Origin of the sequence: Arthrobacter sp. RT-1 (assembly GCF_003367205.1) — a bacterium.
Lineage (GTDB): Bacteria > Actinomycetota > Actinomycetes > Actinomycetales > Micrococcaceae > Arthrobacter.
Genome location: NZ_QRGQ01000001.1, coordinates 184,137 through 240,231 on the forward strand (window position 1 = coordinate 184,137; position 56,095 = coordinate 240,231).

Annotated in this window: 54 protein-coding genes and 1 pseudogene (1 of these 55 running past the window's edge); 23 read left to right on the forward strand and 32 right to left on the reverse strand. The window is 64.6% G+C overall.

Annotation, left to right across the window (positions count from 1 at the left end; all coding sequences use genetic code 11):
• Positions 1–59: 59 nt before the first annotated feature.
• The 3 genes from DXK94_RS00820 to tkt are packed head-to-tail and all read right to left on the reverse strand — an operon-like array spanning position 60 to position 4,955.
• Positions 60–1,691, reverse strand: coding sequence for a glucose-6-phosphate isomerase (locus DXK94_RS00820; RefSeq protein ID WP_115523417.1), 1,632 nt, complete (start codon positions 1,689–1,691; stop codon positions 60–62).
• Positions 1,692–1,697: 6 nt separating this feature from the next.
• The gene (tal, locus tag DXK94_RS00825; protein ID WP_115523418.1) at positions 1,698–2,813 is read right to left on the reverse strand and encodes a transaldolase; all 1,116 of its coding nucleotides are present in this window, start codon (positions 2,811–2,813) and stop codon (positions 1,698–1,700) included.
• A gap of 24 nt (positions 2,814–2,837) precedes the next feature.
• On the reverse strand, positions 2,838–4,955 hold the full coding sequence (gene tkt, locus DXK94_RS00830; protein WP_079596395.1) for a transketolase: 2,118 nt from the start codon (positions 4,953–4,955) through the stop codon (positions 2,838–2,840).
• Positions 4,956–5,399: 444 nt separating this feature from the next.
• Here tkt and DXK94_RS00835 point away from each other — a divergent pair, with 444 nt between their 5' ends.
• Complete coding sequence (locus DXK94_RS00835) at positions 5,400–6,359, forward strand: heme o synthase (RefSeq protein ID WP_079596051.1); 960 nt, start codon at positions 5,400–5,402, stop codon at positions 6,357–6,359.
• Between the two features lie 233 nt (positions 6,360–6,592).
• Here DXK94_RS00835 and DXK94_RS21875 read toward each other — a convergent pair whose 3' ends face one another.
• The 5 genes from DXK94_RS21875 to DXK94_RS00860 all read right to left on the reverse strand — a co-directional run bounded on the left by DXK94_RS21875 (position 6,593) and on the right by DXK94_RS00860 (position 11,005).
• A complete protein-coding gene (locus DXK94_RS21875) occupies positions 6,593–6,769 on the reverse strand; it encodes a hypothetical protein (RefSeq protein WP_395927767.1) in 177 nt (58 codons plus the stop codon).
• A 260-nt stretch (positions 6,770–7,029) separates the two neighbouring features.
• A complete protein-coding gene (locus DXK94_RS00845) occupies positions 7,030–7,857 on the reverse strand; it encodes a hypothetical protein (RefSeq protein ID WP_254865477.1) in 828 nt (275 codons plus the stop codon).
• Positions 7,858–9,261: 1,404 nt separating this feature from the next.
• The gene (locus DXK94_RS00850) at positions 9,262–9,951 is read right to left on the reverse strand and encodes a hypothetical protein (RefSeq protein WP_147294346.1); all 690 of its coding nucleotides are present in this window, start codon (positions 9,949–9,951) and stop codon (positions 9,262–9,264) included.
• Complete coding sequence (locus DXK94_RS00855; RefSeq protein ID WP_079596053.1) at positions 9,948–10,442, reverse strand: DUF2199 domain-containing protein; 495 nt, start codon at positions 10,440–10,442, stop codon at positions 9,948–9,950. Before DXK94_RS00855 ends, DXK94_RS00850 begins: the two co-directional genes overlap by 4 nt.
• A gap of 290 nt (positions 10,443–10,732) precedes the next feature.
• Positions 10,733–11,005 carry a hypothetical protein gene (locus DXK94_RS00860; RefSeq protein ID WP_139386209.1) on the reverse strand — a complete coding sequence of 91 codons (273 nt, stop codon included), beginning with the start codon at positions 11,003–11,005 and terminating at the stop codon, positions 10,733–10,735.
• Between the two features lie 370 nt (positions 11,006–11,375).
• On the opposite strand from DXK94_RS00860, the gene DXK94_RS00865 reads away from it, so the two are divergent.
• Entirely contained in the window at positions 11,376–12,014 is a 639-nt protein-coding gene (locus DXK94_RS00865; protein ID WP_079596055.1) for a hypothetical protein, read from the forward strand.
• Positions 12,015–12,083: 69 nt separating this feature from the next.
• On the opposite strand, the gene DXK94_RS00870 is transcribed toward DXK94_RS00865, so the two are convergent.
• Positions 12,084–12,716: a hypothetical protein gene (locus DXK94_RS00870; protein WP_079596056.1), complete on the reverse strand. Its 633-nt coding sequence runs from the start codon at positions 12,714–12,716 to the stop codon at positions 12,084–12,086.
• A gap of 185 nt (positions 12,717–12,901) precedes the next feature.
• Between DXK94_RS00870 and DXK94_RS00875 the strand changes: the two genes are divergently transcribed.
• The 3 genes from DXK94_RS00875 to DXK94_RS00885 all read left to right on the forward strand — a co-directional run bounded on the left by DXK94_RS00875 (position 12,902) and on the right by DXK94_RS00885 (position 15,813).
• The gene (locus DXK94_RS00875) at positions 12,902–13,468 is read left to right on the forward strand and encodes a recombinase family protein (protein ID WP_079596397.1); all 567 of its coding nucleotides are present in this window, start codon (positions 12,902–12,904) and stop codon (positions 13,466–13,468) included.
• A 495-nt stretch (positions 13,469–13,963) separates the two neighbouring features.
• Entirely contained in the window at positions 13,964–14,752 is a 789-nt protein-coding gene (locus DXK94_RS00880; RefSeq protein ID WP_079596057.1) for a hypothetical protein, read from the forward strand.
• A 485-nt stretch (positions 14,753–15,237) separates the two neighbouring features.
• Positions 15,238–15,813 (forward strand): hypothetical protein, encoded by a 576-nt coding sequence (locus tag DXK94_RS00885; protein WP_254865478.1) that lies wholly within the window; start codon positions 15,238–15,240, stop codon positions 15,811–15,813.
• Between the two features lie 141 nt (positions 15,814–15,954).
• Here DXK94_RS00885 and DXK94_RS00890 read toward each other — a convergent pair whose 3' ends face one another.
• The gene (locus DXK94_RS00890; protein WP_181884703.1) at positions 15,955–17,253 is read right to left on the reverse strand and encodes a vanadium-dependent haloperoxidase; all 1,299 of its coding nucleotides are present in this window, start codon (positions 17,251–17,253) and stop codon (positions 15,955–15,957) included.
• Positions 17,254–17,460: 207 nt separating this feature from the next.
• Positions 17,461–18,561: a hypothetical protein gene (locus DXK94_RS00895; RefSeq protein ID WP_258868384.1), complete on the reverse strand. Its 1,101-nt coding sequence runs from the start codon at positions 18,559–18,561 to the stop codon at positions 17,461–17,463.
• 156 nt (positions 18,562–18,717) lie between these two features.
• Between DXK94_RS00895 and DXK94_RS00900 the strand changes: the two genes are divergently transcribed.
• The 3 genes from DXK94_RS00900 (at position 18,718) to DXK94_RS00910 (ending at position 22,695) form a co-directional block, all read left to right on the forward strand.
• Positions 18,718–19,281, forward strand: coding sequence for a dihydrofolate reductase family protein (locus DXK94_RS00900; protein ID WP_079596059.1), 564 nt, complete (start codon positions 18,718–18,720; stop codon positions 19,279–19,281).
• Positions 19,282–19,384: 103 nt separating this feature from the next.
• The gene (locus DXK94_RS00905) at positions 19,385–20,242 is read left to right on the forward strand and encodes a class I SAM-dependent methyltransferase (protein ID WP_115523421.1); all 858 of its coding nucleotides are present in this window, start codon (positions 19,385–19,387) and stop codon (positions 20,240–20,242) included.
• Positions 20,243–20,355: 113 nt separating this feature from the next.
• The gene (locus tag DXK94_RS00910) at positions 20,356–22,695 is read left to right on the forward strand and encodes a bifunctional SulP family inorganic anion transporter/carbonic anhydrase (protein ID WP_115523422.1); all 2,340 of its coding nucleotides are present in this window, start codon (positions 20,356–20,358) and stop codon (positions 22,693–22,695) included.
• Positions 22,696–22,768: 73 nt separating this feature from the next.
• Here the strand turns inward: DXK94_RS00910 and DXK94_RS00915 are convergent, their stop codons facing one another.
• The 3 genes from DXK94_RS00915 to DXK94_RS00925 are packed head-to-tail and all read right to left on the reverse strand — an operon-like array spanning position 22,769 to position 25,483.
• Positions 22,769–23,713 (reverse strand): heme A synthase, encoded by a 945-nt coding sequence (locus DXK94_RS00915; protein ID WP_115523423.1) that lies wholly within the window; start codon positions 23,711–23,713, stop codon positions 22,769–22,771.
• Positions 23,714–23,720: 7 nt separating this feature from the next.
• Positions 23,721–24,518 (reverse strand): ABC transporter permease, encoded by a 798-nt coding sequence (locus DXK94_RS00920; protein WP_258868385.1) that lies wholly within the window; start codon positions 24,516–24,518, stop codon positions 23,721–23,723.
• Positions 24,515–25,483: an ABC transporter ATP-binding protein gene (locus DXK94_RS00925; RefSeq protein WP_115523424.1), complete on the reverse strand. Its 969-nt coding sequence runs from the start codon at positions 25,481–25,483 to the stop codon at positions 24,515–24,517. The genes DXK94_RS00920 and DXK94_RS00925 overlap by 4 nt, the downstream gene beginning before the upstream one ends.
• A gap of 115 nt (positions 25,484–25,598) precedes the next feature.
• Between DXK94_RS00925 and DXK94_RS00930 the strand changes: the two genes are divergently transcribed.
• The 6 genes from DXK94_RS00930 (at position 25,599) to DXK94_RS00955 (ending at position 30,781) form a co-directional block, all read left to right on the forward strand.
• Positions 25,599–26,432, forward strand: coding sequence for a metalloregulator ArsR/SmtB family transcription factor (locus DXK94_RS00930; protein WP_258868386.1), 834 nt, complete (start codon positions 25,599–25,601; stop codon positions 26,430–26,432).
• Positions 26,432–27,895: a Fe-S cluster assembly protein SufB gene (gene sufB / locus DXK94_RS00935; RefSeq protein WP_079596064.1), complete on the forward strand. Its 1,464-nt coding sequence runs from the start codon at positions 26,432–26,434 to the stop codon at positions 27,893–27,895. The genes DXK94_RS00930 and sufB overlap by 1 nt, the downstream gene beginning before the upstream one ends.
• A gap of 2 nt (positions 27,896–27,897) precedes the next feature.
• Entirely contained in the window at positions 27,898–29,184 is a 1,287-nt protein-coding gene (gene sufD / locus DXK94_RS00940) for a Fe-S cluster assembly protein SufD (protein ID WP_115523425.1), read from the forward strand.
• A 24-nt stretch (positions 29,185–29,208) separates the two neighbouring features.
• Positions 29,209–29,568, forward strand: a complete 360-nt coding sequence (locus DXK94_RS00945; RefSeq protein ID WP_079596066.1) for a non-heme iron oxygenase ferredoxin subunit — start codon at positions 29,209–29,211, stop codon at positions 29,566–29,568.
• 79 nt (positions 29,569–29,647) lie between these two features.
• Entirely contained in the window at positions 29,648–30,436 is a 789-nt protein-coding gene (gene sufC / locus DXK94_RS00950; protein WP_079596067.1) for a Fe-S cluster assembly ATPase SufC, read from the forward strand.
• A 12-nt stretch (positions 30,437–30,448) separates the two neighbouring features.
• Complete coding sequence (locus DXK94_RS00955) at positions 30,449–30,781, forward strand: metal-sulfur cluster assembly factor (RefSeq protein ID WP_013600914.1); 333 nt, start codon at positions 30,449–30,451, stop codon at positions 30,779–30,781.
• A 170-nt stretch (positions 30,782–30,951) separates the two neighbouring features.
• Here DXK94_RS00955 and DXK94_RS00960 read toward each other — a convergent pair whose 3' ends face one another.
• Positions 30,952–31,833 (reverse strand): neutral zinc metallopeptidase, encoded by an 882-nt coding sequence (locus DXK94_RS00960; RefSeq protein WP_115523426.1) that lies wholly within the window; start codon positions 31,831–31,833, stop codon positions 30,952–30,954.
• Positions 31,834–31,892: 59 nt separating this feature from the next.
• Here DXK94_RS00960 and DXK94_RS00965 point away from each other — a divergent pair, with 59 nt between their 5' ends.
• Positions 31,893–33,299, forward strand: a complete 1,407-nt coding sequence (locus DXK94_RS00965) for a class I adenylate-forming enzyme family protein (RefSeq protein WP_115523427.1) — start codon at positions 31,893–31,895, stop codon at positions 33,297–33,299.
• Positions 33,289–34,476 (forward strand): thiolase family protein, encoded by a 1,188-nt coding sequence (locus DXK94_RS00970; protein ID WP_115523428.1) that lies wholly within the window; start codon positions 33,289–33,291, stop codon positions 34,474–34,476. The genes DXK94_RS00965 and DXK94_RS00970 overlap by 11 nt, the downstream gene beginning before the upstream one ends.
• 26 nt (positions 34,477–34,502) lie before the next feature.
• Here DXK94_RS00970 and DXK94_RS00975 read toward each other — a convergent pair whose 3' ends face one another.
• The 6 genes from DXK94_RS00975 to DXK94_RS01000 form a co-directional block, all read right to left on the reverse strand.
• Positions 34,503–35,126, reverse strand: coding sequence for an energy-coupling factor transporter transmembrane protein EcfT (locus DXK94_RS00975; protein ID WP_115523429.1), 624 nt, complete (start codon positions 35,124–35,126; stop codon positions 34,503–34,505).
• A complete protein-coding gene (locus DXK94_RS00980) occupies positions 35,123–35,860 on the reverse strand; it encodes an energy-coupling factor ABC transporter ATP-binding protein (RefSeq protein WP_115523430.1) in 738 nt (245 codons plus the stop codon). Before DXK94_RS00980 ends, DXK94_RS00975 begins: the two co-directional genes overlap by 4 nt.
• A gap of 8 nt (positions 35,861–35,868) precedes the next feature.
• Positions 35,869–36,510, reverse strand: coding sequence for a biotin transporter BioY (locus tag DXK94_RS00985; RefSeq protein ID WP_079596073.1), 642 nt, complete (start codon positions 36,508–36,510; stop codon positions 35,869–35,871).
• A 150-nt stretch (positions 36,511–36,660) separates the two neighbouring features.
• The gene (locus DXK94_RS00990) at positions 36,661–37,140 is read right to left on the reverse strand and encodes a hypothetical protein (RefSeq protein WP_258868387.1); all 480 of its coding nucleotides are present in this window, start codon (positions 37,138–37,140) and stop codon (positions 36,661–36,663) included.
• On the reverse strand, positions 37,137–37,583 hold the full coding sequence (locus tag DXK94_RS00995; protein WP_115523432.1) for a VOC family protein: 447 nt from the start codon (positions 37,581–37,583) through the stop codon (positions 37,137–37,139). Before DXK94_RS00995 ends, DXK94_RS00990 begins: the two co-directional genes overlap by 4 nt.
• Positions 37,584–37,642: 59 nt before the next feature.
• Positions 37,643–38,053 (reverse strand): SHOCT domain-containing protein, encoded by a 411-nt coding sequence (locus DXK94_RS01000; protein WP_147294348.1) that lies wholly within the window; start codon positions 38,051–38,053, stop codon positions 37,643–37,645.
• Positions 38,054–38,354: 301 nt separating this feature from the next.
• On the opposite strand from DXK94_RS01000, the gene DXK94_RS01005 reads away from it, so the two are divergent.
• The gene (locus DXK94_RS01005; RefSeq protein WP_115523434.1) at positions 38,355–38,891 is read left to right on the forward strand and encodes a hypothetical protein; all 537 of its coding nucleotides are present in this window, start codon (positions 38,355–38,357) and stop codon (positions 38,889–38,891) included.
• A gap of 107 nt (positions 38,892–38,998) precedes the next feature.
• On the opposite strand, the gene DXK94_RS01010 is transcribed toward DXK94_RS01005, so the two are convergent.
• Positions 38,999–40,063, reverse strand: a complete 1,065-nt coding sequence (locus DXK94_RS01010; RefSeq protein WP_115523435.1) for a spore photoproduct lyase family protein — start codon at positions 40,061–40,063, stop codon at positions 38,999–39,001.
• 115 nt (positions 40,064–40,178) lie between these two features.
• On the opposite strand from DXK94_RS01010, the gene DXK94_RS01015 reads away from it, so the two are divergent.
• Positions 40,179–41,015 carry a hypothetical protein gene (locus DXK94_RS01015; protein WP_115523436.1) on the forward strand — a complete coding sequence of 279 codons (837 nt, stop codon included), beginning with the start codon at positions 40,179–40,181 and terminating at the stop codon, positions 41,013–41,015.
• A gap of 54 nt (positions 41,016–41,069) precedes the next feature.
• On the opposite strand, the gene DXK94_RS01020 is transcribed toward DXK94_RS01015, so the two are convergent.
• From DXK94_RS01020 to DXK94_RS01035, 4 genes are all read right to left on the reverse strand, one after another.
• Complete coding sequence (locus DXK94_RS01020) at positions 41,070–43,415, reverse strand: multicopper oxidase domain-containing protein (protein ID WP_115523437.1); 2,346 nt, start codon at positions 43,413–43,415, stop codon at positions 41,070–41,072.
• Positions 43,412–44,095 (reverse strand): hypothetical protein, encoded by a 684-nt coding sequence (locus DXK94_RS01025; RefSeq protein WP_147294349.1) that lies wholly within the window; start codon positions 44,093–44,095, stop codon positions 43,412–43,414. The genes DXK94_RS01020 and DXK94_RS01025 overlap by 4 nt, the downstream gene beginning before the upstream one ends.
• A 78-nt stretch (positions 44,096–44,173) precedes the next feature.
• The gene (locus tag DXK94_RS01030; RefSeq protein ID WP_115523439.1) at positions 44,174–44,908 is read right to left on the reverse strand and encodes a YcnI family protein; all 735 of its coding nucleotides are present in this window, start codon (positions 44,906–44,908) and stop codon (positions 44,174–44,176) included.
• 121 nt (positions 44,909–45,029) lie between these two features.
• Positions 45,030–46,925 (reverse strand): cytochrome c oxidase assembly protein, encoded by a 1,896-nt coding sequence (locus DXK94_RS01035; RefSeq protein WP_181884704.1) that lies wholly within the window; start codon positions 46,923–46,925, stop codon positions 45,030–45,032.
• A gap of 232 nt (positions 46,926–47,157) precedes the next feature.
• Here DXK94_RS01035 and DXK94_RS01040 point away from each other — a divergent pair, with 232 nt between their 5' ends.
• Positions 47,158–48,756: an ABC-F family ATP-binding cassette domain-containing protein gene (locus DXK94_RS01040; RefSeq protein WP_079596083.1), complete on the forward strand. Its 1,599-nt coding sequence runs from the start codon at positions 47,158–47,160 to the stop codon at positions 48,754–48,756.
• Positions 48,757–48,910: 154 nt separating this feature from the next.
• Here the strand turns inward: DXK94_RS01040 and DXK94_RS01045 are convergent.
• From DXK94_RS01045 to DXK94_RS01060, 4 genes and pseudogenes are all read right to left on the reverse strand, one after another.
• Positions 48,911–49,138 (reverse strand): annotated as a pseudogene (locus DXK94_RS01045) (YbaK/EbsC family protein); the annotation flags it as partial.
• 210 nt (positions 49,139–49,348) lie between these two features.
• On the reverse strand, positions 49,349–50,242 hold the full coding sequence (locus DXK94_RS01050; RefSeq protein WP_115523442.1) for an SURF1 family protein: 894 nt from the start codon (positions 50,240–50,242) through the stop codon (positions 49,349–49,351).
• Positions 50,243–50,512 (reverse strand): hypothetical protein, encoded by a 270-nt coding sequence (locus DXK94_RS01055; protein ID WP_115523443.1) that lies wholly within the window; start codon positions 50,510–50,512, stop codon positions 50,243–50,245.
• Entirely contained in the window at positions 50,509–50,943 is a 435-nt protein-coding gene (locus DXK94_RS01060; RefSeq protein WP_115523444.1) for a DUF3099 domain-containing protein, read from the reverse strand. The genes DXK94_RS01055 and DXK94_RS01060 overlap by 4 nt, the downstream gene beginning before the upstream one ends.
• 153 nt (positions 50,944–51,096) lie before the next feature.
• Here DXK94_RS01060 and DXK94_RS01065 point away from each other — a divergent pair, with 153 nt between their 5' ends.
• Positions 51,097–51,822, forward strand: a complete 726-nt coding sequence (locus tag DXK94_RS01065) for a beta-ketoacyl-ACP reductase (RefSeq protein ID WP_115523445.1) — start codon at positions 51,097–51,099, stop codon at positions 51,820–51,822.
• A gap of 40 nt (positions 51,823–51,862) precedes the next feature.
• Here the strand turns inward: DXK94_RS01065 and DXK94_RS01070 are convergent, their stop codons facing one another.
• Positions 51,863–52,246 (reverse strand): DUF5655 domain-containing protein, encoded by a 384-nt coding sequence (locus DXK94_RS01070; protein ID WP_115523446.1) that lies wholly within the window; start codon positions 52,244–52,246, stop codon positions 51,863–51,865.
• A 155-nt stretch (positions 52,247–52,401) separates the two neighbouring features.
• On the opposite strand from DXK94_RS01070, the gene DXK94_RS01075 reads away from it, so the two are divergent.
• Positions 52,402–53,163, forward strand: a complete 762-nt coding sequence (locus DXK94_RS01075) for an SDR family oxidoreductase (RefSeq protein WP_115523447.1) — start codon at positions 52,402–52,404, stop codon at positions 53,161–53,163.
• A gap of 90 nt (positions 53,164–53,253) precedes the next feature.
• Here DXK94_RS01075 and serB read toward each other — a convergent pair whose 3' ends face one another.
• The gene (gene serB, locus DXK94_RS01080; RefSeq protein ID WP_115523448.1) at positions 53,254–54,147 is read right to left on the reverse strand and encodes a phosphoserine phosphatase SerB; all 894 of its coding nucleotides are present in this window, start codon (positions 54,145–54,147) and stop codon (positions 53,254–53,256) included.
• 360 nt (positions 54,148–54,507) lie between these two features.
• Here serB and DXK94_RS01085 point away from each other — a divergent pair, with 360 nt between their 5' ends.
• Positions 54,508–55,293: an ABC transporter ATP-binding protein gene (locus tag DXK94_RS01085; RefSeq protein ID WP_079596092.1), complete on the forward strand. Its 786-nt coding sequence runs from the start codon at positions 54,508–54,510 to the stop codon at positions 55,291–55,293.
• A gap of 20 nt (positions 55,294–55,313) precedes the next feature.
• Positions 55,314–56,095, forward strand: partial view of a sulfite exporter TauE/SafE family protein gene (locus DXK94_RS01090; protein WP_079596093.1) — the 5' portion only. The gene runs 4 nt beyond the window's last position; only the first 782 of its 786 coding nucleotides appear in the window; the start codon lies at positions 55,314–55,316; its stop codon lies beyond the right edge, outside the window.

Sequence of the window (56,095 nt, forward strand, 5' to 3'; positions counted from 1 at the left end):
ACGCCCCCGGGTCCCGGACCTTTTGCCGTATTCAGTTTCTGGCATGTTGCTTTTGTGCCTTAGCTTTCGGTAGCGGATGCGCGGGCGGAAAGTGCAGCGACGATGTCCTGCAGCTGCTTCACGCCGGCAGCACGGTTGGTCAGGTGCAGGCGCAGCACGGGCCGGCCGTGCCCTTCCAGGACCTGGGCGTCGCCGGCAGCCTGCGCGGAAATCAGTTCCCCGAACGTGAAGGGACGCTCCGGGATTTCAAGGTCTTCTGCAGGCGCAGCCGTGACCTGGAGGAACACGCCGATGGCGGGTCCGCCCTTGTGGAACTGGCCCGTGGAGTGCAGGAACCGGGGGCCCCAGCCGAATGTGACGGGACGGCCGCTGGCAGCAGCCAGTTCGTCGCGGATCCCTTCCAGTTCAGCGAAGGCGAGGCGGTCGAAGTACGCCTGGACGCTCAGGTAGCTGTCTGCCTCGAGGGTGCCCAGCAGAGCCTTGACGGCGGACTCCGCGGTGCCGGCATCACCGAGCCAGTCACCGCCGCGGACCTCGATGGCGCCATCAACGAATGCTGCGGCAGTGGGCTCCGGCTGCGCGTCCAGCAGGCCGCGCGCTGCCACCTTGGCGGCTTCGACGTCGGGCTGGTCGAAGGGGTTGATGCCCAGCAAACGTCCCGCCACGGCCGTGGCAAACTCCCACACCATCATCTGTGTGGCCAGGCCACCGGCGATGGCCACTTCGTCGTCGCCGAGTTCGACGTCGGCATCAGCGGCTACCAGCCGTACCACCAGGACATCCGGCGCGCCGGACGTTACCTCGGGTGCGGCGGGGCCGGCCACGACCGGCAGGACGCCCGTGCCCAGCTTGCCGGTGGATTCGGCGATGAGCTGCTCGGCCCAGTCGGCGAAGCCCACAATGCCGGAGCCGTCCTCGGCAATGACGATCTTGTTCCGCAGCGGCGTGGTTCCGCCCAGGGCGGTGCCGAGTGCGAGCCCGATGTTCTCGGGGGCATCGTCATTGAGGATTTCCGCTGCTTCCTCAGCCTCGTCCAGGAAGGCCTGGATGTCCACTCCGGCCAGGCCGGAGGGGACCAGGCCGAAGGCCGTGAGGGCGGAGAAGCGGCCGCCGACGTTGGGGTCGGCGTTGAAGACGGCGCGGTAGCCGGCCTCGCGGGAAGCCTTGTCCAGCGGGGAGCCGGGGTCCGTGACGATGATGATGCGGCTGGCGGCGTCGATGCCGGCGTCGTTGAACGCCTTTTCGAAGATCCGCCGCTGGGAATCGGTCTCCACCGTGGAGCCGGACTTGGACGAGACCACGATCGCGGTCTCGGCCAGCCGGTCGGCCAGGGCAGCACGGACCTGGTCCGGGTCCGTGCTGTCCAGCACAGTCAGCTCGACGCCGGCGGTGCCGGCGATGACCTCTGGGGCGAGGGAAGAACCACCCATGCCGCACAGCACAATGCGGGTGACGCCTTCAGCCCGGAGGGCGTCGCGGAGTTCCAGGATGTCCTTCACCAGCGGCTGGGAGACGGTGGCCGCCTCCACCCAGCCAAGCCGGATGGCCGACTCGGATTCTGCATCCGGACCCCACAGGGTGTGGTCCTTGGCAAAGATCCGGGTGGCAATCCGCTCCTCGACCAGAGCAGGAAGGTGCTGTTCAAGTGCCTTCTGGGCAGCGCCGGTGGCGTCGTAGCTGAGAGTGCTCATAGGGGACTAGGAAGCCTTCCGTGCTGAGGCGAGGGCGCCTTCGACGTCGGCCAGGAGTTCCTTCCAGCTGGCCACGAACTTGTCCAGGCCTTCGGATTCGAGGATGGCGACGACGTCGTTGTAAGAGACGCCGAGCTTTTCCAGTGCGTCAAGGGTGTTGTTGGCCTCGGCGTAGGTGCCCGTGATGGTGTCGCCCTTGACCTCGCCGTGGTCGAAGGTGGCGTCCAGGGTCTTTTCGGGCATGGTGTTGACGACGCCGGGGGCGACGAGCTCGGTGACGTAAAGGGTGTCCGGGTAGGCCGGGTCCTTCACGCCGGTGGAGGCCCAGAGCGGGCGCTGGGGGCGGGCGCCGGCTTCGGCGAGCAGGGCCCAGCGTTCGGTGGCGAAGAGCTCTTCGTAGACCTGGTAGGCGAGGCGGGCGTTCGCGACGCCTGCCTTGCCCTTGAGGGCCTTGGCTTCGTCGGTGCCGATGGCGTCAAGGCGCTTGTCGATCTCGGTGTCCACGCGGGAGACGAAGAATGATGCCACGGAGTGGATCTTGGAGAGGTCGTGGCCGTTTTCCTTGGCCTGTTCCAGGCCGGTCTGGAAGGCGTTGATGACGGCGCGGTAGCGCTCCAGGGAGAAGATCAGGGTCACGTTGACGCTGATGCCCTCGGCCAGGGTGGCGGTGATCGCCTCGAGGCCTTCGAGCGTGGCCGGGATTTTGATCAGGACGTTGTCCTTGTTGACCTTCTTGTACAGGTGCTTGGCTTCGGCGATTGTGCCGGCGGTGTCCCAGGCGAGGCGCGGGTCAACTTCGATGGAGACGCGGCCGTCGACACCGTTGGTGGCTGCTGCCACCGGTGCGAAGAGGTCGCAGGCGTCGGCGACGTCGGTGGTGGTGATTTCGAAGATGGTGTCTTCGATGGACGCGCCTGCTGCTGCCTGCGCGGCGATGGTGGCGTCGTAGTCGGTACCGGTGGTGATGGCGGCGTGGAAGATGGAGGGGTTGGTGGTCACACCAACCACGTTCTTCTCTTCGATGAGCTTGCGCAGGGTGCCGGTTTCCAGGCGTCCGCGGGAAAGGTCATCAAGCCAAATGGAAACTCCGGCGTCGGAGAGCTGCTGGGTGGGAGTAGTCATTGTCTTTTTCTCCTAAATCGTTTGTTAGGCCTGCAGGCGGGCGAGGGAGTCCTTGGCAGCGGCAGCTACTGCTTCTGCCGTGATGCCGAACTCCTGGAAGAGGCGCTTGTAGTCAGCGGAAGCGCCGTAGTGCTCGAGGCTGATGGAGCGGCCGGCGTCGCCGACGAATTCCTTCCAGCCCAGGGCAAGTCCTGCTTCGACGGAGACGCGGGCCTTGACCGCGGACGGGAGGACCGATTCGCGGTAGGCAGCATCCTGCTTGTTGAACCACTCGACGCACGGCATGGACACAACCCGGGTGGCGATGCCTTCGGCCTGCAGTGCTTCACGGGCCTTGACGGCCAGCTGGACCTCGGAGCCGGTGCCGATCAGGATCACGTCGGCCGGAACGGTCGCGCCGTCCTTGGAGGCCTCTGCGAGGACGTACCCGCCCTTGGCGACGCCCGCGACGGAACCGAACGTGTCGCCGTCGGCCGCTCCCTCGCCGCGTTCCCAGGTGGGGATGTTCTGGCGGGTCAGGACGATGCCGGCCGGGTTTGCGTGGTTTTCGAGCATGGTCTTCCAGGCAACGGCAACTTCGTTGGCGTCACCGGGGCGGACAACGTCCAGGCCCACGATGGCGCGCAGCGAGGCGAGCTGCTCCACGGGCTGGTGGGTGGGTCCGTCTTCGCCCAGGCCGATGGAATCGTGCGTCCAGACGTACAGGGACGGGACACCCATCAGTGCACCGAGGCGGATGGCGGGACGCTGGTAGTCGCTGAAGATCAGGAACGTTCCGGAGAACGCGCGGGTCCGGCCGTGCAGGCTGATGCCGTTCACGATCGACGCTGCGGCGTGTTCGCGGATGCCGAAGTGCAGGACGCGGCCGTAGGGGTTGCCCTTCCACGCGTCGGTCTGCTTGGACGCGGGAACGAACGACGGCGAGCCCTCGATGGTGGTGTTGTTCGACTCTGCAAGGTCGGCAGAACCGCCCCACAGTTCGGGCAGGACCGGGCCCAGGGCGTTCAGGACCTTGCCCGATGCGGCGCGGGTGGAGACGTCCTTACCGGCCGGGAAGACCGGAAGGGCCGCGTCAACATCGGTGGGCAGTTCCTTGGCCTCGATGCGCTGCAGCAGTGCCGCGCCCTCGGGGTTGGCAGCCTGCCAGGCGTTGAAGGACTCTTCCCATTCCTTGCGGGCAGCAGCTCCCCGGTCCACCACGGAGCGGGCGTGGGCCAGGACTTCCTGGTCAACCTCGAAGGACTTGGCCGGATCGAAGCCCAGGACTTCCTTCAACGCTGCAACTTCCTCGGCACCAAGTGCGGAACCGTGGATCTTGCCGGTGTTCTGCTTCTTCGGGGCAGGGTAGCCGATGATGGTGCGCAGCGACACGATGGACGGCTTGGACGTCTCGGCCTTGGCAGCAAGCAGTGCCGAGTAAAGCTCCTGCACGTCTTCCTTGTATTCGCCGGTCTTGGTCCAGTCCACGCGCTGGACGTGCCAGCCGTAGGCCTCGTAGCGCTTCAGGACATCCTCGGTGAACGCGATGTCGGTGTCGTCCTCGATGGAGATGTGGTTCTCGTCGTACACAACAACCAGGTTGCCCAGTTCCTGGTGGCCGGCCAGCGAGGAAGCCTCGGCCGTGACGCCTTCCTGCAGGTCGCCGTCGGACGCGATGACCCAGATGGTGTGGTCAAACGGGCTCTCGCCGGCGGCAGCATCGGCGTCGAACAGGCCGCGCATCCGGCGCTGGGAATACGCGAAACCTACCGAGGAGGCAAGGCCCTGGCCCAGCGGGCCGGTGGTGATCTCCACACCCGCGGTGTGCTTGTACTCGGGGTGGCCCGGGGTCAGCGAACCCCAGGTCCGCAGCGCCTGCAGGTCCTTCAGCTCCAGGCCGTAACCGGAAAGGAACAGCTGGATGTACAGCGTCAGTGACGTGTGGCCGGGGGACAGGATGAACCGGTCACGGCCCAGCCACTCCGGGTTGCGGGGATCATGGCGCATCAGCTTCTGGAAAAGAAGGTACGCAGCCGGAGCCAGGCTCATGGCCGTTCCGGGGTGGCCGTTGCCCACCTTCTCCACGGCGTCCGCAGCCAGCACGCGGATAGTATCCACGGCGCGCTGGTCCAAGCTGGTCCATGACAGTTCTTGCTCTTCCAAATGTGGCACGAAAACCGGGCCCCTCTCTGTGCTGATGGCAGGCGGCACACCGGATCCGTTTAAAGGCACGCTGTGTGGCGCCCGCTGCGGTGTGTACCAGCCGTTCACCATCGAAACGTTGATCTTTCACTCAGCCACTGGCAGTCCGGGAATGCGTTTTCCACCGCTTCCTGGCTGCGTGCTGATCTGGTGACAGCTTAGCTCCATTCCATTCTCCGGGCGGCGCAAATCTCACGTTTTGGACGCAATTTCCCCTTTTATGAATCAGCCTGAAGTGAGGTTGAGTTAATCTGCTCGAATCGGCGTTCGAGCGATCATGTGCGCATATCGGGCGGCCGGAAGGGGGGTGGCGGCGCGGTATGATATTCGGAGGCCAATGCCGGGCAGCGGACCTTTCCAGCCGTCCGTAGCTGCACCGCCAGACACAACTGCCACACAGAACGGGTGACTGCCACCGTGAGCACAACAGATACGCCGCTGAACGCATCCCGGGCATCAGGTGCCGGGTTTGCCCGTAAGGCCAAGGCGTATCTCGCCCTCACCAAACCGCGCGTTATCGAGCTGCTGCTGGTCAGCACGCTGCCCACCATGATTTATGCGGAGCGTGGCTTTCCTTCGATCGGGCTGATCCTCGCCACCCTGGTTGGCGGCGCGTTTGCGGCCGGCAGTGCCGGGGCGTTCAACTGCTACATTGACCGCGACATCGACAAACTGATGCACCGGACGGAGAACCGTCCCCTGGTCACGGGGGAGGTCACCCCCCGTGAGGCGCTGGTCTTTTCCTGGCTCCTGGGTGCTGCCGCCATCGCCATCCTGTGGTTCGGCGCTAACCCTTTGTCCGCCTGGCTGGGGCTGGGCGCCATCTTCTTCTACGTGGTGATCTACACGATCATCCTTAAGCGCCGCACGGCACAGAACATTGTGTGGGGCGGCGCGGCCGGCTGCTTCCCGGTGCTGATCGCCTGGGCAGCCGTCACCAACACCGTGGAATGGCCCGCGGTCATCCTCTTTATGGTGATCTTCCTGTGGACCCCGCCGCACTACTGGCCGCTGTCCATGCGCTACGGCGAGGACTACCGCAACGCCAACGTGCCCATGCTCGGTGCCATCGCCGGCGCCAAGGTGGTGTCGGTACAGGTGGTCCTGTACGCCTGGGCCATGGTGGTGTGCTCGCTGCTGATGGTCCCGGCCGGCGGGGCGGGCTGGGTGTACACCGCCACGGCTGTGGTGGCCGGCGCCTGGTTCCTCTACGAGTCGCATTCCCTGTACAACCGGGCACAGCGCGAGGACATCTCCGACAAGCGGGCCATGAAGGTGTTCCACGGCTCCATCAGCTACCTCACCTTGCTGTTCATCGCCCTGGCTGTTGACCCGTTCATCGGCCCGGCCGTCATGGCTGGCTAGCTTCCGTTCCGCCACTCCACCCGCAACGCTCTTTCACCTTCCGCAGGTTTTCCGCGGACGCTCTCTCACCACAGCCCTGATTCCGGGGCGGTGAACGGGACATGCCTGGTTGCCCAGCTGCCCGGGGGTAGGTCATTTGAGCTTTCGGCCTATCTTTCCGGGTAAACCTCAATCTGCCTTCGTCGACGCGGAGTAGAGCAAGAGGTCTATGGAGTCGCCGCGGTAGCAGCCCGTCAGTAACTTTGAGTGTGAATCCCAGCGGTATTGGCGGCCTTTTGCAGTGCTGAGGAGAGCATGTTCTGTGTGAATCGCCTAAGCCCGTCCAGCGTTGCGATGACGAGGGTGCCACCCCCAATTAGTGCGTCCAAGGCCTGATCGAATTGGGGCCGTGAAGCCCGCGCTCCGGACACGGCGTGGTCAATGTAAGGTCATCGCGGAGGACGCCTGCGGTCAGAAGGTCTGCCTGTTGCCGGTCGCGTCAAAACACGTGCGCAGCCAATCAGCTTTTTCATGGGCTGCTCCGATGTGTCACATAACTAATGGATGATTGGCGTTCGTGTCCTCGTCCAAACTCCTCGTGCCTCCTGCGTTTCGAGGCACTGACGCTATGAGACACCCAAGGTGGGGTCAGAGAAGGAGTCGGCGCCCGCGGGCGGTATCGCGTATCGCATCAGCTGGTCATTTGTGGGAGCTTGAACACGATCGAGTCGAAGACGGTGCGTGCCTCTCTTGTCAGCTCCGGATTGATCGATTCGTGGAATTGGACCACCCAGAACATCGCGCGTTCGCCGTTCAGGTGGACTACCCGATAGGTTTCGCGCTCAGCGGTGCTCGAGTACCAGCGTCCGCATTCGTTTGAGATTGATGAGTGGATGCAAAACTTGTCGCGGTCGCAGGCTTTGAAGTCCACGTCACCCTCCACGGAGTGGTCGAACTCGACGCCGGAGTAATCGCCCACCATAACCTCGACGGGAGGGGTACTGGCCGTTGACGTCTGCGCCGTCATCGCGTCGACGAACGCATTAGCCGACGGATCGAGCTTGACGAGCGCGCCCTCCCACGCGCATGCGTCCCTCGGCACATAGAGCGCGGGCCACCAACCCACGAAGACCCCATAATCATCCGGGTGATCCGGGTCGTCCTTAAACAGGCCATCGTCACTCCTCCAGCCGTCTGGGACGGTGATCTCGAAATTCTCTTGGAAGCTGGTGACGAGGTATGTACCGGGGTCGATGTCGCCTTCCGGCAGCGGTGGGACCGGCGGGACCGTGGGCGCCGGTGGGGCCGTGCGGGCTTCCGTAGTTGCTGCGGAGGATGGCGCTTCGGCGGGGGTGCACGCCGAGAGGCTTACGCACGCCAGCATTGCGATGGCGATGCCGATCGGGTGTGCGCTCCCGGCATGAGTGGGGCGGGAGCGCCGGTTAGAAGTCCACAGCCCGAGAAGCCAGACGGACAAGACTAATGTCATGGCGATGAAATGGCGTAGCAGCACACGCATGGAGGCCTCCAAAGGCAACCCTTATGCTGCGGACGTTACGCCCAGCCAACACTGACCGCAAGGGCACGCCAGAAGCAAATGCCCCCCATTTTGGACAACGGGAACGGATGGTGAGTCCCGCCGCCGGGCGACTGTGGCCATCACCGCTGGTTCGCCAAAGCCTCAGCCCCCGTGTGCCTGAAAAGGCGCTCTCCGGGCTGTTTGTGAGCTGTCCTGCAAAGGTGCACATCCCGAGTGAATTGGGCGTTCCGTACTTCATCGGATCGAGTATCCTCGCTGCCGGTGCGGTGCCTGGTAAGGGCCCCATCCAAACGGGTCTCAAAACCCTCTCGTCTCAGAACACAAGGGTTTAGAGACAGTCTGGAGCGTAGCGGTTAGGGCACCTTCACCGTGCATCATCGTGCGGGGTAAACGTGCGTACAAAGGCTAGTAACAACGCCGAGGGAAGAATTTATGCCTAGCTGCGCGCTTCACGACCGGCTAACGCGACGATGTGGGGGCAATCCCTGACAGGACAATCAACGCTCATAAATCGGGAACCTCCGCACTCCGAGCAACCGTTCACTCGGTCCGACGAGTAGACAAGCATCAGTTTGGCTTTTCCATCTGACGCAGGAGCCAGACTGGTGACCAGATCGAAACACGGAATTCGGCCAAACCCCTATTTTGGTGATTCGCATTTGTGGACAATCAAGAAATGGGACTTTTGGGAAAACCCGTGGGTTTGCTGCTGTATGCGTCCTTATTTTCTCCGCTAGCTCTTGTGGAAGCGCCGGGCCCAGCAGTCAGCGAGAAGAAAGTGAGGAGCCACCGCTCCCATCAGTAGAGCCTTCAGTCGAGGCTACAAGAGGTGCAGAAATAGTCGATATAAGCGAGTGCCCCGAAACAATTTTGCTTCCGACCGATTCAACGGCACCAATCGCACCTTCCAGTTGCGGCACAAGATCCGTCCCGCTAACTGAAGAACAGATGCGCCAAGCCACTCCTGCGCCCATGCCCCTTCAACCGAGTGCGCTGCCGGAAGGGAACTCGGCCGATTCTCAGATCAAGTTGATTGAAGAGGGGGAGCAGCGCCCGTGGACCCCGGAACGAATGAGAAGTGCCTCTCCAGAACCAATAACGAGAGTCCCATAACGTATCAACTCACGGGCCGAAGAAAAATCTCCCGCGAAGCCTTGCTTACTCGGGACGACGAAACCACCCGCATTTGCCGAGATGGGAGCAGTTTCAAATGCCATCCCGGCCGGGGCCAAAGACATTTGGCACGATCAGTCCGGTGAAGGATCCCCTTACGGGTCAGCTGAATTCCTGTGTTTCTAACCTCAGCGCCTCGAATCCCTAGGGATTCGAGACGCAGGGGTTATGAGACAGAGCCTCAGACCATTCCCTACTAGAAGACGGGGGCTAGACGATGGCTCCGTTATTGAGCTGCCGGCGCCGGGAACGGCGGGGGAGCCTCCAGGCCCAATATGTGATCATGAGTCCAGCCGTCGCGGCCCCACCCGCATACACCCAAGGCGATGACCATGACCCTTCGGGGGTGGGAATAGCAAAGGCAACTATGACGGCGGCCACGGCCGGAACGACCTCCACGGTCGCCTGTAGAGGCGTGGCCCAGTACTCAGGGTAGGCCAGCCGGACCAGAGGGATGATTGGGAGCAGGAACAGGCCGAGGCTGAAAATCACCCAGATGATGTTGAACGTGAAGACCGCCAGGCCCAGCACCAGCAGCCCAAGGAATTTCAACACGTCCACGGCCCGGAGCGGGTTTGCCGTCGTCGATCGGCTCAGCAGCAGCCCCCAGGCCGGGAGTCCGAGCAACCAGCCGCCACACCAAAAACCCAGGTCCAGCAGCGCCAGGACCACGAGCAGGGCACCGGGAAGCAGGAACGCCACGGCCTGCCCCGGTGACGGGAGTTTGCCGGGCGGGCCGAAGATGCACACCCCGATCAGCAGGTAGGCGGCCACGTACCCGGGCAACAGATCGATCACTGACGCCTGTGTCAGGCCGAACACCAGAAGCGTCAGCGAGGGCACCATCATGCAGACCGCGGCGAACGGCCATGGGTTGCGGACTCGCCGTTGCTGAATCACGGCAGTGACGCCAGGATGCCATGTGGCCACTCCCGGGTTAGCACCTCGTTCAGGTCCTCATTCGAGCTGGACACGCAGTAAGGCGTCTGGTCCACGTTCAGAACAGCCAAATCTACTGGCACGGCGAAGAGACCCCAGGGCTGAATCCTGTTAGCCAGGTACCCAGTTAGTTTCAGGTCGACGTACTGGGGCGCGTTCCAGACCCTGCAGGCGTGCTGGAGGTCATCGGGGTGAATGGCGATCCAGACCCCAAACCGGAACTCGTGCCCGCCCTGCAGCTTTATCGGAAGCAAGGCACGGACGAAAGGACTGATATTCGGAATCTGCATGAGTGTCGCCTTGTTGGGGTCCGGGTCGCTCAGCCAGCTGTCCTCGACCCGGTGCTGTTCAGGGCTCTCCAGCACTGGATCCGGGAGACGGAACCGAACATCTCTACTATGGGCCGCCAAAGCTTGCCCGCACATCCCGCACGCGTGCTTCTTACCGAACATCACGTCCCCCAATTTGTAGTTGCCCAGGCGAGTCTACGTCGCGGGGCCAGGCGAGGTAGCGCAAGGTAGCCCGGTCTATCCGAATCTACTTTCGGGAACCTTCTACGAAACAGTCTTCCTAGTTTGCTGCTCGACTATCCATGTTTGGACAAAATAGCTCTCGACAACTTCCGTGGCCACCAAATCCCTCATGCGGCTCCGACCATTCGCCTGGATCCGAAACCTGTAGACCGAGAGTTCCTCGATGGTGCCAATGTTGAGCACATCGCCCATTGTTGGACCATAAAGATTCACTGTGCCCGGGGCAACTCAAAATCAAAGTCTTCCCATGCATCTTCCCAACTATCCGTTGTGTCCTCTGCAGGCTCAGCCGGCAAGACCTCAACCTGTAATTCGACGGGCCCCCTGTTGATGCCCGTCTCAAAGAGAATCTCGTTAAATTCCCGTGCCTCATCACGGCCACGGGCTGCCATGGCCTCGGCCAACGTTCTGGGCGGCGGAACAACATCAAGAACCACAGAGCCTTCTGCGGCGTATACAACTCCAGTTGTAGACACGATCATGACCCGATCCTAAGTCTCGAAATGAGGGAGGGTTGCCCTAGGGACAAACCCTCCACGGCACAGATCCTGCAAAGTGCCGACGACAGGCCGGAGGCCTCCGCCGCATAACCCTAGGGATTCGAGGCACCGACGTTATGAGACCCGGAGGTTCAGCTGTTTCGAAAAAATTCTTCGCAACGGCTTGCCTGCATTTCGATCGGTCAAGGTCTCTTGCCGGAACGCGCCTGTACAGCGCCCCGGCGGCGTCGCCGTGTCCTTCCCCGGCTAAGCTGGAGCCACGTAGCCATTCAGGTGGGGGACCTCAATGACAGATCTTCAGCACGCCGAGACATCTGAAACCACAACGACGTGGTCGCGGCGCTGTCGGCGCATGACGCTGATCTACTGCGTCGCAGTTTTCGTCTTCCAGCTGCCTTTGATGGTGGGTCTCGTCCTACTCAGCTTCTGGCTCTTGAACGTTGCCGGGCCACTTTTGCGAGGGGACGTCGCATTCGGCAATCCTGCCTACGAATATCTGCAGAGCTCGAAAGACCTGCTTGTCGCAGCCTTTGGAGTGCTGACCGCGACACTGGCCCTCTCCTCGGTCCTGCTGCACCGCTGGTGGAAACGCTCCACGGCAGCCCTGGGTCCAATGCCGGCGGAGCTGCGTCCGAAGACCTTTAAGGCCTGGAACCGGCAGAGGCGAATCATTAAAGTCACCTACCTCGCGGGCGGGGCAGCACTCCTGTGGATATTGGTCCTGACGGTGACCAAGGTTGCTTCCGGGGTGCAGGCCTACGAAGCATGGGCCGCCCTTGGCGAAGTCGGGTTCGACGATCCAGGCTACGACGAAGCGCACTCCCTGCTCGATATGTCTATTGCCCTGGGCGGTGTCGGTGCTATCGCTTTCAGCATCCTCAGCGTTTCCTGCTGGCGTAGCTACGGTCGGGCGCAACAGGTGTTGGGTCCAGAACCTGCCCGAGTCACAATCCGCGAACTGGACGAATTAAACGTCAACCAAAGGGATTAGTTAGCCGAGTGCACAGCGCCCGCTAAAGATCCCACTCCGGGCGGCCTACCGCTCCTCGACTTTCTACTATCAGACGAGCAACGGTTCAGCTGCCAGTGCAGTCACAGCTTCTACCGCCTGGAACTGCGGATACTGTTTTTTGGGGAGCTGGTGGCGGTGATATGCCAGCCAGTAGCTCTCGGCTCTCTGGCGGGTAATGCTCATGAACTCCGGATTGTCATGGACGAACTGTGCATAATCCCTCCGCAGGTTGGGCCGCGTGGGCAGGGAATTCGTTACGAAAGTCAGGACATCGGAACCGATCTCGATGACGTACTCTCCGCAGAGCTGGATAACGAACGGGATTGTCCAAGGCACATCTAGATCCGACCGCAAAATATGGCGCAGTCCCTTTTGCCGCAGTTTCCCATTGTGGTGCCGAGACATCCAGCAGGCGATGATGAGCAGCTGCATTGTGGTGAAGGGGCTTTTCCGCTCCCTACTAGGCCAGTCATAGTTGACCCGGTAAGGAACTCGTATTACTTCCCCCTGAACGTGGATGCTTGGGTAAAAACCAACGTGTTTGTTAGTGTCCTGGATCAATACAGCGCGCGTCGAAAACCGTGGCGGGCCGAGTGCGCCCATCGCAACTTTCGCATCTGCCCGCCCCGATTCAGGTATCGTGTCCAGCAACAGCGGATCTACGAATGACGAAGCGACCATTCAGTTATTCAATCACCAGGCGATCAAACCCTCGAAGCGGTACCCGTAAGCCGGTCGGTCACCGTGCTGCGGAGCCCCGCCGCCATATTCCGCCCCGTTCCTGGTCGAAGCCATGTACGTAAGACCCGCACGATCAAATGCGTGGTGACGGGGGCATTACTGCAACCATGTTCCTGATGAGTGGAATGAAGATCGGCTATGCCCGCGTCTCGACGAGCGATCAGGACCTGACCGCCCAACGAAACGCTCTCCTAGCCCTGGGTGTTGCAGAGAAGCAGATCTTCGTCGACCATGGGCTCACGGGAGCGAACCGGGTGCGCCCTGGTCTCCGTGAAGCGATGGCAGCGTGCCGAGCCGGCGATACGCTCGTGGTCACCAAACTCGACCGTTTGGCACGTTCCCTTTCCGATGCCAGGGGTATAGCCGACGAACTGACTGCCAAAGGGGTAGTGCTCAGTCTCGGCGGAAGCACCCACGATCCAACTGACCCGGTCGGCCGGCTGCTGTTCAACGTCTTGGGCATGGTGGCCGAGTTTGAGGCGAACCTGATCCGGATGCGCACCCGTGAGGGAATGGCGGTCGCCAAGGCGAAGGGACGGCTGAAAGGCAAGCAACCAAAATTATCCAAGACGCAGCGAAAGCACCTTCTGACGCTGCACGACGCCGGGGAACACACCCAGGCTGAATTAGCGGAGCTGTTCGGGGTGTCCCGGACCACGGTGTATCGCGAGCTCCAGCGGCGCTCCGTCTGAGGAGCGATGGGCACCTCGCCGAGATCCATAAGTTGGTCGGCCCGTCAGGCGCCACCCTGTACCGTTACCTGAAAGTAGGAGATGACCAGTGAATATCGATACCGCTACCGCTGATGAGCTTTACCGCCTGCTGTTGGATGTACAGGACAGGCTGGGGTATCTGATCGAGGATGATCTCCTCACGCTGGCGGGACGCTGAACAGGTGCACGGCACGGCACGGAACGCCGTAGGCGTGGCCGTAAATCACCAGATCTCATTGGCTAGTTAGACCCGGGCGGTGAAAGCTGCCGCAAATTTGGCGTTTCCTCGCCGCTGCTTCAGGGCGCTCCTGTCATTGCGGGAAATTGTATGAGTCGAAACTGATCTCCATCCAACTCTTCATTGTCACGGATTTTCTGCCGGAGGAGACTTGAGGCGACGGCATCAAATTTCGGGCCCCGCGGGGCCACCCGGCTGCGGGGCCTCACAGCACCTTGTAGCGGCCTGGTGGATCAATGAGTTCGGTGACACCCCTCGAAAAGGCCGCTCAGCGGTCGCGCCATCTCTTGACTCTGGTGACTGTCGCCCTGATTGGATGTCTCGGCGGGTGCGAGTATGAATTTAACGACGCCTCCCTCCCGTCTGCCAGTTCTCCGGTTACGGAGGCTCGCACGGTCTCACCGCTGCCGGAGAGTCGCGACACTCGCACGGTCCCACCGCTGCCGGAGAGTGGCGACATCGACGCCGGCACATACCTAGTCCCCGTCGCCGGCTACAAGGAGCCTTTCGAGATCACCGTCCCAGACGGCTGGTTTACTCTCGACGGCCAAAGCCTGGGCAAGGACGACCGGGATCACCCGGCTGAATGGGCCGTCTACCTGACTCTTTCGCCCGCGGACTATGTGTCGATGGACGCATGCACCTGGCCGGGCGCCCTTGCCGATGTCGGTCCGTCGGCCGAGGCCTTTGTCAAAGCGATGGCGGCGCAGTCATGGACGGTAAGCACCCCTCCCGTCGAGGTCATGGTGGGCGATTACTCCGGCGTCGAGTTCGACCATTCCGTGGAGGGCGACGTGGACTTCATAACCTGCGGCGCCCGCAGGTTATGTATCCACTCAGAATCTAACGTCACCTGCTCACGCTGGTACTTAACTCAGAATGAACACGAAACCTACCGGGTGGTCGACTTGGAGGGCCAGCGAGCTGTGGTCTCGGTGGGCTATATCGACGAATTGATCAATCCGGTGCTGATGAGAGAGGCACGCGCCGTCTTCGACTCGATCGCGTTCAGGTCCTACAAGTGACCAGCTAATCCAATAGGCGATCCCGCCCCCCGGGCTCCGCCTCCTCCTCCTCTGAACTCACGGGGGCGTCTTATAGCCTCAGTGTCTCGAAACGCTGGAGTTACGAGACGCCTAGGTGCCAGTTGAAAGACCCTCACCGGGAGGCTAATCGGACAGGTCATACGAGCTTTCGGTGGCCAGGGCCGCACGTAGGCGAGAACCCGAGGCACTGCACCCCTTCCATCGACCAGCTATCGGGCGACGTGCGGGCAGTCCTCTTCAGAGCCGGCCACCGGGAGCAGGGGCGTCTCTCGCGTGGCGTTGCGGCCGTCGCCCTGTATCCTGCGCCTGGAATCTGCTGCAAATCCGAGGACGAATTTAGGTTTAGACTTTGCCGGACAGCCGATCAGATTCTGGGGGAAATTTGCTTCGTCGTACCATCCGCGCCTCTTTGCTCATACTCACAGCCACGTTGGCATTCCTCGCCCAAGGGATGTAGCCAAAGAATGTCGACAGCGCAGATCATAAACATCTCCATCACCGTATTCACGACTTTGTCCATTGCCGCCATTGCCTGGTGGGCACGCAAGCACCCCAACCGGTCCAAGGAGTATCCGGAGCAGGTCCGTATGCCAAAGGTGCTGTTGATCTTTGGCTGGCTCTGCGTGTCCGTGGGATTCCTCATGGGCCTGTTCGCCTTTACTACAGCCCGGGCACCTCTAGGTGCCCGTATTGCTTCGGTGGCGATTCTCTTGGGCGGGATGGCATTCATCACGATGTACCGCAACTTTTACGTCGCTCCGCGCGCCTATGAAGTTGCCTTTCGCAGCGTGCTCGGCAAGGAACACTTGATTGCCTATGACGACATCGTGCACTACAGCGTAGGGACGTTGAGAGGTCAGCAGTTCCTGACAGTGAAATCCGTTCATGGTGTCAAGCTCAGCCTGAACATGAGTGCTTACGACATGACTCCATTGCCGGGGGCGATTGATTTCCGCAAGGTGAAAGGCCGCTGGCCCGTCAGACCCGAGGTCGATGTGACGAGCAGCCCACCGTCTTCGCTGGGAAGCCGAGAAACTTAGGATGGTCCTCTAAGGGATGGCGGGCCTTGTTTCCTCGGGAGAAACTGCCCGCCATTTCTCATGTCACTGCGCTGCTCTCCTTCCAACCCATCGAGCTTCCCTCCGGCGCAGGGTTCCACCATTGGGCCTCGTTGCAGGACGCTACCGACATGTCGCGGGCTGGAAGTAGTGATCGCTGAGCCACGACGCAACCTCGTTGCCGAGCTCGGCGCCCTGTACAGCGGCGGTGCGGAAGTGGATGCCGCCCCAGACGCGAGAATCAATGACCTCCTGTATCGCCGCGGAGAACCCGTCGAAGTGCCGTGGCTCGCCCGGGAAGCGACCGGAGTTCACGTCGAAGGCGACCTCGTCCGTGCCGAAGAACTCCTGCGCCGCGGAGAGAGTCGCGCCGCTGACGCAGCCGTGACCAGACGGGTGCTCCGGGAACGGCGGTGTGCCGAGCGGCGGGACGGTCACTGTCGATGCATCGAAGAGCGGTTTCCATGTCGGATCGGCTGCCGTCTCCGGATTGCCGTCGGTGTCGGCTTCGCGAATCGCCGCCATCGGACGCCAGAAGTTCCAGTAGTACCTGTCGTTCCAGCAAGCCACCGCGCCATCAGCGGCGGCGAGGTTGGTCATTGCGAAGAGTCGAGCCGCGTCGGGCAGGTCAAGTCCGTGCTTTACGGCGAGACTGCGGAACACGCCGTTCCAGAGTGCTACCGGCGCGGCTTGCCAGAAGATGGCCGCAGTGGTCTGGTCGTCGGTTCGAGTGCTACTCGCGAGCGCACCGATCTCCTTGACCTCGTTGAAGTCCGCTGTGTACTCGGCACTCCTCAGCGGGTTGGGACCCTCCGAGCGGAACGCGTCGGGATTCTCGATCATGAACGGTTTGAGATTGGCCACCCAGGCGTCCGGATCGCGGGCATCGGGTGTGACGGGCCGCCAGTCGCCGGGTTCGGGTCCGATGTTGAACTCGAACGGGACCATGAACCCGTCATCGGTGCGGGCGAGGATCATCGCTGCCGCGGCGGCCTCACCGGCGGCGACGCCTTCGTCCTTGTTCGGGCCGTCGGCGACGCCCGCGAGCGTTGCTGCGTACGCAGCATCGAGGCCAGCTACTTTGTCCGACGGGACAAGAGTGACGAGCACGTGGTGTGCGGCTGTCGAGATCGCCGCATCAAACGATGCCTCCGGCCCGACGCCGATCGAGCCGCCGTCGAGCAGATACGGCTGGTACCCGCGGTCAATGGCGTTCACGGCGTCGTACACCGCGCCCTGAACCATCGCCATGCCGCGGAGCTGGCCGTGAGCCGTGGGACGCAATGGGATGACGTGGTCTTGCGCGATGCTGCTCCACTCGATGAGGACGTCCGTGTTCGGCGGCGCCGCGTTCCGAGCGTTCGAGGCGCCGGCGCTCGACACTCCCGTTAGAACGAGTGCGGCGGTCAGTGCCGGGATCAAGCAGAGTACCCACCGTCGGCGCGGACCATTCCTCGAAGTCCGCGATGGTCGCCCGTGATGACCGTAAGCGTTGCTGTTCGTCATGTCGTCGGTCCTTCAATCATCGGAGCCATGTTCAAGCGAACCCGACGGAGTCGACATCTCAGCGGTGCCCGACACCGGCGGCAGGCGACCGCCCGAAGTCAGCGCAATGCGCAGTCGGTGCGGTTACTCCAAGAGTGTCCCTCTGCCAACGCGTTGTCCAGTGGAATGTGTTCGGCAGCCTGGGAGGTGGTGGGTGCCGGCAGCCCAAGCATCTGCTGCCGGCACCCCGATGTAGCAGCTTAACCCGTCGATGAGCTCCTTTATCGGCCCTTCGTGCAGGGCAAGGTAGACATCGTCGCGGATCTGGTTGGCCTGTGGATCTGTCATCGTCCTGGTAAGAGGGCGCAGCACGAGCCGTATCAGCGCGTTGGCCTGTCCTTCACAGATTTTGAGCCGCTCCTGGGCTGGCACCGGAAGTTCCGCCTGGGGAGTGAGGGCCAGCAGTTCCACGCTTTCTAGATCGTCAGCCTGTCCGTTCAATGCTGTTCGGACCCGGTCCCCTAAAACTTCCACGTCCATGTCAGCGGGAACGACGATTGAGATGTCCCGCCGGATGGGTGGCATTTGGGAGACCGGCTGCCATGGCGCCAGGTCCAACATTTGGTGTTTAACGCGCTTATCCGTAGACCGGAGAAGCCTGATGTCGGGGATTCCCTTACGCAGCATCAGGGCGCGGTCCAAGCCCATGCCAAGGGCGAGCCCGGACCACTTGGTGGGATCCAGACCAGCTTGTGAGAACAAGTGCCCGGCCATAAGACCGCATACCGCGAGTTCGAGCCATTCCCCGTCCATGAGAACATCGACCTGTAAGCCCTGCTCCGTATAGGGGTGGACGGCAGGGACTGCGCGCCACTGGGCACCGGGAAGAACCGCTTGAACCAGGGACGCGATCATCTCTTGAAGGTCAACGGCGCCCAGGTTTGCCCGCGAACTGACGCGCCACAGGTCTACCTGGTGCGGCGTTCCCACAAGGGTGCGGTCGATGGAATCGCGCCGATAGACCAGGCCCGGGATTACCCAGAGTTCGTCCATCGATTCCGCGGGGTCCAGGGCTCGGAGCAACGACGGGATGGAGGCGGAGGTGTGACTGCGCAGCATGACCGTCGGACTGATGTAGTGGGAGTACCTTTGATCCCGAGTCACGTCTGATGCCTTGAAGCCGAGGTGGTCGTAGTTGTCGACCACGCTGACCAGGGGGCTGTGGCGAACGATCCGTTCCGGCACTGCCCATCTGCTGCAGGGCATGGGGACCGCTGCGGGGATCTGAGAGGTCCCGGATGCTGAGGGCATCAAGGAGATCATTGGGGCTGAGGTAATTGGGCATGGTGGTCCTTGAGTCTGGTCTGTACAACGAAGACCGCCTCACGGGAGACTGACGCCATGCGTAACCTGACCTATGGCATGAACGTGAGCGTGGACGGCTACATCGCCGCGCCCGGCGACGACCTCGGTTGGAGCGTGCCGAGCGATGAGCTGTTCCAATGGTGGTCCGACCGGGTGGGGGCGACGGGCCTGGCGCTGTACGGGCGTAAACTATGGGAGACGATGAGTTCCCACTGGCCGACCGCGGACCAGCAACCCGGCGCCACACCGGCGCACATCGAGTATGCCCGCCGCTGGCGGGACATGCCGAAAATAGTGTTCTCCTCGACGACCCGCACGGTCGACTGGAACACCCGGCTGGTCACCAGTGACGCGGTCACCGAGATTACACGGCTCAAGGCCGATGACGGCGGCACAATGGACATCGCCGGTGCCACACTCGCCGCAGCGGCCATGCGGGCCGGGCTGATCGACCAATATTTGATCGTCACCCACCCGGTTCTGGTGGGCGGCGGCACACCGTTCTTCACCGCCCTGGACAACTGGGTAAACCTGAGCCTGGTGGAGACCCGGACGTTTCCCGATGGTGTGGTCCTGACCAGGTACGAGACCAGGCGCTGACTGCCCGGCCTTGGATCAGAGCGGGCTTCCGGCCAGAAGAAGGACCGAGCAGCCGTGAGCCGAGACCTTACGTAGGCATGGGCCCGCGTTGTAATGTGACGGCGTGATCGTCCCCAATATTTCCCAAACCGCTGTGGCGGTCGCGGATCACTACGACGAACTCGATCCGATATATCGCCGGGTGTGGGGTGAGCATGTCCATCACGGTCTATGGGTGACAGGTCACGAGACGCCCGCCGAGGCCGTCGAGGCCCTGGTTGACACGGTCGCCGACCGGCTGCGCCTTGTGCCCGGCGAGGCCTGCGTCGACATCGGCTGCGGCTATGGCTCTACCGCAAGGCAGCTCGCAAGTTCACGCAGCGTTCGCGTTACCGGCTTCACGCTTTCTGCTGAGCAGGCCCACTACGGCGCCGCGCATCCCGTACCTGACGTGGACATCCAACTCCGCGACTGGCTCGCCAACGGGCTGAACGATGCCTCGGCCAATGCCGCGTGGGCGATCGAGTCCAGCGAGCACATGGTGGACAAGCCCCGGTTTTTCGCCGAGGCGCATCGCGTGCTGTCGCCCGGCGGCCGCTTCGTGATCTGTGCGTGGCTCGCCGAGACTGATGCCAGCGGCTGGAAGGTTCGCCACCTGCTCGAACCGATCTGCCGCGAAGGGCGCCTGCCCTCAATGGGCACGCGCGAGGAGTATGAGGCAATGGCAACGGCGGCGGGGTTTACGATCGCCGGCTATGAGGATGTCAGCCGCCGCGTCGCGCGCACTTGGACGATCTGCGCCCTCCGGCTTCTGAAGGCCTTGCTCGTCGATTCCGAGACCCGGCACCTCGCCCTGCGCGCACGCAACCGCATCTTCGTCCTAAGCATCCCGCGCCTGATCCTGGCCTATCGCACCGGTGCGATGCGCTATGGAATATTCACGCTGTCGAAGGCGAGTGAGAGCGGGATGCCCCCGCGATAACCCCCGCCCATCAAGCGCATGACTAATTTGTCATATTGATCACGTTTCGTGTCACCTGCCGTGACCCTCTGCTTACTCTGGGGTGGATCCTGCCCGCGAGCAAAAGGAAACCCATGGCACAGGCACACGATCCCACCACCGGAACCGCTTCAAGGAACGACCCCCCGCCGCAAGAGAAACCACAGGACCCAGGGGAGCTCCCCAGGTCCCGGCGTCCCCGGTTCCTCACGCACCTGGCCGCTGACGTCCCGGCATCGCTCGTTGTGTTCCTCGTCGCGCTGCCGCTTTCCCTCGGCATCGCAGCGGCATCCGGCGCCCCGATCATGGCCGGACTGATCGCCGCCGCCGTCGGCGGCATCGTCGCAGGCAGCCTGGGCGGATCCCCCCTCCAAGTGAGCGGACCCGCTGCCGGATTGACCGTCATCGTGGCCGGGCTGGTGCAGGAATTCGGCTGGCAGGTGACCTGCGCGATCACCGCAGCTGCCGGCGTCGTACAGCTCCTGCTCGGCATCAGCCGGGTGGGCAGGGCCGCCCTGGCCGTCTCACCCGTGGTGGTGAAGGCGATGCTGGCCGGCATCGGCATCACCATCATGCTGCAGCAGATCCACGTCCTGCTCGGCTCCCAGCCGGCAGGCTCCGCGCTGGAGAACCTCACGGGCCTCCCCGCCGCCATCATCAACCTGGAACTGCACGCAGCACTGCTCGGGCTCGCCGTGGTGGCGATCCTGCTGGGCTGGAAGCACCTTCCGGCTGCCGTGCGCCGGGTCCCGGGACCCCTGGCCGCCGTCGTGGCCGGGACAGCCCTGTCCGTGGCGTTCGCGCCCGCCGTGGAACGCATCTCCTTCAACGGATCAATCCTCGACACCGTGGCGCTGCCCCAGCTACCGGAAGGCAACTGGCGTGCAATAGCCTTCGCCGTTCTTTCCATGGCCCTGATCGCCAGCATCGAATCGCTGCTGTCAGCCGTCGCCGTCGACAAGATGCACAACGGCGCACGGACCAACCTGAACCGGGAACTGATGGGCCAGGGAGCCGCCAACATCGTGTCCGGCTCCCTCGGCGGACTGCCCGTCACGGGCGTCATCGTGCGCAGCGCCACCAACGTGGAGGCGGGCGCTGCCACCCGCGCCTCCGCCGTCCTGCACGGCGTCTGGGTCCTGGCCTTCTCCGCCCTCTTCGCCGGACTCATTCAGTTGATCCCGCTCGCCGTCCTGGCAGGGCTGCTCGTGGTGATCGGTGCCCGCCTGATCAAGGTGGCCGACATCAGGACCAGCCGCCGCACCGGGGACCTCCTGATCTACACCGTGACGCTGCTCTGCGTCGTCTTCCTCAACCTGCTCGAGGGCGTCCTCATCGGCCTGGCACTGGCCGCGGTCAGCGTGCTGTGGCGAGTGCTGCGGGCCTCGGTTCAGGCACACCCGCCCGTCCCACCTTCGGACCTGTGGCGGGTCACCATCACCGGATCGTGCAGTTTCTTCGCCCTGCCGAGGCTGAACCGCGTGCTGCACTCCGTCCCGGACGGCAAGGACGTTGTGGTGGAGCTGAACGCCGACTACCTGGACCATGCCTTCCGTGAGGCCGTTGTCGCCTGGCGGAAGCAGTACCAGGCCACCGGCGGGACCGTCGCGCTGGAGGAACACGGAAACACGCTCTTCCAGGATGCGGCCCACCAGGTGCCCAAACGCCAGGAAGCCCATGAGCTGCCGCTGCCGCCCCGCACATCGTGGCAGTCCGCAGGAGAAACGGGGGAGGACCCGCAGCCCCGGCGCTCCATCCTTGGCGGGATCAACAAATACCACCGGCGCTTCGCGGACAAGGTGCGTCCGCTGGTGCAGGATCTGGCGGAAGGCCAGAACCCGGACACGCTGTTCGTGGCCTGCGTTGACTCCCGGGTGAACCCGAACCTGCTGACCAGCAGCGGGCCCGGTGACCTGCTCACCCTGCGGAACATCGGCAACGTGGTGTGCCATGACGGCCAGGATGCGTCCATCGACTCTGCGCTCTCGTTTGCCGTGAAAGGCCTGGCGGTGGACTCCATCGTCATCTGCGGACATTCGAATTGCGGAGCCATGAAGGCCCTGATCGAGGACGCCGCCGGCAACGGGAACAAGGCCCTGGGCGCGGGATTCTATGCCTGGCTCAACCACGCCCGGCCGAGCTACCTGGAACTGCTGGCGGACCATCCGGTTGCTGTCGCTGCGGCGGATGCCGGGTACAGCCCGGTGGACCAGCTGGGCATGGTCAATGTTGCCGTGCAGCTCAGCAAGCTGGAAACGCACCCGGTGGTTGGTCCGGCGCTGGCCAGGGGAGCCGTCGAAACCACCGGCCTCTTCTACGACATCGCGACGGCGCGGGTACTTCTTGTGACGACGTCCGGCATCGAGTTCCTGGATCCGGCGCAGGCCGCGGCCAAGGCCGGGGCAGCGGGTTCGGCGAAGGCGCCTACGGGCTAAGCGGCAAGGCGCCCAGCCGATACGGCAAGGGCACCGGTTCCATGGAACCGGGGCCCTTGCCGTGCAGGGCGGACTACTCCATGGGGCTGGACCGGGCGATGTCCCAAGCGTTGGTTGCCGCGGCCATCAGCAGCGCGGCCCCGAGCATGTGCGCGGCCACCAGCAGGGCCGGAATGCCGTTGTAGTACTGGGTGAAGCCGATGACGGCCTGCAGCACGGTAACTCCCAGGAGCCCAAGGACAGCGGTGCGGAAGGGCCCGTTAATCCGGCGCATGACCACGAGTGCCAGCGCGACGGCGGTCCCGGCCGTGATCAGGTAGGCCGGCACGGCGTGGATGTGGGAGAACAGGTCCCAGTCCAGCCCATTGCGGGGAGCGTCGGCGTCCCCGGCGTGCGGCCCGGCCCCGGTCACCACCACGCCCAGCATCACGGCGAGGGCGGAAAAAAGCGCGACGGCGGCGGTCACCGGCCGCATGATCCCCGGCAGGGCGCGGTGCCGGGCCGCCATGAACCGGCCGGCCCTGCCGAAGGCACGGTTCACCAGCAGGGTGGCGAACACCACCAGTGCCATGGACACCAGGAAGTGCAGCCCCACCACCCAGGGGTTGAGGTTGGTCAGCACTGTAATGCCGCCGATCACGGCCTGGGCCGGGATGCTGGCCAGCAGGCCAAGGGCCAGGAGGAACAGGTCCCTGCGCTCCTTCCGGAGATTCCACAGGTACACGAGCATCAGGGCTGCGACGGCGGCCAGGGCAAAGGTAAGGAGCCTGTTCCCGAATTCGATGAACCCGTGGATGCCCATCTCCGGCGTGTTGACCAGGGACGTGTCCGTGCATCGTGGCCAGGTGGGGCAGCCGAGCCCGGACGCAGTCAGCCGTACGGCCCCGCCCGTCACCACAAGCAGCGTCTGCCCGATCAGGGACGCAACAGCGAGGCGGCGGACGCGGGCGTCCACGGTGCGGGGCAGCCGGGATACCAGGCGGCCGGCCATTTCGGGAAGGCGTGAAGCCGTGCTCACGATGTACTCAATTCCACTTGAACCAACGGATGGCAGCTGCCCCGGCAACCAGGGTCCAGAGCAGTAGTATGAGGGCGGCGCCGCCGTTCACGGCGCCGGCGAGGAATGCGTCGCGCATGGCTTCGCCCAGTGCCCCTGAAGGCAGGAACCCCACCAGGCCCTGGGCTGCGGCCGGGAGCCTTTCTGCGGGGATCACGATTCCCCCCAATGCGCCCAGGAGGATCCACAGCAGGTTGGTGATGGCCAGGGTGGCTTCCGGCCGGACCGTCCCCGCCACCAGCAGGCCGAGGGCCGTGAACGCGGCAGCGCCCAGTGCAAGGAGTGCCAGCCCGGGAACCCAACCGGCTGCCGGCGGCTGCCAGCCCAGGGCAAAGGCGACGGCACTGACCACTGCCACCTGCAGGCACAACACGGCCAGAACCGAGAGAGCCTTGCCGGCGATCAGCCCGCCGCGGCCCAGGGGAGTGGTGGACAGGAACCGGAGCACCCCGTAGCGGCGGTCGAAGCCGGTGGCGATGCCCTGGCCGGTGAATGCCGTGGACATTGCGCACAACGCCAGGATGCCCGGTACGGCCACGTCGATGCGGCTCGCGCCCATCCCGTCGAGGAACGGCGTCACGGTCAGTCCAACGAGCGCCAGAAGCGGCAGCACCACAGCCAGGATCAGCTGCTCGCCGTTGCGCAGCATGGTCAAGGCTTCGTATTTGCCCTGAAGCAGCACGCGGCGGAGCAGGGTTGCGGCCTCTTGCCGGTCCGATGCCTCCGCGGTGCCGCCGGTGGCGGCACCGGATTGGGTCGGCTTCATCGGATGTCCTTTCCCGAGATATCCAGAAAGACGTCTTCAAGGCTACGCGCCTGCAGGCTCATCGAGGCGGGCATGATGTTGTGGGTCTCCCACCAGGCTGCCAACGCGGCGAGGTGTGCGGGCGTCAAACTGCCCGTGATGCAGTAGCTGCCGGCCCGGGCTTCGGTGACATCGATATGCGCCGGAAGTACGGCAGCAGGATCCAGCCCCGGCGGAGCCTCGAACACCAGTGTCCGGACATGCTCCGCACCTGCCTCGACGGACGGGTCGCGCTGCAGCAGCTCCCGGACGGTTCCCTCGGCAACGTTGCGGCCGCCGTCGATGATGTAGACATAGTCAGCCAGGCGCTGGGCGTCGTCCATCAGGTGCGTGGTGAGGATGATGCCCATCCCCGCGTCGCGCAGCTCGGAAATCAGGTCGAACACCAGCTGCCGCGACTGGGGGTCCAGGCCCGCGCTGGGTTCATCCAGGAACAGAACTTCGGGCCTGCCGATCAGCGCGGCGGCGAGGGCCAGGCGCTGCTTCTGCCCGCCGGAGAGCCGGCGGACGGTGGTCCTGCCGAAGGTATCGATCCCCAGCCGCTCGATCAGCTCATCCACCGGCCAGGGCCGGGCATACAGTCCGGCAATGTGCCGCAGCAGCGGAATGGGACGGGCCGACGGCGGCAGCCCGCCGTCCTGGAGCATCACACCTACGCGGGAGCGCAGCTCCGCCCCTGCCGCGGCGGGATCGTGTCCCAGCAGCGAGATGCTGCCGCCGGTCCTTTTTTGCAGGCCCTGCGCACACTCGAGGGTGGTGGTTTTGCCTGCCCCGTTGGCCCCCAGCAGGGCCGTTACCTGTCCGCGTTCGGCAACGAGTGAAATGCCGCTGACCACCCGAAGCATTTTGCCGTCAAGGCTGGTAAGCGGGCCGACATCCTTAATGAGCCCGCTGATGGACAGAACGGGGGATTGGGGGGAACGCACCCCAGTATTCTACGGGATGTAGTATTTTCCGCCGTCCGCCGCGCAGCCTGCTGAGGTCAGCCTGTCCTTACTGGAGTGGGGGAGTAAATTACGACATGATTGTGTTGTGTATTCCATGAGCAATGCTACTGCTGTGCCTTTTGCCGGGCACGGAGCCTCCCAGGCTCCCGCAGACCGGGGCCCCGCGGCCTCCGGTCCGGTGGCCGATGCGGATGAGCGCACCCGGGACCGCGTCCTTGCGGCGGTCCTGGAGCACGGGCCTGTCAGTGCCGCCGAACTCGGCGACCTGCTCGGATTCACGCCGGCTGCCGTGCGCAGGCACCTGGACCATTTATCCCGCGCGGGCGTCATCGAAGTCAAGCGTGTTGCGCGTTCCGGCGCCGGGGCTGGCCGCCCTGCCCGCCGCTATGTCCTCAGTTCCGAGGGCCAGTCGAGCCTCGGCAACGACTATCTGGACATCGCCGCCCTTGCACTCCAGCAGCTGCAGAAAGTTGCCGGACCCGACGCCGTCCGGGCATTCGCCGTCGAGCGTTTTGCTGACATGGAACGGCGGTACGCGCCGGAAATCGAAAAGGCCGGTCCGGACATCAGCGACCGGGCCAAAGCGTTGTCCGACGCGCTGACCCGCGATAACTTTGTTTCGTCCGCGGCGTCCATCGAGGCCAAGGCCCCGCTTCCGGCCGCTTTGTCCAGCGTCCAGCTCTGCCAGGGTCACTGCCCCATCCAACAGCTCGCCGCCCGGTTCCCCGTGTTCTGCGACGTGGAGACCGAGGTCTTCTCGAGACTCGTTGGCGTGGACGTCCGCCGGCTCTCCACGCTTGCCCGCGGCGGGCATGTCTGCACCACCCATATTCCTACAGGCAGGCTGTCTGCCCAGGGGCCCACAAGGCCTTCGGTAGCCCCCGCCAGCCTGAATGAAGTAACCAACCATCAGCAAGAAAGGCCGTGATGACGGACCAACTATCAGAGAAAGCGGTAGCCGAAAACACTGTGATCTCAGAGATTCTGGAGAAGAATCCCGAGCTCCACGGCATCGGTAACTACGAGTACGGCTGGGCTGACAAGAACGACGTCGGTGCCAACGCCCGCCGCGGCATCAATGACGAAGTGGTCCGTGATATCTCGGACAAAAAGAGCGAACCCGAGTGGATGCTCGACCTTCGCCTCAAGGGCCTGAAGTACTTCGACCGCAAGCCCATGCCCACCTGGGGTGCAGACCTCTCCGGCATCGACTTCGACAACATCAAGTACTTCGTCCGGTCCACGGAGAAGCAGGCTGCCACCTGGGAAGACCTGCCCGAGGACATCCGGAACACGTACGAGAAGCTGGGCATCCCGGAAGCTGAGCGCAGCCGCCTGGTCTCCGGCGTGGCCGCACAGTACGAGTCCGAGGTTGTCTACCACCAGATCCGCGAGGACCTCGAGGCCCAGGGCGTCATCTTCCTGGACACCGATACCGCGCTGCGGGAGCACCCGGAGATCTTCCAGGAGTACTTCGGCACCGTCATCCCGGTGGGCGACAACAAGTTCGCTTCCCTGAACACGGCCGTCTGGTCCGGCGGTTCCTTCGTGTACGTCCCCAAGGGCGTCCACGTGGACATTCCGCTGCAGGCATACTTCCGCATCAACACGGAAAACATGGGCCAGTTCGAGCGGACCCTGATCATAGCCGATGAGGACTCCTACGTCCACTACATCGAGGGCTGCACCGCGCCGATCTACACCTCGGACTCGCTGCACTCCGCCGTGGTGGAAATCATCGTGAAGAAGGGCGCCCGCGTCCGGTACACCACCATCCAGAACTGGTCGAACAACGTGTACAACCTGGTGACCAAGCGCGCCATCTGCGAAGAGGGCGCCACCATGGAATGGGTCGATGGCAACATCGGTTCCAAGGTCACCATGAAGTACCCGGCCGTCTACCTCGTGGGCGAGCACGCCAAGGGTGAGACCCTCTCCATCGCATTCGCCGGTGAGGGCCAGCACCAGGACACCGGCTCCAAGATGGTCCACATCGCGCCGAACACCAAGAGCTCCATCATCTCCAAGTCGGTGGCCCGCGGCGGCGGCCGTGCGGCATACCGCGGCCTGGTCCAGGTCCGCGAAGGCGCCAAGCACTCTGCCAACACCGTCCGCTGCGACGCCCTGCTCGTTGACACGATCAGCCGGTCGGACACCTACCCCTACATCGACATCCGCGAGGACGACGTTGTGATGGGCCACGAAGCAACTGTTTCCCGGGTCAGCGAAGAACAGCTCTTCTACCTGATGTCCCGCGGCATGCGCGAAGACGAAGCCATGGCGATGATCGTCCGCGGCTTCATCGAGCCGATTGCCCGCGAGCTCCCCATGGAGTACGCACTTGAGCTGAACCGCCTGATTGAACTGCAGATGGAAGGGTCCGTCGGATAACGATGACTGAAATCACTACTGAAAAGGCCCGCATCGGCGCGCCCTCAGCCCAGCCGTTCATCGACGGCTTCACCGAAGAAGGCGAAAGCCTGTCGCCCATCAACGCGGCAGGCTCCAAGGCTCCGCTTGCCGGCGCCTCTGCCAAGAGCCACTCGCACGGCGGCGGCGAAGGCGTTCCGGACAGCTCACGCGCCGGCCGCCTGACGTCCTACAAGCTGGCCGACTTCAAGCCGCTCACCGGCCTGGAGGAAGACTGGCGCTTCACCCCGCTGAAGCGCCTGCGCGGCCTGCACACCGAGGTCCTGTCCGGCGCTGCGCCCACCGTGATCGTCAAGGGCCCGGAAGACGTCACCGTAGAGGGCGTCGGTCGCGACGACCAGCGGATCGGTACCGCCGGCATTCCTGAGGACCGCGTGTCCGCCAACGCCTGGGAGAACTTCGCCCAGGCCACGGTGATCACCATTCCGTCGGAGTTCGAGGCGCTGACCGAAATCACCATCGACATCGAAGGCACGTCCCTTGAGGCCGCCGCCCAGCACCTGGTGATCGTCGCCAAGAAGTTCTCCAAGGCTGTTGTGGTCCTAAACCACCGCGGCTCGGCCGTGGTCTCGGAAAACGTTGAGATCATCGTAGAAGACGGTGCCAGCCTCACGGTTGTGTCGCTCCAGGAATGGAACGACGACGCCGTCCACGCCTCCTCCCAGCAGGCTAAGATCGGCCGCGACGCCAAGCTCAAGCACGTCATGGTAAGCCTCGGCGGCGACCTTGTCCGCGTCACGCCGTCGGCCCGTTTCACCGCCCCCGGCGGCGAGGCTGAACTGTTCGGCCTGTACTTCGCCGACGCCGGCCAGCACCTTGAGCAGCGCCTGTTCGTGGACCACGCCGTGCCCAACTGCAAGTCCAACGTCCTGTACAAGGGCGCGCTGCAGGGCCGCAACGCCCACGCCGTCTGGGTTGGCGACGTCCTCATCCGCAAGGAAGCCGAAGGCACCGACACGTACGAGGCCAACCGCAACCTGCTGCTGACCGACGGCGCCCGCGCCGACTCCGTGCCCAACCTCGAGATCGAGACCGGGCTGATCGAGGGTGCAGGCCACGCCAGCGCAACCGGCCGGATGGACGACGAGCACCTCTTCTACCTGATGGCGCGCGGCATCCCCGAGTCCGTGGCCCGCCGCCTGGTGGTGCGTGGCTTCCTGAACGAGATCATCCAGCAGATCAAGGTCCCCTCCATCGAGGAGCGGCTGACCGAAGCTGTTGAGCACGAACTCGCACTGACGGACAACTAGAAGGTACGGAGCACGGGTTTACAGATGACTGACCAGCCAAAGGGCGAGCTTGTCTGCAAGGTGGATGACATCCAGCTGAAGCAGGCGCTGCGGATCCTGATCGACGACTACCCTGTGGCCATCGTCAAGGACTCCATGGGGGAGATCCATGCGATCGGCGACACCTGCTCACACGCGGACATTTCCCTGTCCGAGGGTGACGTGGAGGGCTGCGCCATCGAATGCTGGGGCCACGGCTCGCAGTTCGACCTGCGCAGCGGCGAGCCGCTGCAGTTGCCCGCCTACGATCCCGTCCCGGTGTTCGCCGTCGAGATCAGCGGGGACGAGGTCTACGTGGACTTCACCAATGTCCTCAACGGCGCCGAAGCTCCGAACTTCAGCTAGCACCACAGATTTACGAACCAACTTCCAGACAGAGACCGCACCGCCGCCGCCAGGCACGGTGCAGAGGAGAACAAGACACATGTCTACTCTTGAGATCAAGGACCTGCACGTCAGCATTGACACGGAGCAGGGCACCAAGGAAATCCTGAAGGGCGTCAGCCTGACCATCCGGACCGGCGAAACCCACGCCATCATGGGCCCCAACGGCTCCGGCAAGTCCACGCTGGCCTCCACCATCGCCGGCCACCCGCGGTACAACGTCACCAGCGGCTCCATCACCCTGGACGGCGAAGACGTCCTGGAGATGAGCGTGGACGAGCGCGCCCGCGCCGGCGTCTTCCTGGCCATGCAGTACCCCGTAGAGGTCCCCGGCGTCAGCATGACCAACTTCCTGCGCACGGCCAAGACAGCCATCGACGGCGAAGCACCCAAGCTGCGCACCTGGACCAAGGACGTCAAGGCTGCCATGGAGCAGCTGCGCATCGACGCCGACTTCGCCCAGCGCAACGTCAACGAAGGCTTCTCCGGCGGCGAGAAGAAGCGCGTGGAGATCCTCCAGCTGGAGCTCTTCAAGCCCAAGTTCGCGGTCCTGGACGAGACCGACTCCGGCCTGGACGTCGACGCGCTGAAGGTCGTCTCCGAGGGCGTCAACCGCGCCCACGCCGAGGGCAAGATGGGCACGCTGCTCATCACGCACTACACCCGCATCCTGCGCTACATCAAGCCTGACTTCGTCCACGTGTTCGTGGACGGCCAGGTTGTCGAAGAGGGCGGCCCGGAACTGGCCGACCGCCTCGAAGAAGAAGGCTACGACCGCTACGCCAAGGGCGCCGGCACTGCTGCCGCACCCGTCGCGGTACAGGCCTAGTCAGGACCTGCCATGACCGAAATCAACGCAGCCCGCACGAGCCTTGAGGACGTCGAAGAGGCCCTCAAGGACGTCATCGATCCTGAGCTCGGCGTCAACGTGGTGGACCTCGGCCTGCTGTACGGCCTGAAGTACTCCGACGACGACGGTGCGCTGCTGATCGACATGACGCTGACCACCGCCGCCTGCCCGCTCACCGACGTGCTCGAGGAGCAGGTCGGCAAGGCGCTGGACGGCGTCGTGGACGACTGGCGCCTGAACTGGGTGTGGATGCCGCCATGGGGTCCCGAGCGGATCACCGACGACGGCAAGGACCAGATGCGGGCCCTCGGCTTCAACATCTGACATCCCCCTGCTTACGACGACGGCCGATTACCTTCGCTGCGAAGGTAACCGGCCGTCGTCGTCCCTCATTTCCCACCATCCGTTGCTCCGTATCTGTCGTCTTCACCGCTCTAAACGACACCTGCGGAGCAACCGATGGGGCTAAACGGAGGGGAGCATGCTCGATGGGGTTACAGCGAGGGGGCGGAGAACGTGTCGCACTGGTTGATGTCGCCGGTCTCGTAGCCCTTGTAGAACCACCGCTGGCGCTGCTCGCTGGAACCGTGGGTCCACGCCTCGGGAGTGACGCGCCCGGTGGCTGCCTCCTGGATGCGGTCATCGCCCACCGCTGAAGCGGCGGACAGTGCGTCGTTCAGGTCCTGCTGCGTGAGGGCCTCCAGGAACGGCTGGCCATCAGGACCCGGCTGGGTTGACGCGTGCTTAGCCCAGAGACCCGCATAGCAGTCTGCCTGCAGTTCCACGCGCACGGCACCGGACTCAGGGCCTTGCGGATCCTGCTGGGCGCGGTCCAGGTATCCCAGGACGTTCTGGATGTGGTGGCCGAACTCATGGGCCACCACGTACTCCTGGGCCAGCGGGCCGCCGGAAGAACCGAAGCGGTTGACAAGTTCCGTGAAGAACCCGGGATCGAAGTAGGCGGTGGTGTCCGTGGGGCAGTAGAAGGGGCCCACAGCGCTGGATGCCGTGCCGCAGCCCGTGCTCACGGCCTCCTCAAAGATCACCGTCTCCGGCCGCGGGTACTGGACGTTGTACTGCTCCAGGTAGGCAGGCCAGAAGGCGTTCAGGCTGTTAACGGTGCCGGTGATCCGGCAGTCCACGCGGGCATCCGCGTCGGCGCCGCTCTCACACGCAGGCGCGGTGCCCTGCGCCTGCGGAGCCGGGGCCGCACCGCCTGCCAGGCCCTCGAGGAGCTGCGGATTTACGCCGAAGAGCGCAGCGATCAGCAGCAGGAGTCCGCCACCGATGCCACCCCCCACCTTGGCGCCGCGGCCCATGCCGCGCCGGTCCTGGACCTGTGAAGGATCCAACTGCACATTGTCGTTGAAACTCATAAAGTCACATTACCCTCGGGCCCGGAACTCAATCCGTCCCGGCCGGTAAAGTTGATCCGATGCCTTTCCTCAACAGAATCCAGCGCTGGGCGGACGAACGGCCGCACCACACCGCCGTCGTGGTCGCTGGCCGCCGCCTTTCCTGGGCAGAGCTCCGCGATTCAGCTGCTGATCTGGTTGCGGACACGAAGTCGATTACGCCCCTCTGCGAGGCCAACTCCACAGGTTTCGCCGTGAAGCTCGCTGCCGCGGTTGCCGGAGGGCGCCAATGCGCAGTCCTTGATCCGGCCTGGCCCAGCCAGTTGCGGGAAAACATCATCCGCCGCGTGGAAGGGTCGGCGCTTCCCGCCGCAGTGGCCCCGGATGATGCCCTTGCCGACGGGCCGTCGGAGAGCACGTTCCTCATCGGCCTGACCTCGGGCACCACGTCGGTGCCCAAGGCCTTCACCCGGTCCCGCCGTTCCTGGCAGCAGTCCTTCGAGGCGTCGATCGAATTCTTCGGCCTGCGCCAGGATGACGTGACCCTGGCCCCCGGCCCGCTGGCGGCCAGCCTGAACCTTTACGCGCTGGCCGAGTGCCTTTACGCCGGGTCCGAATTCCAGACCCTGGAAAATTTCGACGTAGGAGATGTCCACTCCGCGATCACCCACGACCGCGTCACCCGGCTGGTGCTGGTACCCACCATGTTGCGGATGCTCAGCGAGCGCGGCCTGACCGGCTGTGTTGACGCGTCCGGCGTGCGGACCATCATCAGCGCCGGCTCCAAACTGGATGCGCGGACCCTCGAAGCCGCCCGCCGCTGGGCCCCCAACGCCACCATCTTCGAGTATTACGGCGCCTCGGAGCTGAGCTTCGTCTCCGGTGCCGGGCTGCCCGCCGGCCAGGCATCGGCTGTGGGCGGGACCGGTATTGGTCGTCCCTTTCCCGGGGTGGACGTGCGGATCCTCGACGACGCCGGGACGCCCCTTCCGGACGGGGAATCGGGCAACATCTGCGTACGCAGCGCCCTGGTCAGCAATGGCTACCTGTGGGGCGACGACGGCCAGGCCCTGCGGTCCTTCAACGGCTGGTACACGGTGGGGGACCAGGGTTACCTCGACGCGGGGGAGCTGCACATCCTGGGGCGGCGCGCTGACATGATCCTCACCTCCGGCAAGAACGTCTATCCGCACGAGGTTGAGCTTGCCCTCGCGGCGGTGCCCGGGGTGGCGGCCGCCGTCGCCGCGGGCATGCCGGACGACCTCCGCGGCCAGCGGGTGGTGGCCGGCGTTGTCCCTGCCCACGGGGGGATCACGGCAATGCAGCTGCGGGCGGGGCTTGAGGACATCCTGGCCAGGGACAAGCGCCCGCTGCAGTACTACGTCCTCACCGAACTGCCCCTCACGGACCGGGGCAAGGTCAGCCGGAACCTGCTGCTGGAATGGATTGATACCCGCGACCCCAGAGTCCGGAACCTTGGCGCCTGAGATCCTGCCCCCGGACCGGCAGCCCGTCATCATCGCGGCCCGGCGGACCCCCGTGTGCCGGATCAACGGCCCTCTCGGAACGCTGCGCGCCCACGAGCTTCTGGCTCCCGTGTTGCGGGAACTGGTGACTTCCTCCGGGGTTGAACCGGGCGCTGTCGCTGACGTGGTGATGGGGAACGCAGTGGGTGGCGGCGGCAACGTGGCCCGGCTGGCGCTGCTGGAGGCAGGCCTGCCGGTCAGCGTGCCCGGAATGACGGTGGACCGCCAGTGCGGTTCAGGCCTGGACGCGGTGGTCCTTGCGGCCCGGCTCGTGGCAGCCGGCGGGAATCCCCTGTATCTGGCCGGGGGAGTGGAGAGTACGAGTACCGCGCCGCTGCGCGCCCACCGGAACGACGACGGCGGGCCGGAGTTCTACCGGCGCGCCCAGTTTGTGCCGGCCAGCTTCGGTGATCCGGACATGGGGGAGGCCGCGGAGACAGTTGCGCAGAAGTTTGGCGTGGGCCGGGAGCGCCAGGACGCCTTCGCGCTGGCGAGCCATCGAAGGGCTCTTGCAGCGGCCCAGGCCGGGTATTTCGACGGCGAGATTGTGCCGCTGGGCACCGGTACCGGGACCGTTGCAGCGGACGACGGGCCCCGGCGCGGCCTGACCGCCGCCGTGATGGCGCGTTTCCCGCCCGTCTTCGTCGACGGGGGAACTGTCACCGCCGGAAACTCATGCTTCGACGCGGACGCTGCATCCGCCGTCGTTATTACGTCTGTCCAGCGCGCGCAGGAACTGGGGGCAGCCGACGGGCTGCTGGTGCTGGGCACCGGGACGGCCGGCGTGCACCCGGAGGTCCTCGGGGTGGGCGCCGCCAGCGCGGCGCGCGACGTTCTTGACCGCGCAGGTGTGACCGCGGACCAGCTGGACCTGGTGGAGTTCAATGAGGCGTTCGCGTCCCAGACGCTTGCCTGCCTTGACGAGCTGGGCATCGACGGGGAACGGGCAAACCTCGACGGCGGGGCGCTGGCTCTGGGCCATGCCTACGGTGCTTCCGGCGCCGTCCTGGTCACCCGGCTGCTGGCCCAGGCGCGCCGTGCGGAGGCTCCGGGCGCCCTGGCGCTGGCCATGATCAGCAGTGCCGGCGGGATGGGTACGGCGGCCCTGTTCCGGTACCAGCACCTCAACAACGGGTAATTCCCTGCTTCGCTGCAGGCGGAGGTTCAGTCCTCCGCTTCACCTAGGCCGCGGGCAGCCAGCGCCTCACCGGTCTGGCGGGCAAAGGCCACCGAGGTGATAAACACCGGCAGGACCAGTGCACGCGGATTGCGTTCGAGGCCGCGGGCCCGGGCGGAATCCCGGACGTCCGCGAAGGTCCCGGCGATGTAGGGGATGCTGCGGAGCATGATCCCGATGGTCAACGCGAAGCGTTCCGGATCCGCGCCGAACCTCTTGAAAGGGCCTGCCGCCTTGACCACGCCGTCCAAGAGCTGCTGCACGGGGGTGGTCGCGGTGAGCAGGGACGCTGCAACGACGCAGACGAGGATGTTCAGGACAATCCGGGCCGCGGTGGGTGCACCCAGCTGCCACCACTGGAACAGCCCGATCACCAGCAGGACCGCGGCGAGCGGGCGGACGGCCCCCCACAGCCGCTTCAGGCCGGCCCCCGTGAGCAGGAACAGGCCGCAGAGGCCGGCGAGCACCAGCAGCGAAATGCGCCAGTCCAGGATGGCGAAGGACGCAAGGCCGCAGGCGAAGACCAGCAGGAATTTTACTGCCAGCGGCGACCGGTGGACCAGGGAATCTCCCGGGACGTAGTTGGCCAGCAGGAAACCGTGGCCCCTCATCGTTGTGGTCCCCGCGCTTGCAGGCTGTCCAGGCTTTCCGAGCAGAGCGCGCGGTAGGCCTTCACGGCATCTGCGGCGGCGCCGTCAAAGGCTACTTTCCCTTGTTCGATGACCAGCACGCGGTCCATTTCCAGGGCGAGTTCGAGGTCGTGGGTGGACATGATGATCTGCTGGTCAAGGCCGGCCAGGGTCCTGCGCAGGAGTTCGCGGTTGCGCAGGTCCAGCAGGGTGGACGGTTCGTCCAGTACCAGCACCGCGGGATCCACCGCCAGTACGGCGGCGAGCGCCATCAGCTGGCGTTCGCCGCCGGACAGTTCGTAGATGCTTTGGTCGGCCAGGTGCAGCAGCCCGAGCCGGTCCAGGGCCGCTTCGGCGAGCCTGCGCCGCTCGGTGCCATTTTTGACGGAGCGGCGGAGCGACAGCTCCACGTCCTCCCGCCCGGTGGGCATGACCAGCTGGGAGAGGGGATCAGTGAAGACAAAGCCGACGCTCCGGCGGACTTTGCGGACGGCACGGACTGTATCCTCGCCGTCGACCGCTATCGTGCCCGCCGTTGGCTGGATGAGGCCGTTGACCAGGCGCAGCAGCGTGGACTTCCCGGATCCGTTGGCGCCAATGACTCCCACGCGCTGCTCCGTGAGCTGCAGGGTCACATCTTCCAGGAGGACCTTGGGTTCCGGCCGGTGGTCCAGCGGAACAGCTACCGCTACCTGGTCAAACGTCACGTCGGGCATGGTGGATCCTAGGCGTTGGCAGGCTGCGGAACGCTGCGCTTGACCCGGCGCACCAGGATGTCCGGGAATGCGCGGTGCAGGGCAACGGCGATGACGGCCGCGAGGATGTTTTTGATGATGTCACCGGGGTAGAAGACCACGTCGCTCAGGAATGCCTGGCCAAGCGTCGCCTTGGTGTTGAGCGCGATGCCGGCGATGCCCAGCGAGTGCACAACCACCACGCTGGTAACGGTGGCCGAAAGGAACAGCCACAGCGCACGGGCTTTGGTGGTCCGGCGGATGACTACGGTGGCCAGCCATCCCACAACAAGGGCGGCGATGGGGAAGGCGAGGATGTAACCAGCCGAGGGTCCGGCCAGGATGCCCAGGCCGCTGCGGCCCTGGCTGAAGATCGGCAGCCCGGCGAGGCCGAGGAGGACGTAGAGGCCGACGGCGGCGAAGCCCCTTCCAGGGCCGAGCACCAGGCCGGTGAGCATCACGGCCAGGGTCTGGAAGGTGATGGGGACGCCGAAGCCGTTGACGGCGAGTCCGGGCACCAGCGCGGATCCCGCCACCAGGGCCGCGAAGACGGCGATGAGCCCGAGGTCTGTGGCGTTCCAGCGGCGCTTTTTGTTTGAGGTGCTTTTGACGGCTGTGTCAGTGTTGCTCATGGCGGTCCTGTCGGGGTTGTACAAGCGGAATCTAGTGTACTGCCGACGTTACCGGCGCCGCTGTGGGGCCATTTTGTAGGGGGCCTACTAAAGCCGGTCCTTGGCTTTGATGGCTGGGTACTAACTCAGATTCACGAACTCCATGCATCCCTAGCGCGTGATGGTGAATGTCTCCACGGGCGTTGCGCAGGAGACAAGCTCAAGTTGTGGAATTCCTGTTGCACGGTTGTTTTTGCCGGTGTCATCGCACCAGTCGATATCGTGCGGCATTGCGGTGACGATCGCTTCTCCAACCGCTGACTCTTCAGGCACAGTGAAGGTAAACGTGAATTCCCCAGCGTCAGTCATTGGAGCCCTTGCACTGATGACTTCAGCGCCACTTTGATCGGTGACGCTTACTTGGACCTGGGCATTGGAGCCGTACTGGGGGTTACAGTCCGCCGCAGGTGCTGCGACTGTCACTGTCGCCCCTGGTTTGGCAATTGTTGGACTCACGGAATATGCAGGCGGGAAGCAAGGCGGCTGCTGACCGCTTTCTGGTTCCTCACGGGGGGACGAGTTGCAGGCACCTGCGGTGACTACCAGAACAACACCAAGCAGCAGCGCGGAATACCCGTCAGCGAGCTTCATGTACCGGACTCTTTGTTCAGTTCCTCGGCGAGCATCACGAGGATTCCGCTGGGGCCGCGGAGGTAGGTGAGCTTGTACATGTCTTTATAGGTCGCCACCCCGCGCAGCGGATGGCATCCGTGCTTCGCCGCTACCTTAAGTGCCTCGTCGATATCGTCGACCGAGAAGGCCACGCGGTGCATGCCGATGTCGTTGGGCCGGGTCGGGTTCGACTCGATCGCTTCGGGGTGGATGTATTCGAAGAGCTCAAGCCGGCCGTGGCCGTCGGGGGTCTGGAGCATCGCAATCTTGGCATGGTTCCCATCAAGTCCGACAGCAGTATCGGTCCACTCCCCGCTGACCGTGTCACGGCCCACCACGGTAAGACCGAGATCGGTGAAAAAGGCGATTGCTGCTTCGAGGTCGCGAACGGCGATACCCACGTTCTCCAGTTTGATGGCCATGCGTTGAAAGCTACCAAGGCGGACCGGCCAGCTCCAGAGGCGGAGGAACGAGGGGCGGGTTAGATACCAAGTATTCGGCGCTTGGCCGCGGCAAATTCTTCCGCGGTGAGAGCACCCTGGGAATAGAGGTTCGCTATAACGACAAGATCAGCCGCTAAGGATTCCTTCGCGGCTGCTCTGCCTGCCTTCTTCACACGATGCTTTCCTGCCACGGAAGAAACGGACGCTGGCTTTGTCGTGCTCCTGGTCACCGCGTACAAAACGAGCAGGATTGCACCGAGAACTGCCACCGCAATTCCCAGGGGCATGGATATGTGGGAATGTGAGGCGGTCCCGATGACCGCTATCGCCATCCCGGCACCAGCCAATCCGACACCGGATACCCATCCTGCTGTCTCACGGAGGGGGTGCTTCCCTCTGAACTCAAAGAAAAACCCGCCGGTCTCACTCGGCGCCGTGTGCTCGTTCATGTGTGAAGGATAGACCCGCCCCTCGAAAGGGAACACCCCGTTTTCCAAGAGCCTCCTCTAAAGGGGCGGTCCAGAAACTGCTCCCCCTACTACCCGCCCGTAGCGTAGCGCCGCGTTTTTGAGCAGGAGCATACTGGTTACGCCGCTCACCTCAATGGACGATAAGAGCCACCGAGCGGCTTCATTCACCGGCAGTTCCCGGGGAAATCTGCCGGCATCTTGGCGAAGGTGGAATATCCCTTTTCACGCTTCGCATCCCTTGTAGAAACGATATCGGTCTCAGAGGGGTAGAAGATCAACGATGAATCGCACCAGGACGGGACTCCTGTCGATGGTGGCCGCAGCAGCGCTTGCCATGGGACTGGCTCCCGGGACCGCGCTCGCCCATGGAGGGTCAGGGCACGGAGGCTCGGACCACAGCGACGACTGGCGGAACAATGACGATCAGCGCCGGCTGGTCAACGTCCTGCGCCACGTCACCGACGAATATCGCTGGCTGGAGAACGCCAAGGCGGACGGTTATAAGGAAATCACTAAATGCATCGAAAAACCCGGCGTGGGAGCCATGGGCTTCCACTACGCCAAGGAGGACCTGATCGATGACAAGACCCAGGCCCGAAAGCCTGAGGTTCTCGTGTACATGCCCAATAAGTACGGGCGGTACAAGCTGGTAGCCGTTGAGTTCATATCCACGGCAGCCCATCAACCTTCGATTGCCGGCGTCAAATTCGAAGCCGGGCCGTTCCCTGGGTCCCACGCGCTCCACGCATGGATATGGAGGGACAACCCGAGCGGCATGTTCGCAGCCTACAATCCGGACTTGCGCTGCCCGAAGTAATCCCCTGATGGTGATCGGGCCTGTGCACGGCCCATCGCCACCCCGCACCCTGTAAATTACCGGACGGACGCTCCTGCACGTCGCGTGCAGGAGCGTCGCCGCCTGCCTCAGAACGCGTAACGGATGCGGCAGTAGGGCGCGATGTCCTCAATCAGCGCGGTCAGCTGCCGCACATAGCGGCCCTTGGTTCCGGAACGGTAGCGGACGTTGCTGAACCCGTTGGACGAGACCTTCGATTCCTGCAGGTCCGGGCGCCACAGCACGTTCTCGGCCTGCGGATGCCACCCCAGGTTGACCTCATGGAGCCGCTCATTGTGCGTCAGGAAGATGACTTCTGCCGCGAGCTGGGCCTTGGCTGCAGCTGTCAGGGTGGCATCAAGCTGGCGCAGCAACTCCTCCCAGTCGCGCAGCCAGGTGTCGGTGATGATGACGGGGGAGAAGTTGACGTGCACCTCGTACCCGGCATCCACAAAGTCGTTGATCGCAGCCATGCGTTCAGCCACCGGCGAGGTCCGGACGTCAATCGACTTGGCCAAAGCCGCGGGCATGAGCGAAAAGCGGATCCTGGTGTGGCCACCGTGGTCCCAGCCGAGCATCGCCGGGTTCACGTACTTGGTGGCAAAGGACAGCTTGGCGGTGGGCAGGTCGCGGAAAAGCGTAACGAGGTCCTCCACGTTGTCGCTGATCAGGGCGTCGACGGAGCAGTCGCTGTTTTCGCCGATGTCGTAGACCCAGAGTTCCGGGTCGCACTGGTTGGGCTCCAGCTTCATGCCCTGGCGGGTCGCGTGCCGTTCAAGGGCGCCGGCAATCTGGTCGATGTTGGCAAACACGGTTACCGGGTTGCTGTACCCCTTGTGCCGGGGCACGTAGCAGTAGGCGCATGCCATGGCGCAGCCGTTTGCGGTGGAGGGGGCAATGAAGTCCGCGGACCGGCCGTTCGGCTTGACGGTCAGCGCCTTCTTGACGCCGAGGACCAGGGCCTCGGTCTTGATGCGGGACCAGCGCGGCACGTTCGTTTCATCCCCGTGCAGCTCGGGGATGTTCCAGTGGTTGTCGACAAGCACGACGTCGGCGTCCGGCCAGCGTTCCACGACCTCCTTGCCGCGGGGCAGCTCCAGGGCAGCGGGCTGCGCGTAGATGCGGCGGATTTGCAGCAGCCGGTTGAATTCCACGGTTCCATTCTCCCAAGGCGGCAAGGATGGCGCGGGCAGTTAAGCCCACGGCATGTGCTGTGGCGGCCATCATCCCCTGCCCGGGTCATTCCCGCCGCGCTAGACTGGAGCGATCATGAACGGCGCCCGTCTCCGTCTTCTTGCCTGGGTTATGGCCCTGGCGGCCTTCCTCGCGGGCTGCACACCCGCCGTCGGCCATCTCGACGCCGTCACTGAACAACCCGTCCCGGCCTCTTCGGCCCCGCAGGCCGCGGGAGACGTCGTCGCCCCTCAGCCGGCCCCCTCGTCTACTCCCACCCCCGCCCCGGCTTCTGCCCCGCCCGAGGTCCCGGCGCCCGCCCCCGTACCCCAGCCATTCGCCCTCAACCTGTACCAGGAGGGGGACTTCGTGCCGCAGTACACCTTCGACTGGTGTGTAGCGGCGAGCATCCAGATGGCGCACAACCTCATCGATGACACCGGGGGCGGCACCTGGACAGATTCCACCCAGCAGGGAGACCTGTGGGAGATGGCGCGGGCACGGTCGAACAACTCGTTCAACGGCGCCAACCCGCTCGGCTGGGCGCAGGTGCTGACCGAGGCTGGAATGGGGCCATACACGGTCGTCAGCGTTCCTGACTATGAGGATGCGCTGCAGACGGCGGCGCGCGCCATCACGGAGACCGGACGGCCGGTGGGGCTGGTCATGTGGAGCGGCCGCCACGCATGGGTGATGAGCGGGTTCGAGTCCCTTGGTGATCCCGCCCGGTTCCCGGAGTTCCCGGTCACCGGCATCCGCGTCCTGGATCCGCTTTACCCGCACGGCAGCGAGCGGTGGGGTCCGTCGCCCGAACCCAACAGCCTGCTCACGCCCGAGCAGTTGGCCACGCAGTTCGTGGTCCGCGAACCGCGGCGCTGGAGCAGCGACCTGCCCACCGGCTACATGCTCGTCCTGCCGCGCGCCGCTGCCTGAGCACGCCGCCGCAACCGTTGCGCCGCTCGGTTGCCCGCCGTTCCTGGCGGACCCCTAATACGCGGTGACGGCCACGGTGCGTGTCGCCAGGACCTGACCGGTGATCCAGTGCAGGAAGTCGACCGCGATGGTGTACCTTCCCGCCGCCGGTGGGCGCAGCAGGAAATCGAACTTTTCGGCTGCGCCGGATTTGAGGATGCTGGTGACCAGCGGCTGGCCGACCTGGGAGGGCTGAACGGCCGGTCCGTCCGGGTCGGGGGTATTCCAGAAGGGACGGCCATCGTGCGAGATCAGTTCGGCAATCTCGGCCGGTTGGCTGGCCCCATCGAGGAACCGGGTACGGGTGGGGAAGTAGTCGACATTCACCATGCGGACCAGCGTGGGAGCGATGCCGTCCCTGACCACATTGGCGCGCATCGCACTGATGGCCCAGATCCTGTCCCCCCTGGGCCGGGTGGGAACCGTGCCGCCCAGGAGAACGAAGTGTTTTGGCTCGAAGCGGTTGACGCCTGCGTCGTCCCCGGAGAGACCAGCTGCATGATTCAGTTCGTGCCAGCGCGGGTCAATCGAGTAAGGGGCGATCAATGTCTCCGTGGCGATGTCGTACAGCGGGCCGTCAGTTGAGTGGCGGCGGGTTCCCTTGGGGGGCGGGGCAGTGGAACTCACCTGCGGATCGACGATGATGGGCCCGAACATACCCATTTGTACGTGCATGGGGGTGTTGACGTGGCAGTGGTAGAAGTAGGTTCCGGCGGAGCCGCGGTTGGGGTTGCCGGGGACGCCGACCTCAGGCCTCCACTGGTAGGTGTACTCGCCGGTGACTTCGAAGGAGGTGTGGCCTACGCCGTCGTTCCGGGGGTCGGGTTCGATGCCGTGCCAGTGAATGGTGTGGACCCTCTTGCTGGGTTCCACCGTGCCGTGGAACAGTTGCCCCTCCGTCAGCCGCAACAGCGGTCCGGGAAGCCCGCGGCCGGACCTCTCGTCCTCGAAACTCCAAAACTCGATTTCAGGGCCGTTGGGCACCTGCAATTTCCTGTTGAAGAAATCGAACACCTTGCTGACGTCCGGGCGCTGGCGGAACTCAGTTTCCGGGCTTCCCTCATGAGGCTGGTCCGAGGCGAACTCCACCTGGCTCCGGTACAGGTGATGGCCGCCTGCCACGGTGCCCGGAAGCCCTGGCTCAGGAATCGTGCCCGCTGCCAGGACCCAGTCCGCCACGAGGCCGCCGGGGTACAGCCCGCCGGCCGCCGTCTGCGAGGGCTCCGCGTGGCAGTGCATCGGATACTTCCAGTCGCCACTGCGGGCGTTCCACACCTGGTCCAACACCTCGGGTGGACGCCGGACGGGAAGCAGGGACTCCTTTCGGTCCATCGGTTCGAGCTGTACTGTGTCCTCCCAGTGTTGCAGGAGCACGTCCCCGTCCGGACTGACCCGCCCGCTACTGCGGGGGAAGTCTTCGCCGTTGGCGCGCACCGTCCAGACATGGTTGCCGTGGTAGTGCAGCTGGTGGTCCACGATGCCGGCATTGACCATCCTCATCAGCTGGCCGGTCCGGACGCCACCCGGGCTTGGCGAGGCGCTGAAGTTCCGCACATCCGTTTCACGCGGGTGGCCGGAGGGGAGCGTGTCCTGCTCCCGGCGCTCATTGAATTCCTCATCCGTGGTGACCGCCAGCGACTGGAAGCCCGCGTAACCGTTGAGGGTGAAGTAGCGGGGTACGGCGGGTGTTGAAGCGGGATTGACCGTTTCGCCGCGGGAAGCGATGCGGGCCCAGTTCGGATCCACGTCGTGGCACAACCACAGCCACTGCCGTTCGAACTCGGTCCCACCCGGGAAAAGCTGCCAGGCGCTGGACGGGTCTATCACCACAAGCGCACCGTAGAGGCCGAGGGTCCGTTCCACGGACGCGTTGCCCGGGTCCGTGAACAGATAGGTCCCGGGCGGCGGTGCTTCGAACTCAAGGAGAGCCGATGTCCCCGAAGCAACAGGGCCCGTCGTTTCATCCTGTTCGGCGGGTCCAGCGGTATGGAACCGGAGTTCGTGCGGTTGCGGTAGGTGGTTATGCACCCTTATCCGGACGGTGCTGCCTGTCTCGGCGATGAGGGTGCGGTCCGGAAAATAGCTGGCCCAGTATTCCTTCCTGGCCAAGTACTCTCCGGGATTGTCCGGGTCGGTCTGCAGGGGCGCGGGCCTGCCGTGCGGTGGTACCGGGGCGTCCAGGGGATACGTCCTGCTGGCCACCAGTTGTCCGTCCGCGGAGAAGACCCGTGGGCTCATCCACAGCGACGGGCTGGTGTCGGTCACCGTGGTGCGGCGCTCGCCGAAGCCCCGGTGGTAGACCAGGGAGCCGTCCACCATCGGGACGTAGCCTTCATTGATGTGGACGTCCAGGATGTTCATGACCGCACCTCTTCAACGGCCATCGGCGGCAGGGCCAGCTGGTAGGTTACGTCCCGTTGCTCGTCCGAGTAGTCCAGCTCCAGCTCGAAGGCATCGCGTGGGGCCAGGTAGCTGATCAGAATGTGCTCCGATGCGTGCGGTGCTACGGGGCCGGGGTTGCGGTCAGAGTCGCGTGGAGTGACTGTTGTCCCTGAGGGACGCAGCTTCAGCCGCAGCTGCCCCGGGCTGAATAGCACTGGTACCGGCCCGGCATTCCGGAGCTGCACTTCGACCAGGACGACGTCGGACCAGGTGAGGTTTACTGGTTCGGGCCCCGCCGGGGCGCCCGGCGTCCAGTCATCGTGGCCGTGTCTATCGAGGCGGAGCTCTTCTCTAGTGCTGGCCCGCCGGACCTGCGTGCTGCCTCCGGTGTCCCTGCCGGCGTTCATGTGTGAAGCAGCCGCCGCCAGGGTCCGGAAAGCCGGCTGGCCCTGGGCATCCAGGCGGGCGAGGCGTCCGGCCCGAACGATGGTGAGGGAACCAAAAACCGTGGCCACACTCGTGGTTGTGGTCTGCGGGCTTCGTCCCACAACGCCGTAGCTGCCCCCGGCCAGCAGCAGGAAAGCGCCGCCACCGAGCACCAGTCCGAACTGGCGGCGGTTGAGGCCTCGATTGGAAAATTGGCTTGCATGAGAATTCATCTCGCCTCCCATGTTGTTGCGGTCTAGGCTCATCGTGCTGGCAGCCACCTGCGGAAACCTTGGAGGTCCTGCCGCCGCTTAGCCCTTCCTGGTCCTGCCGGCGCGGAGGAGGGCAGCTACGCCCGCGGTCAGCCCGAACAGTCCTGCCGTGAAGGCCACCCAGGTCAGGGCCGGGACAGATGCGCCGGCGGTTACCGAGGCAGCAGGCACGACGGCGGTTTCCGCCGCGGGTGCTGAGGCGTGGCCATGCTGGGTGGTCGAGGCAGCGGTGGTGGTGAAGACCGGGGCGGGGTCCTGGGGCTCGCCTTGGCCTTCGACCACCGGATCGTCCCAGTTCCGGACGCTGCCGTCAGAGTAGGTCTGCGCCGCGGGCAGCAACACAGCAGTACCGGCCTTCGGAAGCCGGCCCACAGACAACGAGAAGGTCTGGTACTGGTCCTCGGTCAGCTGGCTCTGCACGTCGTTGGCCGTCCAGGTTACGGACAGGGGCGCTTCGGTGACGGTGGCCCCGTCCACGGTTACCGGCTGCGGCAACGTGCCTTTGGCAATCCGGGCGGTCCAACCCGGGACGGGCTTCACGCGGACCGACGTGAACGGTGTTGCCGTGGGCAGATCCACCTTGACGGTGGTGGTTGTGGCGGTCTTGGATTCGCTGGGAACCTTGAAGGTCAACTGGGTGTACCCGCCTTCATCGGTACCTTCCGGGGTCACCGACACGTGGGCGGACGCGGCATCGAGGCCAACAGTCAGACAGGCTGCCGTGGCTGCACCGATGGCAGCTGCTCGCAACGAACGAGGGGGTCTGGTTGTCATGGACAGTCCTTTTACAGGTGGGCTACAAACCACAGCATGCGGGGATGACCCCGGAAATACCTTGTGAATAGCAAGTGCGGACGCCCGGGTTGAACCGCTGTCCGCTCCGCCATCGGGAGCGCTATGCTGCCACATCCTCACGCAGGCTACGGGCATGACTGTTCGCAGTTCCGGCGCGCGGATCCCCGGGGCCCGATTCACGGCGGAAGATGATCATCACGGTGAGAATGCCCAGCATCAGGGCTGCGATGGACCACATTGCGGGGCCCGCCAATTCTGCGGCAGCCGCGGGCGACTGCCCCCACGGCCGGCCTGCAGAGGTGGACCAAGGCAATTCCATGGACGGAGCCTGCTCCATCAACCTCCATCCGCAGAATGCGTAGAGTCCGGCTATTCCCGCTACGACAGGCAGCCGCCTGCCCGGGGCGCCGCCGGTGCCCGGATCCTGGTTCCCTGTGAGTGCGGCGGTGGCCAGGCAACCGGTCACCAGGGCAAGCAGGCTCATGGCGCTGTAGCCGATTTGTCCGGTGGCTGCCCAGTCGAGCAAGGGGGTGTAGTAGATGGCGAAGAGGGACGCCGCTAGAAGGGGAACTGCCGGAAATGGATCCCTCCTCAGTGCTGCGAGGACCGGCTGCACGGTCCGTTCCAGGAACTCCTTAGCCCCGGCGCTGCCGTCCGTTCTGGCGATGACGGTCAGGGTGGCCAGGGTCAGCGGGGCGGCCGGGACGAGCAGCAGCGGCACGATGGCGGTAAGCATCATCTGTGTCAGCACGTGGGCGTTGAACAGGTAGCCCTGATAGGCATGCACGCCGCCGTTGGTGACGATGAACAGGACCGCCACTCCCGCCAACCACAGCAGGGTGCGGTGTAGGGGCCAGGACCGGCCGGTTGTGTGGAGCCGGCGTATGCCCGCCAGATAGATCACGACGGCGAACCCGCAGACCAGGCTCCACACCGGATCGGGGGCCCAGCCGGACAGGTATTCCCACAGCCCGGGCTCGGGAAGCACGGGGCCCGGCTCCCCGGATGTGGCGGCTGGCGGCGGTTCCGTCCGGGCAAGCGCCGCGGCCATCCCGGAAGCGATCCCCATCACGGCGAGCTCGGCAACGGCGAGGGCGGCGAAGAGGCGGCCGCCCCGTTCCGGTGCAAGCTCCAGCCGGTTGATCGACCAACGCCGGTGGAACGTCCCGAACACCCCGAGGATGATGAGCACAGCGGCCTTGGCAAGGACGATTGCGCCATAGGGGCTGAACACGGCTTCGATCGTGCTGATTGTTGCCAGGGCGCCCATATATCCCGAGACCGCAAGGGCTATGAAGCACACCAACGCCAACGTCGAGTACCGGCGTACCGTCGCGCCCAGCTGGCCGGGCGGCAGCACAGGCCGCAGCACCATCAGGGCCAGCAGGCCGCCGAGCCAGACGGCCGCTGTGGCCGAATGCACGAACAGCGCGGTGGTACTGTCCGCATGGTCGGTGCTGCCGGCGGCGTGGGATGTCATGACCAGGGGCAACAGGCCAGCGAAGGCTGTAACGGTGGTGAGTGCAAGCATGCGGGGGCCCCGCAGCCGGGAGCAAGAGATAGCCACAGCTGTTGCTATGAGGATGGTCAGAGTGCCGGACCGGCCGGCATCGATCCCGGTCAGGAACGTCAGGAATGCCTCATCAAACCCGGCTGCAGGGCTCCTGTTGGCCATGAACAGGAAACTCGCCGAGGTATGGATGCAGGCTCCCGCGGCCCAGACAGCCGCCGACCATCCTGCCCATCGAAGAGCCTTGAAGTAGGCGGCTCCGCCGCGGGGGAGCGCAAACGCCGCGAGCATGAGGGTACCGATAGTGCCGGCGCTGGCGAGGTTGCACAGAAGCTTCGCGGCGGGCAGTCCCCAGGCCACGGCCAATCCTGCCCTGTCCAAGGGCCCCGGGTCCGCGCCGCCGCCGTAATTGTAGGCCCACGCCAGCGACAGCATCCCTGCCACCAGCAGCGCTGTCCCGGCCACTGCCTGCATCTTCAGCGACATCGCGCCCCTTCCGCGGCCCTCCGGCCCTGATCCTGGTGGCGCAGCAACGACGCCTGATGTTGTGCCAGCTTGGCGTGCGCCACTTGGGAAATCCTTGGCATCCCACCCGCGGTTCTCCATGCTTGGCCTGGACGGTAGACTTGGATGGGCCGTTCTCCGGCCATTGCCGCCCACGCCCACCGCAGACGATCCGGGCCGCGGCTTATCCCTGCTGTGAAAGGCTTTACCTGCTGTGATTACTGTTCAGGATCTTGAACTGCGTGCCGGCGCCCGGCTCCTGATGGACCAGGTGAGCTTCCGCATCGACAAGGGAGACAAGATCGGGCTCGTGGGCCGTAACGGCGCGGGCAAGACCACTCTTACGCGCGTCCTGGCCGGGGAAGGCCTGCCGGCCGCCGGCAAAGTGACCCGCACCGGCGAAATCGGCTACCTGCCGCAGGATCCCCGCACCCCTGACATGGAGCAGCTCGCACGGGACCGCATCCTGTCCGTCCGGGGCCTGGACATCGCCGTCGGCAAACTCCGGACCGCACACGACGAAATGGCGAGCGACGATCCCGCCGTCCAGCGCAAGGCGATGAACCGCTATGACCGGCTTGAGTCCGAGTTCCTGGCAGCGGGCGGATACGCTGCCGAGGCCGAAGCTGCAGCCATCTGCTCCAATCTTGCACTGCCGGACCGGTTGCTGAACCAGCCGCTCAAGACCCTCTCCGGTGGCCAGCGCCGCCGTGTGGAGCTGGCGCGCATCCTGTATTCGGATGCAGAAACCATGCTCCTTGACGAGCCCACCAACCACCTCGACGCCGATTCCATCGCCTGGCTGCGGGACTTCCTGAAGAACCACCAGGGCGGCCTGATCGTGATCAGCCACGATACTGAGCTTCTCGAAGCCACCGTGAACAAGGTCTTCCTGCTCGACGCCAACCGTGCGCAGATCGACTTCTACAACATGGACTGGAAGCGCTACCTCACCCAGCGCGAAACCGACGAACGTGCCCGCAAGCGGGAACGCGCGAACGCCGAAAAGAAGGCCCAGGTCCTGTTTGACCAGGCCAACAAGATGCGTGCCAAAGCCACCAAGGCCGTCGCAGCGCAGAACATGGCCAAGCGTGCAGAACGCCTGCTCAGCGGACTTGAAGCCGTGCGCGAGCAGGACCGCGTGGCCGCCCTGAGGTTCCCGGACCCGTCACCCTGCGGCAAAACCCCGCTCACCGCGGAAGGCCTCAGCAAGTCCTACGGTTCGCTCGAGATCTTCACCGATGTGGACCTGGCCATCGACCGCGGCTCCAAGGTGGTCATCCTCGGCCTCAACGGCGCCGGCAAAACCACCCTCCTGCGGATGCTCGCGGGCGTGGACCAGCCGGACACCGGTGACGTTATTGCCGGCCACGGCCTCAAGGTGGGCTACTACGCCCAGGAACACGAAACGCTCGACGTCGACCGCACCGTGTTGGAAAACATGCGTTCCGCTGCCCCCGACATGAAGGACGCCGAAGTCCGCGGCATCCTCGGTTCATTCCTGTTTTCCGGCGACGACGTGGACAAGCCCGCCGGCGTCCTCTCCGGCGGCGAAAAAACCCGCCTTGCCCTGGCCACCATCGTCGCGTCCAGCGCGAATGTGCTCCTCCTCGACGAGCCCACCAACAACCTCGACCCCGCCAGCCGCGCCGAAATCCTTGGCGCCCTCAAGAACTACAGCGGCGCCGTCGTCCTGGTCAGCCACGACGAAGGGGCGGTCGAAGCACTCAACCCCGAGCGCGTTGTCCTGCTGCCCGACGGCGTCGAAGACCACTGGAACGAAGACTACCTGGACCTGATAACCCTGGCTTAAGCCTTCTTCCCTGTTGGTGCGCCGTGGTCGCCTTCGCTCCGCAGCGCGCGCGATTTCCCGCGTGCTGGCTCGTCCCTCGCCTTTGACGCACGCTACATAAATCACCCGCACTACCTCGCTTGTGGGTTCGTCACCGGTCAGCGTGGTTCAGTTGTCAGCGGACGGGCAGTTCCTTTGCTTCGGTGATTCTTTGCAGCTCTTTGTAGGTGATGCTCAACATTGAGTTGTGGTCGCCTGCTCCTGCCCAGAGGAGGTTGTGCTTCTGGAGCGACTTGTCCAGGAGGGTCCTGATCTTTTCGGCGTGCCCAACCGGGGCCACTCCGCCTACATGCTGGCCGGTGTGCTTCAGGACGAAGTCTGGGGAGGCCCGTCGGATCTCTCTTGTTCTCAATCCTCCGCGACCGGACAGCCTGCTGCCTGTCGGCGCCCCTCCCGTCGGCCCTGGCGCATTGCGCACTTAGGCACAAGCGCAGCAGCGTGGGTGATTTATGTAGCGTGCGTCAAAGGCGAGGAACGAGCCAGCACGCGGGAAATCACTCGCGTTGCGGAGCGAACGGAACGTGGAGGCACCTAACGGCGGAGCGGGAGACCGTCAGTAGCCCTGGGCGTCGAGGAGGGCGTCTTCCTCCTCTTCAGAGGTCGCCTTCTTCCGCTTGCGGGGAGGCGACGGACGACGGCGGGCTGCCGCGGCAGCGGAGTGAACGGGGCTGCCCGAGTCGAGGGATCCGTCCGTGCTTTCGGCCTCGTCTTCGGCGTCGATCGCCGCGTTGCGGGCCTGCTGGCGGGCCGCGTAGCCGAAGCCGACGAACATCAGGACACCGAAGGCGAACCACTGCAGGGAGTAGGACAGGTGCGTGCCCTCCTCGGTGGACGGCTTCGGGAAGGCCGCCGGCATCTGGGCTGCCGGCGGTGTCTCCGACGCGAGCTGGCCGTATGCGCCGGTGAGCAGGGGATACCCGAGCTGTGCCGAGTACGCAGTGAGGTCGATGGACGCCAGCTGGCCTTCGGGCGCGCCGCGCTGCAGTTCAGGTTCCGGGTGCTTCAGGCGCACGACGGCGGTCACCTCACCTGCCGGCGGTTCCGGCACCGAATCCGGGCTTCCCGGGTTCTTGTTGCCGATGGGCAGCCACCCGCGGTCAATCACTACCGTTTCACCGGACGCCAGGCGGAAGGGGACAACCACCTCATAGCCGGGCTGGCCGTTCAGCGGACGGTTGCGGACAATCCGCTGGCCCGCTACGTCGTAGGTGCCCCTCAGTTCCACCTGGGTCCACTCCTTCGCAGGGTCCAGCTCCATGAACTGGTCCCGGACTTCAGCAAAGGGAACGGGGGCTGCGGAGTAGTTGGTCACCACGCGGTTGATTTCGGCAAGCGTCTCAGCGCGGCGGTCCATCTGCCAGCGGCCCAGGAAGACGCAGGCGGTGGCAAAGATGGCAGCCAGCAGGAGGTAACCCAGCCACTTGCTGGAGAAGAGGAAACGGTACATTCAGCGGTCCTGCTCCAAAAGGCCAGCCGGGGAGCCGGCATCCAGCGGGAGGGTTTCCTTCCAAAGCCCGCGGGTCTGCAGGTAATCTTCCAGCCAGTCCCGGTGCTCTGCGCAGGCAAGCCAGATCTTGCGGCGCTCGGGGGTGTGGATCTTGGGGTTGTTCCAGAGGAGCTGCCAGGAGGCGCCGGACCGGCAGGCCTTGCGTGAACAGACGGCGGCGGCCTCCGTAAAGGACGGCTCAGACCCTGCAGCGAAATCAAAGATGCTCATGATGCCTTCCGCTCCTCCCCGGGGCCGGTCTCGTCGTCGTCGTTAATCAACTCGCCCTGCAGGACCTCGTCGCCGGGCCTGTCGGCAACCAAGGGTTGGGGCGGGCTCTCTATCTCGGCCAGCGGCGCGGAATCCAGCAACAGGTCGCTGTGTGCCTCCGCCTTATCGTTGCCGTTGGCGATGACCACCGCAATCCATGGGAGGAAGACCGCTCCGGCAACCATGAGGATCTTGAACCAGCCGTCCACCACGAAGATGAGGATCAGGCAGACCATGCGGATGCCCATCGCCAGCGCGTACTTGATCATGCGCTTACGCATGTCCTCGGAATGGGCTCCCGCGGCATCCGTAATGCTGTGAACCTCCGAATCGCCGGAGAACCGCCCGGGTTCTTCAGGCGCGGATTGTCCCGCATGGTTTTCAAGGGTCACGGTGGTTTATCACGCTCCAAAGGCTTGCATCAATTCTCTCACCATCGGCAGTGGCACCCAAACCCGGGCCAAGGCGGGCGCTAAGATCGAAGGCAGCCAAATCACACCCTTGCTACCGCGGCGCAGCATGCCGCAGAATTCCGGAGCCTCTAAATGACTGAAGCAGTTTCCGCCCCCCGCAGCGTCCTGATCACGGGCGGCAACCGCGGCATCGGCCTGGCCATCGCTGAGGCTTTCCTGGCCAATGGGGACAAGGTGGCGGTGACTTACCGCAGCGAGGCGAAACTGCCCGAAGGAATCCTGGGAGTCAAGGCCGACGTCACCGACGAGGCCTCCGTGGACGCGGCCTTCAAAGAGGTTGAGGCTGCCCACGGTCCGGTCGAGGTCCTGGTGGCGAACGCCGGCATCACCAAGGACACACTGCTGCTGCGCATGAGCGAAGACGACTTCACCTCCGTCATCGACACCAACCTGACCGGTGCCTTCAGGGTCATCAAGCGGGCCTCCAAGGGCATGATCCGGCTCCGCAAGGGCCGTGTTGTCCTCATTTCCTCGGTCTCCGGCCTCTACGGTGCGCCCGGACAGATCAACTACTCCGCCTCGAAGGCGGGCCTGGTGGGCATCGCCCGATCCCTGACACGCGAACTCGGTTCCCGCGGCATCACCGCCAACGTGGTGGCCCCGGGCTTCATTAACACGGACATGACCGCAGAACTCCCCGAAGCCACGCAGAAGGACTACCTCACCAGCATCCCGGCCGGCCGCTTTGCCGAGGCCTCGGAAGTTGCCAACGTGGTCCGCTGGATCTCCAGCGACGAAGCCGCCTACATTTCCGGCGCCGTCATCCCGGTGGACGGCGGCCTGGGCATGGGGCACTAAGCACAACCTGCACCGGTGGACGTACGCGGACGGCACATGCTCACCCCGCCGCCGCGAACGCCTCTTCCAGCCAGCCTGCCACTTCGTCGTCAATGTCCTCAACGGTGCGCAGTTCCAGGTGATGCATCCAGACGCCTGGGGATGGATGGACTATTTCCTTGAACCGGGAAGACTCCAGGCGGCGGGGGAGGGCAATGGACAGCACGGCCGGAACATTGGTTTTAAGATTTCGGCGCGGATTCCAGACATAGGCAAATCCGCGCCGGTTCCGGAACGCCACCTGGCTGATGGTGGTATGCACCGAGGCCGGGACAGCGCCGCTTAGAGCCCGCCCTACCGCCTCATAGATGCGCAGTCCCTCAGGTGAATTGCTGAAGACCTGTTCCGGCGTGGACTCCGCACCGGCCGGCCGCTGCTGTGCCATACGGGGAGCCTACGCCGGGTCAAGGTGTGCAGCACCGTCAAACTAGCTGGAATCGCCTTCTTTGTGGGGGTCAGACAACGGAATCAGCACCCGCCGCTGGCATGATGGACTGCAGACCAACTCCGACTTAGACGTTTCGAACAAAAGGAGCCCCTATGGGACTGCTGGACAACAAGACCGCCATCGTCACTGGATCATCGCGCGGCATCGGCGCTGACGTTGCCAAAATCCTCGCCGGCCAGGGCGCCGCCGTCGTGGTCAACTACCGCCAGAAGGCGCCGCGCGCCAACAAGGTAGTGCAGGGCATCGAGGCCGACGGCGGCCGCGCCGTCGCCGTGGGCGCAGACCTCACCACCCAGGAAGGCGTGCAGGCCCTGGCCTCCGCCGCGATGGAAAACTTCGGTTCCCTCGACATCCTGGTCCTGAACGCCTCCGGCGGCATGGAAACCGGCATGGGCGAGGACTACGCCCTCAAGCTGAACCGCGACGCCCAGGTCAACATGCTCAACGCCGCGGTGCCCCTGATGAAGGAGGGCTCACGGGTGGTCTTCGTCACCAGCCACCAGGCGCACTTCATCAACACCGTCCCCACCATGCCGGCCTACGAGCCGGTAGCCCGCAGCAAGCGTGCCGGTGAGGACGCACTCCGTGATCTCATCCCCGCACTGGCCGAGAAGGGCATCTCCCTGGTGGTTGTCTCCGGCGACATGATCGAGGGCACCGTCACCGCCACCCTGCTGGACCGCTCCACCCCCGGAGCCATCGAGGCCCGCCGTGCCGAGGCCGGGAAACTGTACTCAGTGGAGGAATTCGCCCAGGTGGTGGCTGGCATGGTGACCGCCGACGTCGAATCCGGCCACACCGAGTACGCCGGTGGAGCCGACTACTTCGGCAAGGGCGGCCAGTCCGCCAGCTAGCTGGGCTTCCCACAACGAAATGACAGTTCGCGGCAATGTTCCTTCGGGACACTGCCGCGAACTGTCATTTCGCGGTTAAGTCGCTAGACGTCAGACGCCGGCGACGTAGCGGACGGCGTCGAGATAGGGCATGTTGACGGCGGCATCCGCCACGGCCCGCACGGCAGGCTTGGCATTGAAGGCGATGCCGATGCCTGCGGCGCCGAGCATGTCCAGGTCGTTGGCGCCGTCGCCAACTGCAATGGTGTGCTCCAGGGCAATGCCTTCCGCGGCGGCCCATTCCCGCAGGAACTTCTCTTTGGCTGCACGGTCCACCACGGCGCCCAGCACCTTGCCGGTCAGCGCGCCGTCAACGATTTCCAGCTCATTGGCCTGCCAGTAGTCCAGGCCAAGGTCAGCGGCGATGGGCTCGAGGATCTGGTTGAATCCGCCGGACACGACGGCCACCACATGGCCGGCCTTCTTGAACGCCGCCACCAGCTCCGCGGCACCCAGGCTCAGTTTCACTTCCGCGCGGACGTTATTGACGACGTCGGCGGGCAGCCCCGCGAGCACCGCGACCCGGGCGTGCAGGCTCTGGGTGAAGTCCAGTTCCCCGCGCATGGCGGCTTCCGTGACGGCTGCCACCTCCTCGCGCTTGCCGGCGTATGCCGCAAGGAGCTCGATGACCTCCTGCTGGATGAGGGTGGAGTCGACGTCCATGATGAGCAGTTTGCGCTCCGCGGCACGGAGCCCGGCCGGAACCAGCGCGGTGTCCAGGCCATCGATGGCCGTGCCCGCAATGGCCCGCCGCAGTACGGCGAGGCCGGCGGCGGTGGCATCCGGAAGGTCCAGTCCGGCGACGTGCACCCCGTAGCGGTCATCGCCCAGGGAGTCCTCTGACTGCACAACCGCGCCGTGGGCAGCGAGGACGGAACGCAGCTGCTCCAGCCCGTTTGGAGTCATATTTTGGCCATAGCTGACCGCAGTCACGTTCGAAGTCATGCCTACAATCTTATCCAGTGGGGCCCGGGCCCCTTGAATTGCGTCCCGCCGGCAGGGAACCGATGTCCGCTACATCAGCTCAGGCAGCAGAACGGGTGGCCGGCCGGATCAAGGAACACACGGAACGTGGTGCCCGGCTGGTATTCGTGTCTTCCAGTCGAGCAGTGTGCCGTAGAACTCGGCCAGGATTTTGGGGTCCGGGCAGTCAAGGACAACGACAGGAAAGCGTGCGATAGCCATAGCCAACACTCCAGGTGCGGCCTCCGGGACCACCTACAGTTTTGTGGGCTTGAATGTGCGTAGTCGGGCTGGTCACATCAGTTATCAGTCGCCATGTTTTTTGTCCTAGTGTCTACTCCTATGAGTGATGTTCTGGAATTGGATGCCGTCAGCGTTGTCCGCGGCAAAAAGACCCTGTTGGACAAGGTTGACTGGCAGGTCAATGAAGGCGAACGCTGGGTCATCCTCGGCCCCAACGGAGCCGGCAAAACCACCCTCCTCCAGATCGCAGCAGCACGCCTCCACCCGAGCAGCGGCACGGCGGGCATCCTTGACGAAACCTTGGGCCGTGTGGACGTCTTTGAACTCCGCCCCCGCATCGGGCTGTCATCGGCTGCCCTCGCCACCCAGATCCCCGAGCATGAGAACGTCCTCAACGTCGTTGTCACCGCCGCCTACGGCGTCACCGGCCGCTGGCGGGAAGGCTACGAGCGCGACGACGAGCGCCGCGCCTTCCGCCTGCTGAACGACTGGGGGATGGGTCCTCTCCTGAACAGGACCTTTGCCACCCTGTCCGAGGGGGAGCGAAAGCGTGTCCAGATCGCCCGTGCCCTCATGACGGACCCCGAACTGCTGCTGCTGGATGAGCCCGCTGCCGGCCTTGACCTGGGCGGCCGCGAAGAACTGGTCCACAAGCTGGGCGAACTGGCCAGCGACGAGGCAGCGCCGGCCATGGTCCTGGTGACCCACCACCTTGAGGAAGTTCCGCCGGGCTTCACGCACGCCATGCTGTTGCGCGACGGCGGCGTGGTGGCCGCCGGACCCATCACCGAAGTCCTCACCGACGAGCACCTCAGCGCCACTTTCGGCCTCGCCCTGGATGTGACGGAAAACTCCGGCCGTTACTCCGCAACCGCCCGCCGCTAAGGCAGGGTTCACCGCCAGCAGTGGAGATCCTTAGCAGCATCCTGGTCTTTTTCGCGGGCCTGTGGGCCGGCACCATCAACGCAGTGGTCGGCTCCGGCACGCTGGTGACCTTTCCCGTACTCATCGCCCTCGGCGTCGCGCCGGTGGTGGCCTCCATGAGCAACGCCATGGGGCTGGTGGCCGGCACGGCGGCCGGGGCGTGGGGTTACCGGCGCGAGCTGGCAGGCCGGGGCCGCCAGCTGATGAAGCTGCTGCCGGCCTCACTGCTGGGCGGAATCACCGGTGCCTACCTGCTGCTGCACCTGCCCGAGCAGGTCTTCCACTATGTGGCACCCGTCCTGCTGGTGCTTGCCCTGCTGATGGTGGTCTTCCAGCCCAGACTTCAGGCATGGGTGCGGAGCCGCGAGGAGAACCCGGAACATGCCATCCGGGACCGCAGCCACGGCGTGCTCCTTGTGGTGCTGGTGTACCTCGCCGGCGTGTACGGGGGCTACTTCGTGGCAGCCCAGGGCATCCTGCTGGTGGGCATCCTGGGCGTGTTCCTGACCGGGACCATGCAGAATGCCAACGCCATGAAGAACATCCTGGTGCTCGGCGTCAACATGGTGGCGGCGGTGTCCTACCTGATCTTTGCCTTCGACCGGATCAACTGGCTGGTGGTCCTGCTGATCGCCGTTAGTTCCACGATCGGTGGCCTGGTTGGTTCCAAGGTGGGGCGCAAGCTCTCCCCGAAGGTCCTGCGGGCCGTCATCTTCACCCTTGGCATCGTGGCCCTGGGCGTGATGGTCGCCAACCTGCTGAA

Bases quoted from the DNA above. Each gene is read 5' to 3' on its own strand.
- DXK94_RS00820 (WP_115523417.1), bottom strand. From the start codon at position 1,691: ATGAGCACTCTCAGCTACGACGCCACCGGCGCTGCCCAGAAGGCACTT.
- tal (WP_115523418.1), bottom strand. From the start codon at position 2,813: ATGACTACTCCCACCCAGCAGCTCTCCGACGCCGGAGTTTCCATTTGG.
- DXK94_RS00845 (WP_254865477.1), bottom strand. From the start codon at position 7,857: ATGCGTGTGCTGCTACGCCATTTCATCGCCATGACATTAGTCTTGTCC.
- DXK94_RS00855 (WP_079596053.1), bottom strand. From the start codon at position 10,442: ATGTTCGGTAAGAAGCACGCGTGCGGGATGTGCGGGCAAGCTTTGGCG.
- DXK94_RS00860 (WP_139386209.1), bottom strand. From the start codon at position 11,005: ATGATCGTGTCTACAACTGGAGTTGTATACGCCGCAGAAGGCTCTGTG.
- DXK94_RS00865 (WP_079596055.1), top strand. From the start codon at position 11,376: ATGACGCTGATCTACTGCGTCGCAGTTTTCGTCTTCCAGCTGCCTTTG.
- DXK94_RS00870 (WP_079596056.1), bottom strand. From the start codon at position 12,716: ATGGTCGCTTCGTCATTCGTAGATCCGCTGTTGCTGGACACGATACCT.
- DXK94_RS00875 (WP_079596397.1), top strand. From the start codon at position 12,902: ATGAAGATCGGCTATGCCCGCGTCTCGACGAGCGATCAGGACCTGACC.
- DXK94_RS00880 (WP_079596057.1), top strand. From the start codon at position 13,964: ATGAGTTCGGTGACACCCCTCGAAAAGGCCGCTCAGCGGTCGCGCCAT.
- DXK94_RS00885 (WP_254865478.1), top strand. From the start codon at position 15,238: ATGTCGACAGCGCAGATCATAAACATCTCCATCACCGTATTCACGACT.
- DXK94_RS00900 (WP_079596059.1), top strand. From the start codon at position 18,718: ATGCGTAACCTGACCTATGGCATGAACGTGAGCGTGGACGGCTACATC.
- DXK94_RS00910 (WP_115523422.1), top strand. From the start codon at position 20,356: ATGGCACAGGCACACGATCCCACCACCGGAACCGCTTCAAGGAACGAC.
- DXK94_RS00920 (WP_258868385.1), bottom strand. From the start codon at position 24,518: ATGAAGCCGACCCAATCCGGTGCCGCCACCGGCGGCACCGCGGAGGCA.
- DXK94_RS00930 (WP_258868386.1), top strand. From the start codon at position 25,599: ATGAGCAATGCTACTGCTGTGCCTTTTGCCGGGCACGGAGCCTCCCAG.
- sufB (WP_079596064.1), top strand. From the start codon at position 26,432: ATGACGGACCAACTATCAGAGAAAGCGGTAGCCGAAAACACTGTGATC.
- sufD (WP_115523425.1), top strand. From the start codon at position 27,898: ATGACTGAAATCACTACTGAAAAGGCCCGCATCGGCGCGCCCTCAGCC.
- DXK94_RS00945 (WP_079596066.1), top strand. From the start codon at position 29,209: ATGACTGACCAGCCAAAGGGCGAGCTTGTCTGCAAGGTGGATGACATC.
- sufC (WP_079596067.1), top strand. From the start codon at position 29,648: ATGTCTACTCTTGAGATCAAGGACCTGCACGTCAGCATTGACACGGAG.
- DXK94_RS00955 (WP_013600914.1), top strand. From the start codon at position 30,449: ATGACCGAAATCAACGCAGCCCGCACGAGCCTTGAGGACGTCGAAGAG.
- DXK94_RS00960 (WP_115523426.1), bottom strand. From the start codon at position 31,833: ATGAGTTTCAACGACAATGTGCAGTTGGATCCTTCACAGGTCCAGGAC.
- DXK94_RS00965 (WP_115523427.1), top strand. From the start codon at position 31,893: ATGCCTTTCCTCAACAGAATCCAGCGCTGGGCGGACGAACGGCCGCAC.
- DXK94_RS00975 (WP_115523429.1), bottom strand. From the start codon at position 35,126: ATGAGGGGCCACGGTTTCCTGCTGGCCAACTACGTCCCGGGAGATTCC.
- DXK94_RS00980 (WP_115523430.1), bottom strand. From the start codon at position 35,860: ATGCCCGACGTGACGTTTGACCAGGTAGCGGTAGCTGTTCCGCTGGAC.
- DXK94_RS00985 (WP_079596073.1), bottom strand. From the start codon at position 36,510: ATGAGCAACACTGACACAGCCGTCAAAAGCACCTCAAACAAAAAGCGC.
- DXK94_RS00990 (WP_258868387.1), bottom strand. From the start codon at position 37,140: ATGAAGCTCGCTGACGGGTATTCCGCGCTGCTGCTTGGTGTTGTTCTG.
- DXK94_RS00995 (WP_115523432.1), bottom strand. From the start codon at position 37,583: ATGGCCATCAAACTGGAGAACGTGGGTATCGCCGTTCGCGACCTCGAA.
- DXK94_RS01000 (WP_147294348.1), bottom strand. From the start codon at position 38,053: ATGAACGAGCACACGGCGCCGAGTGAGACCGGCGGGTTTTTCTTTGAG.
- DXK94_RS01005 (WP_115523434.1), top strand. From the start codon at position 38,355: ATGAATCGCACCAGGACGGGACTCCTGTCGATGGTGGCCGCAGCAGCG.
- DXK94_RS01015 (WP_115523436.1), top strand. From the start codon at position 40,179: ATGAACGGCGCCCGTCTCCGTCTTCTTGCCTGGGTTATGGCCCTGGCG.
- DXK94_RS01020 (WP_115523437.1), bottom strand. From the start codon at position 43,415: ATGAACATCCTGGACGTCCACATCAATGAAGGCTACGTCCCGATGGTG.
- DXK94_RS01025 (WP_147294349.1), bottom strand. From the start codon at position 44,095: ATGAATTCTCATGCAAGCCAATTTTCCAATCGAGGCCTCAACCGCCGC.
- DXK94_RS01030 (WP_115523439.1), bottom strand. From the start codon at position 44,908: ATGACAACCAGACCCCCTCGTTCGTTGCGAGCAGCTGCCATCGGTGCA.
- DXK94_RS01035 (WP_181884704.1), bottom strand. From the start codon at position 46,925: ATGTCGCTGAAGATGCAGGCAGTGGCCGGGACAGCGCTGCTGGTGGCA.
- DXK94_RS01050 (WP_115523442.1), bottom strand. From the start codon at position 50,242: ATGTACCGTTTCCTCTTCTCCAGCAAGTGGCTGGGTTACCTCCTGCTG.
- DXK94_RS01055 (WP_115523443.1), bottom strand. From the start codon at position 50,512: ATGAGCATCTTTGATTTCGCTGCAGGGTCTGAGCCGTCCTTTACGGAG.
- DXK94_RS01065 (WP_115523445.1), top strand. From the start codon at position 51,097: ATGACTGAAGCAGTTTCCGCCCCCCGCAGCGTCCTGATCACGGGCGGC.
- DXK94_RS01070 (WP_115523446.1), bottom strand. From the start codon at position 52,246: ATGGCACAGCAGCGGCCGGCCGGTGCGGAGTCCACGCCGGAACAGGTC.
- DXK94_RS01075 (WP_115523447.1), top strand. From the start codon at position 52,402: ATGGGACTGCTGGACAACAAGACCGCCATCGTCACTGGATCATCGCGC.
- serB (WP_115523448.1), bottom strand. From the start codon at position 54,147: ATGACTTCGAACGTGACTGCGGTCAGCTATGGCCAAAATATGACTCCA.
- DXK94_RS01085 (WP_079596092.1), top strand. From the start codon at position 54,508: ATGAGTGATGTTCTGGAATTGGATGCCGTCAGCGTTGTCCGCGGCAAA.